Raw genomic sequence first — 55,530 nt, 5'->3', positions numbered from 1 at the left:
CATAGGCAGTCATGCGGTCAGCAAGGTTACCGGCGTGGGCGTCACGCTGATGAGCAAAGAGGGCGATGTGCTGGGTGGCATCAGCGTCGCGGCACTGGACAATCGCATGACGCAAAAGCGCCAGGAAGCCGTGGCCCAGATGATCCGCGAAGAGATGAACCGATTCCTGGACAGGTAGACCTGCAGCGGACCTAGGGGCGGCGCAAAAAGAAAACGGGACCCGAAGGTCCCGTTGCTGGCGGCAGGCCCGGAGAGAGCCTGTGCGCGGCTGCAGGCGTTACAGCACCGCTGCGATACCCGCGGCCACCTTGTCGATGTTGCCGCTGTTCAGCGCGGCGACGCAGATGCGGCCGCTGGACACGGCGTAGACGCCGTGTTCTTCGCGCAGGCGATCCACTTGCGCGGAAGTCAGGCCCGAGTACGAGAACATGCCGCGCTGCTGCAGCACGAAGCTGAAGTCCTGCTTGCCGCCGTGTTCCTTGATCTTTTCGACCAGTTGCTTGCGCATCAGGCGGATGCGGTCGCGCATGCCGGCGAGTTCTTCTTCCCACATGGCGAAGAGTTCAGGCGTGTTCAGGACCGTCGACACCACCGTGCCGCCGTGGGTGGGCGGGTTGGAGTAGTTGGTACGGATGACGCGCTTGAGCTGGCTCAGCACGCGGGTGGCTTCGTCCTTGCTGCCGGCCACGACCGTCAGCGCGCCCACGCGCTCGCCGTACAGCGAGAACGACTTCGAGAACGAAGAGCTGATGAACATGGTCAGGTCCAGATCGGCGAACATGCGCACGACCGCGGCGTCTTCGGTCAGGCCATCGCCGAAGCCTTGGTAAGCGATGTCCAGGAACGGAACCAGGTTGTTTTCCTTGACGACGGCGGCGATCTGTTTCCACTGGTCGACGGTGGGATCCACGCCGGTCGGATTGTGGCAGCAGGCATGCAAGACGACGACGGTCTTGGCGGGCGCGGCCTTGAGGTCGGCCAGCATGGCGTCGAAGTTCAGGCCGCGGGTGGCGGCGTCGTAGTACGAATAGGTGCCGACTTCGAAACCGGCGCGCTCGAACAGGGCGCGGTGGTTTTCCCAGCTGGGATCGCTGATCAGGACCTTGGACGCGGGCAGCAGTTGGCGCAGGAAGTCGGCGCCGATCTTCAGCGCGCCGGTTCCACCCAGGGCCTGGGTGGTCAGCACGCGGCCGGCGGCGGCCAGCGCGGAATCCTTGCCCAGCAGCAGGGCTTGGGCGCCGGCGTTGTAGCCGGCGATGCCTTCGATCGGCAGGTAACCGCGGGCGGCGGCAGCCTCGATGCGGGCGGCTTCTGCCTTGCGAACCGCGCCCAGCAGGGGGATGCGACCCTGATCGTCGTAGTACACGCCCACGCCCAGATTGACTTTACCGGGACGCGTATCAGCGTTGTATTGTTCGTTCAGGCCAAGAATGGGATCGCGCGGTGCGAGTTCGACGGAATCGAAAAGGGTGCTCATGGGAGTCTGGTGAGGTGGGTGGACGCAGTACGGGCTGCTGTGGATAATGAGGGGTTTACCCTGGAAGAGTCTAGCATGCCTAAGAGCGCAATAGACCCGATTACGGCGGGGGCCGAGGCGAACCCGACGGCCAATCCCGCGGCAGCTTCGGCCGTGGCGGATCCGTCCGCGCCAGGCCCCGGATTCATCGATTTCCCGGGCAGCCCATTTCATCTGTATCAACCGTATCCCCCGGCAGGGGACCAGCCCGCCGCCATCGAGGGGTTGACGCAGGGGGTCGAGGACGGCCTCATGTTCCAGACCTTGCTGGGCGTGACGGGCTCAGGCAAGACCTACACCATGGCCAATGTCATCGCCCGCATGGGGCGCCCGGCTTTGGTGCTTGCCCCCAACAAGACGCTGGCTGCCCAGCTCTACGCCGAAATGCGGGAATTCTTCCCGAAAAACGCCGTCGAGTACTTTGTTTCGTACTACGACTACTACCAGCCCGAGGCTTACGTCCCCACGCGCGACCTGTTCATCGAGAAGGATTCGTCCATCAATGAACACATCGAGCAGATGCGGCTGTCGGCAACCAAAAGCCTGTTGGAGCGCCGCGACACCATTATTGTGGGGACAGTATCCTGCATCTACGGTATCGGTAATCCGGGTGACTACCATGCCATGGTGCTGATCCTGCGCGCGGGGGACCAGATTTCGCGCCGCGAGATCCTGGCCCGCCTGGTCGCCATGCAGTACACCCGCAATGATGCCGAGTTCACCCGGGGCGTATTCCGGGTGCGAGGCGAGACCATCGATATCTTCCCCGCGGAAAGCCCGGAACTGGCGCTGCGCCTGACGCTGTTCGACGATGAAATCGAAAGCCTGGAGCTGTTCGATCCCCTGACCGGCCGCATTCGCCAGAAGCTGCCGCGCTTCACGGTCTACCCGGGTTCGCACTACGTCACGCCGCGCGACACCGTGCTGCGCGCCATCGAAACCATCAAGGAAGAGCTGCGCGAGCGCGTCAAGCGCTTCGTCGACGACGGCCACCTGGTAGAGGCCCAGCGCTTGGAGCAGCGCACGCGCTTCGACCTGGAAATGCTGCAGGAGCTGGGTTTCTGCAAAGGCATCGAAAACTACTCCCGCCACCTGTCGGGCGCGGCGCCCGGCGAACCGCCGCCCACCCTGATCGACTACCTGCCGTCCGATGCGCTCATGTTCATCGACGAAAGCCACGTCACCATCGGGCAACTTGGCGGCATGTACAGGGGCGACCGCGCGCGCAAGGAAACGCTGGTGCAATATGGTTTCCGCCTGCCGTCTGCGCTGGATAACCGGCCTCTGAAACTAGAGGAATTCGAAGCCCGGATGCGGCAGTGCGTATTCGTATCGGCCACGCCGGCCGCCTACGAGAAGGAGCACGCCGATAACGTGGTGGAGCAGGTCGTGCGGCCGACCGGCCTGGTGGATCCCCTGGTCGAGGTTTTGCCTGCCCGCACCCAGGTCGACGATCTGCTTGGACAGATCAAGGCGCGCGTGGCGCAAGCGGAGCGTGTGCTGGTCACCACCTTGACCAAGCGCATGGCGGAGGACCTGACGGACTTTCTCAGCGAGCACGGTGTGCGCGTGCGTTATCTGCACTCGGACATCGACACCGTGGAACGCGTGGAAATCATCCGGGACTTGCGCCTGGGCACGTTCGACGTGCTGGTGGGCATCAACTTGCTGCGCGAGGGTCTGGACATTCCCGAAGTCTCGCTGGTCGCCATCCTGGACGCTGACAAGGAAGGCTTCCTGCGGTCGGAGCGCAGCCTGATCCAGACGATCGGGCGGGCGGCGCGCAACCTGAATGGCCACGCCATCCTGTATGCGGATCGTATTACCGATTCGATGCAGCGCGCCATGGAAGAGACCGAGCGGCGACGCGCCAAGCAATTGAAATTCAACGCCGATCATGGAATCACCGCCCGGGGCGTACAGAAGGCCGTGCGCGAATTGATCGACGGCGTTGTTGCTCCCACGCAGCACGACGCGCTCGAGGCCGCGGTTCCGGCGGAATTCCTGAAAGACGAAAAGGCCTTGGCCCGCGAGATCAAGCGCCTGGAAAAGCTGATGATGGATCACGCCCGGAACCTGGAGTTCGAGCAGGCCGCCGCAGCCCGCGACGCCTTGACTGCCTTGAAGCAGCGCGTGTTGCTGGATGGTGCGGTATAGGGCTGGGTGAGTGGGCAGGTCGGTGTATCAAAGTGCTTCAGTTTGCTTACTGCATCCTGAATTGATGGAAAATCTGCTGCGTTGCAATCAAGCTGCCGCGATCTGCCGGAATATCCGGGTCCAATCTTCAAGGTTTGGATCCGGATTGCCCTCTAATTGATTGATTTATATGCATAAATAATGGGGCCGCATTTGCCGGATCGCAATCCCGCAGACGCAAAAAAAGCTTGCCTTATCTCGGGTTTTCCCGCACACTTACTTCCATGATGACCAAGGTACTTTTCGTTTGCATGGGCAATATCTGTCGCTCGCCGAGCGCAGAGGGCGTGTTTCGCCATTTGGTGAACGACGCGGGTTTGAGCGATGTGGTTCGCATCGACTCCGCGGGCACGCACGCGTTTCACATCGGCGAGGCGCCTGATGCCCGGGCGCAGGCCGCAGCGCGCAAGCGCGGCTACGAGATCACGCACTGCGAAGCGCGTCAGGTGACCGCGGAGGATTTCCGCGACTTCGACCTGATCCTCGCCATGGACTGGGACAATCTGTCCGCCATGCAGCAGCAGTGCCCCAAGGCCTACCAGCACAAGCTGATGCTGCTGATGCGCTTTGCCAATGAGTTCGAAGAGGCCACCGTGCCCGATCCGTACTATGGCGGCGCCGATGGTTTCGGCAAGGTGCTGGACTACCTGGAAGACGCCTGTCAGGGTGTGCTTGAGCTGGTGCGCAAGCGCGCTACCCAGTACCAGGCGGCGTGATCCGCTTTTGCCGAAGAGCCGCCCCGGCGGTTCTCGGAGGTGCTTGGCAGACAGAACCGCGCGAATGCGCGGTTTTTTCTAGCCGGGAGCCATACCAAATTAGTCGGGAATAGGCTATACTTGAGCCAATTACTCGGGTATTGACCGCTGGATTCGCCTGCGGCCATTGCCGAATCACAGGGAACCTACCATGCGGCTAACTACCAAGGGGCGTTTCGCCGTGACTGCCATGATCGATCTGGCTATGCGGCAGCATAGCGGTCCGGTCACTCTTGCGGCCATCAGCCAGCGTCAGAATATTTCGCTGTCCTATCTGGAACAGCTGTTCGGAAAATTGCGCCGCCACGAACTCGTGGACAGTGTGCGCGGTCCGGGCGGCGGCTATTCGCTCGCGCGTCTGGCCCGTAACGTGACCGTTGCCGACATCATCTTCGCCGTCGACGAACCGCTGGACGCCACCAGTTGCGGCGGCAAGCGGGACTGTACGAGCGGCAACGACGGCAAGCCGGGCAAGTGCATGACGCACGAACTCTGGGCTACGTTGAATCGCAAGATGGTGGATTACCTGGATTCGGTGTCCCTGCAAGATCTGGTCGATCAGCAGCGCGTGCGCCAATTGCAGGAAGCCAACAATCAAGCGCAGGCTTGCGCGGTACGCGTGAACCGGGTGGGGGGCGCTGCCAACGCCGCCAACGCCCCGGCCGCAACCGTCGCCGCCAACGCCACCGTATAAGCAGTATCAGGAGTTGTAGAAATGACCACCCGCCCGATCTATCTGGATTATTCCGCCACGACGCCCGTCGATCCCCGCGTCGTGGACAAAATGGTGCCTTGGCTGTACGAGAACTTCGGCAATCCCGCTTCCCGCAGCCACGCGTTTGGCTGGGAATCCGAAGAAGCCGTTGAGCGCGCTCGCGAAGAAGTCGCCAAGCTCGTGAATGCCGATCCGCGCGAAATCGTCTGGACCTCCGGCGCGACCGAATCCGACAACCTGGCGATCAAGGGTGCCGCCAACTTCTACGCCGAACGCGGCAAGCACATCATTACGGTCAAGACCGAGCACAAGGCGGTGCTGGACACCTGTCGTGAACTCGAGCGCCAGGGCTTTGAAGTGACCTACCTGGACGTCAAGGATGATGGCCTGATCGATCTGGACACCTTCAAGGCCGCGCTGCGCCCCGATACCGTGCTGGTGTCGGTGATGATGGTGAACAACGAAATCGGCGTGATCCAGGATGTGGAAACGCTGGGCGAGATCTGCCGCGAGAAGGGCATCATCTTCCACGTGGACGCCGCCCAGGCGACCGGCAAGGTGGAAATCGACCTGCAAAAACTGAAGGTCGACCTGATGTCGTTCTCCGCCCATAAGACCTACGGCCCCAAGGGTATCGGCGCGCTGTACGTGCGCCGCAAGCCGCGTATCCGCATTGAAGCCCAAATGCACGGCGGCGGCCATGAGCGTGGTTTCCGCTCGGGTACGCTGGCGACGCACCAGATCGTCGGCATGGGCGAAGCTTTCCGCCTGGCCCGCGAAGAAATGGGCACCGAAAACGAGCGCATCCGCATGTTGCGCGACCGCCTGTGGGCCGGCCTGTCGCAGATCGAAGAGGTCTACCTCAACGGCGACATGGACCAGCGCGTTCCGCACAACCTGAACGTCAGCTTCAACTATGTCGAAGGCGAATCCCTGATCATGGCGATCAAGGAGCTTGCCGTCTCCAGCGGTTCGGCCTGCACCTCGGCCAGCCTGGAACCGTCCTACGTGTTGCGCGCCCTGGGCCGCAACGACGAACTTGCGCACAGCTCGATCCGTTTCACGCTGGGCCGCTTCACGACCGAAAAGGAAGTGGACTTCGCCGTGGAACTCATCAAGAGCCGTGTCGGCAAGTTGCGCGACATGTCCCCGTTGTGGGAAATGGCCAAGGAAGGCATCGACTTGAACACCGTGCAGTGGGCTGCGCACTAAGCGCCCGCGCCTAGAAATTCGTGGAGAATTAACATGTCTTACAGCACTAAAGTCCTGGATCACTACGAAAACCCGCGCAACGTCGGTTCGTTCGACAAGTCGGATGAATCGGTCGGCACCGGCATGGTCGGCGCGCCCGCCTGTGGCGACGTCATGAAGCTGCAGATCAAGGTGAATGAAGCCGGCGTGATCGAAGACGCGCGCTTCAAGACCTATGGCTGCGGTTCGGCCATTGCGTCCAGCTCGCTCGTGACCGAATGGGTCAAAGGCAAGACCCTGGACGAAGCCATGAACATCCGCAACACCCAGATCGCCGAAGAGCTGGCGTTGCCGCCCGTGAAGGTCCACTGTTCCATCCTGGCCGAAGACGCGATCAAGGCCGCGGTGCAGAACTACAAAGAAAAGCACTCGGCCCCGGCCGAAGCTGTGGCGGGCTGAACATGTCCGTCACCCTGACCCAACAGGCTGCCACCCATATCGGCCGCTACTTGCAAAAGCGCGGAAAGGGTATCGGCTTGCGGCTCGGCGTTAGGACGACGGGCTGCTCAGGCATGGCCTACAAGCTCGAGTACGTGGACGACGCGGCAGCGGAAGACGTGGTGTTCGAAAGCTTCGGCGTGAAGGTCTTCATCGACCCGAAAAGCCTGGCCTACCTGGACGGCACCGAACTCGACTACGCTCGCGAAGGCCTGAACGAAGGCTTCAAGTTCCGCAACCCCAACGAAAAGGCGACCTGCGGCTGCGGCGAGTCGTTCACGGTGTAAGTCTTGGCTGGAGACGATCACTTCGGCTTGTTCGGCTTGCCGGCTCGGTTCGATCTGGACCCCCAGGCGCTTGAGTCCGCATGGCGCACCGTGGCTGCGCAAGTGCACCCCGACCGCTATGCCACGGCCAGTCCTGCGGAACGCCGCGTCGCCATGCAGTGGGCGGCGCGCGCCAACGAGGCCTACCGCCTGTTGCGCGATCCCTTGCTGCGTGCGCGCTACCTGTGCGAACAGGCCGGCGTGGACCTGCAGACCGAGAGCAACACGGCCATGGATCCCGAGTTCCTGATGCAGCAGATGACCTGGCGCGAAATGCTGGACGACGCGCGTGACGACGCCCAGGCACTGGCGGCCTTGCAAGCGGAATTGCAGCAGGCGCGCGAGACCATGCGCGCCACGCTGTCCCGCCTGCTGGACCAGGACCGCGATTACGCGACGGCCGGTCTCAAGGTGCGGGAATGGATGTTCGTGGAAAAGCTGGCGGAAGAACTGGCGCAAGCCCAGCCCGCCGCATAGCCCAGGGCGCGCCGGGGCGTCCGCGAGACGGGCGCCGGCGCTGCGCCGCCTACTGACGATAAAAACAGAATCATGGCCTTATTGCAGATATCCGAGCCTGGCGAATCGCCCGCTCCGCACCAGCGCAAGCTGGCGGTCGGGATCGACCTGGGCACTACCAATTCCCTGGTCGCGGCTGTGCGCAGCAGCGTGGCCGAAGTCCTGCCGGATGCGCAGGGTCACGCTCTGCTGCCTTCCGCCGTGCGCTATTTCCCGGGTGGCAAGGTCACTACGGGCCGCGAGCCGCTTGCACAGCAAGCGCAGGATCCGCTGAATACCGTCGTGTCCGTCAAGCGTTTCATGGGCCGCTCGTTGCAAGAGGCGCAAGCCACGCGGGCTCCCTACGAATTCGTGGACGCGCCCGGCATGGTGCGCATCCGCACCGTCCAGGGCGACCTGAGCCCGGTCGAGGTGTCGGCGCAGATCCTGGCGGTATTGCGCCAGCGCGCCGAAGACGTGCTGGGCGACGACCTGGTGGGAGCCGTCATCACGGTGCCCGCCTATTTTGACGACGCCCAGCGTCAGGCAACGCGCGACGCGGCTCGTCTGGCTGGGCTGAACGTGCTGCGCCTGTTGAACGAACCCACCGCGGCGGCCATTGCCTACGGCCTGGATCACGCATCCGAGGGCGTGTATGCGGTGTACGACCTGGGCGGTGGCACCTTCGATATCTCCATCCTGCGCCTGACCCAGGGCGTGTTTGAAGTCATTGCCACGGGCGGGGATACCGCGCTGGGCGGCGATGACTTCGACGCCTTGATCGCCGATCGCGCGGTCGCCGGGCTTGCCGCAGGCGAGTTCACGCCTGCCGACCGCCGCGGCCTGCTGATGGCGGCACGCGCGGCGCGCGAAACGTTGTCGGACGCGGATGAAGCCAGCCTGAAACTGAGCCTGTCCGACGGCCGGGTCGTGGATGCGACCCTGACCCGCGCGGACTTCGAAGAACTGGCCCAGCCCCTGATACTCCGCACGCTGGATTGCGCGCGCCGCGCCTTGCGCGATGCCTCGCTGACGCCGGCCGACGTGCGCGGCGTGGTGATGGTGGGCGGCGCCACGCGCATGCCCGTCGTGCGCGCTGCCGTGGGCAAGCTGTTCGGCACGCAGCCTCTTACCGATCTGGATCCTGATCAGGTGGTGGCGCTAGGCGCCGCCTTGCAGGCCAATCTGCTGGCGGGCAACCGCGCGCCGGGCGAGGACTGGCTGCTGCTGGACGTGATCCCGCTGTCGCTGGGGCTGGAAACCATGGGCGGACTGGTGGAGCGCATCATTCCGCGCAACAGCACCATCCCCGTGGCGCGCGCCCAGGAGTTCACGACCTTCAAGGACGGGCAGACGGCCATGAGCATCCACGTGGTGCAGGGCGAACGCGATCTGGTCGCGGATTCCCGCTCCCTGGCCCGGTTCGAGCTGCGCGGCATTCCGCCCATGGTGGCGGGCGCGGCGCGCATCCGCGTGACCTTCCAGGTGGATGCGGATGGTTTGCTGAGCGTGACCGCGCGCGAGCAGAGCAAGGGTGTCGAGGCCATGGTGTCGGTCAAGCCGTCCTACGGCCTGACGGATGACGAGATTGCGCAGATGCTGGCCGATAGCGTGGCTCAGGCCGACACCGATGCCCGCGCCCGGATGTTGCGCGAGCAGCAGGTGGATGCGCGCCAACTGGTCGAGTCGGTGCAGGCCGCGCTGGCCGTGGACGGCGATCTGCTGGATGCCGAGGAACGCAAGCGCGTGGACGAATGCCTGCAGGCCGCCATGGCAGCCCAGGACGCGCAGGACGTGGATACGGTGAAGGACGCGGTCCAGGCTCTGTCGGCCGCGACCGATGATTTTGCCGCGCGCCGGATGGATCGCAGCATCCGCGCCGCGCTGGCGGGCCGCAAACTTGATGAGATTGCCTGATAACACGCTATGCCGAAACTGACTGTATTGCCTCATCCCGAGTACTGCCCGGAAGGCGCCGTGATCGAAGACGCACCCAAAGGCGTGTCCATCTGCCGCGTGCTGCTGGACAACCATATCGATATCGAGCACGCCTGCGAGCTATCGTGTGCATGCACGACCTGTCACGTGGTGGTCAAGCAGGGCTATTCCTCACTTGAAGACGCCACCGACGACGAGGAAGACCTGTTGGACAAGGCCTGGGGCCTGACCCCGACTTCGCGCCTGTCCTGCCAGGCGCTGGTGACGGATGCCGACCTGACGGTCGAGATTCCCAAGTACACCATCAACCACGCCAAAGAGGGCCATTGATGAAGTGGACCGACACGTACGAGATCGCCGCTGCGTTGTACGACGCGCATCCTGACGAGGACCCCAAGACGCTGCGCTTCGTGCAACTGCGTGAATGGGTTCTGGCCTTGCCCGGTTTCAACGATGACCCCGCCCATTGCGGCGAGAAGATCCTGGAGGCCATACAGATGGCCTGGATCGAAGAAGCTGACTGACAGCTACATTGAAAACGCTCCCCTTGGGAGCGTTTCTGTTTTTTGGTGCAACTCTGACGTGAGCGAACCGTGGTCATGACCGTCACGGTATCATCAAGGATCTTTCTGTCGCTTCTACCTGCCTGAGTCTACCGATGCCCGCTGCCCAATTGCGCTTTGGCCTGGCCGCCAACCGGCTGCACCACGAAACTCCCGATGCCGCGCTGTTTACTTGGCTGCGCGCGTGTTCGTCCACGATACGCGAGCTGGGCGTGCAGTTGCATACTGTCGGCCGCACGCACGATGCGATCGTGCGCGAGGGCATGCTGCAGGGCTATGGCGGGCTTATCCGCTATCCGTATGGCCGCGAGGGCGGGCTGATGAAGCTCGTGGCGCGGGTGACCGAGGGGCGTGATGGGCAGGCACCGTTCGATGGTGCGATCTATCTGATCGACCCCGTCGACCCGTCGTCCATTTTTCCGGAAGCGCTGGCGCTCAAGCGCCAGTGCATCACGCATGGGCGTCCTTTCATCTCGACGCTGGCGGGCGCCATCGAATGGATGGAAGTCGAGCGCGTCCATGCCGGGCTGGCGCCGGATGCTTCGGTGTCGCGCCACTTCAATTTTGCCGGCCAGACCGTGGCCCTGATTGCCCACGATGCGCTCAAGGACGAAATGGTGGCGTTTGCCAGTGAACATTTCGATGTGTTGTCCCGCTTTGCGCGGCGCGTGGCCACGGGGACGACCGGCGGTCGCCTCAATGAACTGGCTTGGTCGCGCGGCTGGCCGAAGGATACGCCCTGGGTACATCGCTACCTGAGCGGGCCTTTGGGTGGCGACGCGCAGATCGCCGAGCTGGTGCTGGAGCATCAATGTCAGCGCGTGATCTTCTTTGAAGATCCGCACGTGGCCCGCCAGCACGAAGCCGACATCCAGCTGCTGGAACGCGCGGTGCGCGTGGTGACGGAATCGGCTACTTGCGCTACCTCGCCGACGGTGGCGCGGCGCTGGGCGCAGGCGGTGGAAAAACGCGTCATCTGACCGTGGTCCGTGCGGACCCGCCGCCAGGGCGGGAATCCGCAATGATGCGGCTGACGCGGTCGGCCACCGCCGAGGCCGCCATCGACAGCGGCAGGACATCCGACCTGCACAGGAATACGGGCCTGGCCAGGCGCGGCTTGGCGATGCGGTGCAGGACGACCTCTCCGCGCGCGGCCTCCTGGTGCACGGCAGCGTAAGACAGGATGGTGTGCGCGATGCCCGCCTGTGCCAGTTCGATCAATTGGGGAATGGCGTTGGCTTCGGCAATGACGCGGAACTCGGCGCCTTCTCGCTGCTGGTATTGGTCCAGCAGGCGGCGCAGGCTGTGTTGATTGCCAGGCAGGACCAGCGGTAAATCGGCCAGGGCCCGCAAATCCATGATCGGCAATGCGTGCAGCGCTGAGGAGGATGGTTTTTTTCCCCGTTTTTCAGAGGGCGGCGAGACGACCACCAGTTCTTCGTCGATCAGGTGCTGAAAACGCAGATCAACCGAAGCGTCATCGCTGAATGTCAGCCCCAGGTCTGCATGGCCCGAGCTGACGAAGCCCGGGATGTAACCGGTGCTGGACTCGATGATCTTCAGGTAGACGCCAGGCCAGTGCTCCAGGGAAAAGCGCAACAGCGGCACGGTTACGAGCTTGGCCATCGACATCGACATGGCGAGCGACACCGTGCCTCGGGGGGAGCTCAGGTCCTCGCGCACGTCCGCCCGGGCAGCATCGATGCGGCCCAGGATTTCGCGCGCGTGCGCCACCATGCGCGCGCCGGCAGCCGTCGGCGTGACGCCGCGGGCGCTGCGATGCAGCAGCACCACCCCCAGATCCTCTTCCAGGTTGCGTATCAGCAGGCTTAGCGCAGGCTGGGCAACGTGCAGCGCGGCTGCCGCACGGCTGATCGAACCTGTGGAAACGACGGCGACAAAGCACTGCATCGCGCGGATGGAGATCGACATGCAAGAGCCCTCGTGCAGGCGAAGCCATCATAAATTTATTATGGCCCGCATATTTAAACGGTATTTCTAATATATCAAGGCGGTTCGCATAATGGGCGCCATCCCTCAAAGAACATAACGGAGACAATATGGCGTTCCCCCGAATCCTTGCCGCATGCGCGGCCGCGGCAGCCCTGTCCAGTCCGGCGCTCGCCGATACTTGGCCTTCCAAACCGATCACCCTGGTCGTGCCATTTTCGGCCGGCGGCCCGACCGACTTCATCGCGCGCCTGGTGGCCGAACCGCTGGCGCGCGAGCTGGGGCAGCAGATCATTGTGCAGAACAAGCCGGGCGCAAGCGGTAACGTGGGCTACCAGAGCGTGCTGAACGGTCCCGCGGACGGCTACACCTTGATGCACAACACGGTGGCCATGCAGGCCATCAATCCGTTGATGTACCCCGGCGCGAAAATGCATCCCTTGCAGGACTATGTGCCGGTGGGTACGACGGGCGCCATGCCCAACCTGCTGGTGGTCAATCCCGAGCGTACGCCGGTCAAGACGCTGGCCGAGCTGGTCCAGCGCGGGCGCGACACGAAGCAGGGGCTCAGCTATGCAACTTTTGGTCCCGGCAGCTCACCGCACGTTTATGGCGCGTCGCTGCAGAAGCTCGCTGGCTTCCAGGCGGTGGGCGTTGCCTACAAGGGCAGCGCGAACGCGGTGACGGACGTGATCGGCGGGCAGGTGGATTTTCTGTTCGACAGCATGTCGACCAGCCTTGGCCAGGTGCAGGGCGGCCGGCTGAAGGCGCTGGCGATCACCTCAGCCGAGCGGTCGCCCTTGCTGCCGGACGTGCCTACGCTAAAGGAAGCGGGCTATCCCAGCCTGGATCTGAAGTTCTGGTTCTCCTTGCAGACGCCCGCCGGCACGCCGCCGGAAGCGGTGCAGAAGCTGCGCGCGGCCGTGGCTCGAGTCGTCGCGAGCGATGCGTACCGCAAGGCGATGCAGGAACGTGGCGCCGAGGCTTTCCAGGTTGCGCCCGCCGAACTGGACGCATTTTTCAAGCGTGAAACCGCCCAATGGACGCAAGCCGCGCAAACCATCGGCCTGAAGGGCGAGCAGTAACCATGTCCACCGGAGCACGCATGACGCCGTTGAAGAACATCACTGTCCTTGACCTGAGCAAAGTGTTGGCCGGACCGCTTTGCGGCCAGTATCTGGGCGAGCTTGGCGCCCGGGTGATCAAGGTGGAACCCGTGGGCAAGGGCGACGACACGCGTGCCTGGTTGCCGCAGGACGCAGGCCAGTCCGCGACATTCCTGGCGGTGAACCACAACAAACGCAGCCTGGCCGTCGACCTCAAGACGCCGGAAGGGCGCGCGGTGGTGCATCGCCTGGCCGAGCGGGCGGACGTAGTGCTGCAGGGGTTCGGCGGCAAGACCGCCGCGCGCCTCGGGGTGGACTACGAGACGCTCAGCGGACTCAATCCCCGGCTGGTGTACTGCGAAATCTCGGGCTACGGCCGCGAGGGGCCGATGGGCGAGGAGCCGGGCTATGACGTCATGCTGCAGGCCTTCAGCGGCATGATCAGCACCATGGGCGAGCCTGGCGGGAATTTTGCGCGCGCCAGCTTTTCTCCGGTAGACCTGGGCACCGGCTCCTTCGCGTTGAGCGGAATCCTCGCCGCGCTGCTGGAGCGCAGCCAGACGGGCAAGGGGCAGTACCTGGATGTGTCCCTCCTGGACACGTCGCTGGGGCTGATGTCGTATATGGCGCAGAACTATTGGCGTACCGGTCAGATTCCCCGCCGCATGGGGACGGGCCATCCGGCCATGTGCCCATACCAGGCATTTCGCGCAGCCGATGGCGACATCATGCTGGGCGTGGGCAACGATGCGCAATGGCAGCGCTTCTGCGCCGTTGCGGGGTTGCAGGACCATGTGAATGCGCCGGACTTTGCAACCAATGCCGACCGGGTCCGAAACTTCGCCGCGACGGTCGAGCTGGTCCAGGCGCGGATGGAGACGCGCAGCGTGGCGCAATGGCTGGAAGCGCTGAAGCCGGCGGGGATTGCTTGTTCGGCCATCCACACATTGGACGAAGCGCTGGCGCATCCGCAGGTCGCCGCGCGCGAATTGATCGTCACGAGCCGGCATCCGGTCCTGGGCGAGGTCCGCAATGTCGGCCTGCCCATACGATTTGGACACCAGCCCCGGCAGGCTGCGCTGCCCGCGCCCATGCTGGGCCAGCACACTCGCGAAGTCCTGGCCGAGCTGGGCTATGCGCCAACCGAAATCGAAGCGTTGCTGGCTTCCGGCAGCGTGCAGACCCATTCCTGAATGCGAGACCAACGATGACATTCCTGCGCTATGAAGTCCGCGATCGGATTGCCGAAATCCACCTGTGCCACGCGCCCGTCAATGCGCTTAATGAAGACATGCTGGATGCGCTGATCGCCGCCCTGGAACGCGCCAATGCTGATTCCGGCGTGCGCGCCGTGCTGCTGGCGAGCGATCTGCCTGGGCGCTTTTGTGCCGGGCTGGACATGAAAAAGCTGCTGGACAGCACGCCGGCGCGCATCCATTCACTGTTGTCAAAGCTGTACATCAAGCTCTACGACACGCAGTTCAACCTGGGCAAGCCCTCGATCTCGGTGGTGTCGGGCGCAGTGCGCGGGGGCGGCATGACGGTGGCGATCTCCAGCGACATGGTGGTCGCAGCAGATACCGCCACGTTCGGCTATCCGGAGATCGACGTCGGTGTCCTGCCCGCGATCCACTACGTGCATTTACCCAGCATTGTGGGCAAGCACCGGGCGTTCGACCTGCTGTTCACCGGGCGTACCTTCGACGCGCAAGAGGCACGCGGGTTGGGACTGGTGGCACGTGTGGCGCCCGAGGCGGAATTGCTGGAGCACGCGCGCGGGCTGGCGCAATCATTGGCTGGCAAGCCGCCCCAAGTCCTGGCCATGGGCCGACGCGCCTTTGTCTACAGCAACGACAATGAGTACCGGCGCAGGGTAGCGACGGCGGTGGAGGTGTTCTGCAACGCTGCCGCCACGGCCGAGGCGCACGAAGGCCTGAGCGCCTTCGTACAAAAACGCGCGCCGGTCTGGGGCGGCTAGCGCAACGGCGTCAGCCGCGCCTTACTTGCCCAGAAACCGCGGCGCCCGTTTCTCGCGGAACGCGCGCACGCCTTCGGCGAAGTCTGCGCGCGACGCGGTGTCCAGGAAGCGCGCCGTTTCTTCGGCCAGCTGGGTTTCCAGCGTGGCATGTTCGGCGCCACGCAGCAGATCCTTGGCGCCTGCGATGCCGTGCGGGGCGTGGCGGGCGATTTCCTCGGCATAGGCTTGCGCCGCCTGAGAGAGCTCGCCAGGCGCGGCGGTGCGCGTGACGATGCCCCAGGACTGCGCGTCGGCGGCGCTGAACGCGTCATGGCGCAGCAACAGGTCCAGCGCGCGCCGGGCGCCAAGCACCCGGACGAGGCCGTGTGTCATGCCGGCGTCGGGCGTGGCGCCCAGCTTGAGATAGGCTGTCATGAATCGCGCATCGGCGTCGGCGATGGCGAGGTCGCAGGCCAGCACCAAAGACAAGCCCGCGCCCGCGGCAATGCCATGCACCTGGGCGAGCCAGACTTTATCCATGCGGGCGATGCGCGCCACGAAGTCGTTCAGCGGCGTGAATAGCTCCAGCAGCGTGGCGCGCACCTGAGCCGGCTCTCCCGTGAACATGCTGATGTCGCCGCCAGCGCAGAAGGTTTTGCCGGTGGCGCGCAAAAGCACGACGCGGACTTCGTCGCGCGCCTCCAGCCATTGCGCGGCACGCTGCAAATCTTGCGCCATCGCGACGTCGATGGCGTTGAGGGCATCGGCGCGGTTCAGCGTTACGGTCGCGATCGCGCCGTCGGATTCCAGGAACAGCGTCTGGAAGGCGGGAAGTCCTTGGGTCATGGCGAGTCTCCGTTATCGGGTAAATACCAGCTGTCGATCCAAAAATCGCGATGCTATGGTCTGAACCGAGCGCTTGCTTGGTTTTCTTTTAAGCACGCTTAGCGTAACGCATAGAACGATTTTCCGGCGCTGTACTGGCGTAGGTAAAGACAGGTTCGTTGCATCTCCTGCCTCGCGGGTTCGCCAGACCGACGTCGATAAAAACTTCGCATGCCAAGGCGAGGAGACAAATGGTGGATCAGTCGGACAGCCCTCCCTTGCTGGAGGTGGATGGGGTCACGCTGGCGTTTGGCGGGGTCAAGGCGCTTACCGGCGTTGGTTTTCGCGTCGCGCCCGGGTCTATCACCACGGTCATCGGCCCCAATGGCGCAGGCAAGACCTCGCTGTTCAACACTATTTCCGGTTTCTACCGTCCCGCATCCGGACAGATCCGTTTCCAGGGGCGAGATATCTCGCGCGTGGCTGCGCCCGAACGCGCCAGGCTGGGCCTGGCTCGCAGTTTCCAGAACATCGCGCTGTTTCGCGGCATGACCGTGCTGGACAACATCAAGCTGGGCCGCCATGCACACTTGCGCACCAACGTGCTGGACGCCTTGCTGTACCTGGGCCGGGCGCGTCGCGAAGAGATGGCGCTGCGCGCCGACATTGAAGAACGCATCATCGATTTCCTGGAGATCGATCACATTCGCCACGCACCGGTGGCCGCGCTGTCCTATGGCTTGCAGAAACGCGTGGAACTAGCGCGCGCGCTGGCCATGAACCCCAAGGTATTGATGCTGGACGAGCCGGTTGCCGGCATGAACCGCGAAGAGACGGACGACATGGCGCGCTTCATTTTGGACGCTCGCTCCGAGTGGGGCGTGACGGTACTGATGGTTGAGCACGACATGGGCATGGTGATGGACCTGTCGGACCATGTGGTGGTGCTGAACTTCGGCCAGGTCATCGCCGACGGCACGCCTGCGCAGGTGCAGGCGGATCCGCAGGTCATCCAGGCCTATCTGGGTGCCGGTGACGTAGGCGACCTGCGCCGCCGTCTGCGGGAGGCGGCCTGATGGACATGCTGTTCTTCCTGGAAGTCACGCTGGCCGGACTGGGCAGCGGCGGGCTTTATGCGCTGGCGGCGCTGGCCTTCGTCATTGTCTACAAGGCGACGCGGGTGGTGAACATCGCCATCGGCGAATTCCTGATGCTGGGCGCTTATGTGTTCTACGCCTTCGCCACCGGCATGGAATGGCCGATCTGGCTGGCCATCGTGGGCGCCGTCGTGGTGTCGGGGGCATTGGGCGCGCTCGTCGAGCGGCTGACCATCCGGCCCATGCTGGGCGAGGCGCCGATCTCGGTGTTCATGATCACGGTGGGGCTGGCGTCGATCCTCGTTGGCGTGGTGGAACTCATCTGGACCGCCGATCAACGGCGTCTGCCGGAATTCATGCCGCGCTCGCCGGTTATGGTGGGCGAAGCCTTTGTCGCGCCCAAGGTGTTCTATGGCTTCTGGGTGGCCGTCGTGCTGGCGTTGCTGGTGCTGGTGGTGTTTCGCTATTGGCGCGGCGGAGTGGCGCTGCGCGCGACGGCATCGGACCAGGGGGCCGCGTACGCCATGGGCATCAACGTGCCGCGCGTGTTCTCGCTGGCCTGGGTTGCGGCGGGGGTGATAGCGGCGGTGTCAGGCGTGATCGTGGGCGCGATCGGCGGCATTTCCTCGTCGATGGGGGTGTTCGGCCTGTCGGTGCTGGTGGTGGTGATCGTGGGCGGACTGGACAGCGTGGCCGGCGCCTTGGTGGGCGGCGTATTCATCGGCCTGCTGGAGGCCTGGGCGGGCGCCTACATGGGCGGCGAATACAAATTGCTGGCCACGTTCATCGTGCTGGTGGTGGTGTTGATGGTCAGGCCGTACGGCCTGTTCGGCACCCGTGAAATCGAGAGACTCTGACCGATGCGCATCGCGACTGCCAAGCAGACATATCTTGCGGATGAAGCGTTGTTCGACACCCGCACGCAAAAGGCGTGGCTGGCCTTGCTGGCTGCGTCCCTCGTCATGTTCCCCTTCGCGGCGGATGCCTACTGGTTGTACCTGGCCTGCCTGGTGGCCATCAATGTCGCCAGCGCCACGGGCCTGAACATTCTTACGGGCTACACCGGACTGGTCAGCCTGGGACAGGCGGCCTTCATGGGATTGGGCGCATACACGGTCGCGGTGCTGGAGCAGCGGCTGGGCACGCCGGTGCTGCTCAATCTGGTGGCTGCGGGGCTGGTGGCGATGGCGGGCGGCCTGCTCGTGGGGATCCCGTCCCTGCGGGTGAAGGGCCTTTATTTGGCCATCGCCACGATCGCCGCCTCGTTCATCGCGCATTTCATCTTTGCCAATTGGCAGTTCACTGGAGGTACGACAGGGATGCAGGTGCCGCCGGCGCGCGTGCTGGGCGTGGACCTGGACACCTCGTTCAAGATCTACTGGCTGATCGTGCCGGTCACGGCGCTCATGGTGCTGGGCGCGGCCAATCTATTTCGCACGCGCATCGGCCGCGCCTTCATCGCCATACGCGACCGTGACATTTCGGCCGAGGTATTAGGCATACGCCTGCTGCGCTACAAGCTGCTTTCGTTCGGCCTGTCCTCGTTCTACGCCGGCGTGGCGGGCGGGATGTGGGCCTACTTCTTCCGTGTCGTTACGCCCGAGAGCTTTCCCCTGATCATGTCGATTTTCTTCCTGGCGGCCATCATCGTGGGCGGCATGGGCACGATCCTGGGTTCCATCCTGGGCGCCATCTTCATGACCATGGTGCCGGAGCTGCTCAAGCTGGTCGTGGGCTGGCTGCCGGTGGGCGGTGACGCGCTGCGCCTGATCTCGCCGGTGCGCACCATAGTTTTCGGCCTGCTGATCGTGGGCTTTCTGATCTTCGAGCCGCACGGGCTCGCGGAAATCTGGCGGCGGGTGCGCCGCTACTTCCACCTTTGGCCCTTCCGCACCTAGCCCACACGCGGCGAACGCGGCAGCGGCCACCCATAAGACCCTCAGGAGACTAACCATGAAGCGCATCCGGATCGGCAGCGGTTTATCGAGGTTGTTGGCCCCCCTGGGCCTGGCGGCGGCCCTGTCCGCGGCGCCAGCCGCGCAGGCGGCCGAAGACCTGGTGCTGGGCGGGTCCATCCCGCTGAGCGGGGTGTTCGCGTTCGCGGGACAGGGCATCCATGCCGGCATCACCGACTACGTGAAGATCGTCAATGACCAGGGCGGGGTGAAGGGCCGCAAGCTGCGCTATGTGCCGGAGGACACCGCGTACAAGGTGGACGCGTCGGTGGCGGCGTTCAAGAAGATCACCAGCCAGAACAAGGTGAACTTCTACTACGGGGATTCCACTGGTTTTTCCAAGACCATCAACGCCGAGCTGAACCGCACGGGCGACATCTTGATGACCGGCGCGTCGTTCGCCACGGAGCTCAACGATCCGGCGAAGTATCCCGCCCAGTTCATGCTGGGCCCCGACTACACGGAGATGTTCGGCATCCTGTTGCGCTACATCGCCAAGGAACAGCCTGGCGCCAAGGTGGCCTTCGTGTATTCGGACACCGAGTTCGGCCGCGATCCCATTGCCAGCTCGCGCGCGGTGGCGGAGAAACTGGGGTTGAAGGTCGCGACCGAGATCATGACGCCGCCGGGCAGCGTGGACGTGTCGACCGAGGTGATCAAGCTGCGCCGCGCCGATCCGGACTACACCATTTTCCATGGCTATGTGCTGGCGCCCATCCCGGAGTTCGTGGGGCAGGGTAAGCGCATGGGCCTGAAGACGCGCTACATGGGCACGTTCTGGACCATGGACAACTCCACCGTGATGCAGATGGGCGAGGATGCCGAAGGTTTCATGGGCGTGATGCCGTACCGCTATTACTACGACACGGCTGCCGACGCGCCGATGCTCAAGAAGATCCGCGAGATGCGTCCGCAATACCAGAGCACGGGCTACATGCAGGGCTTCCTGGCCGCCATGCTGTTCACTGAAGTCGCCAAGCGCACGCTGGACGCGGGCAAGGAGCTGACCAGCGCCAATATGAAGGCGGCGCTGGACGGTATCAAGGATTTCGACACCGGCGGCCTGATCGGGGTGCCGATTTCCATCAAAGGCAATTCGATCCCTGTGGGCCGGATCTATCGCGCCGATGTGAAGCAGAAGCAGATGGTTCCGGCGTCCGACTGGATTGTGCTGAAGTGAGGCGACCGTGACCCCTGGACATGACGCGCAAACCGTGGCGCCCGCTCCGGCGGTGCTCGATATCAACAATATCGAAGTCGTCTACAACAAGGCGGTGCAGGTGCTGCGCGGCTTGTCCTTGTCGGTGCCCGCCGGCAGCATCGTGGCGCTACTGGGCAGCAATGGCGCCGGCAAGTCCACCACGCTGAAGGCCGTGTCCGGCCTTCTGGACCTGGAGGATGGCGCATTGGTGCGTGGGCAGATCGTCTTCAACGGCGGAGACACCGCGGGCGCCCGGCCCCAGAACCTGGTGAGGGCGGGGCTGGCGCACGTGATGGAAGGACGCCGGGTGTTCGAGGACCTGACAGTCGAAGAAAACCTGGTGGCCGCGACCTACGCGTTGACGGGCAGGTCGGACGCAAGGCCGGACTTCGACCTGGTCTATGGCTACTTCCCGCGGCTGTTCGAGCGGCGCCGCGGCCTGGCGGGCTACCTGTCGGGCGGCGAACAACAGATGCTGGCCATCGGCCGGGCGCTGATCGCGCAACCCCGGCTGATGCTGCTGGACGAACCCTCGCTGGGCCTGTCGCCGATGTTGGTGGAGAACATTTTCTCCATCATCGCGCGCATCAACCACGAACAGGGGGTCTCTATGCTGCTGGTCGAGCAGAACGCCTCGGTGGCGCTGGCGGTAGCCAACTACGGCTACATCATGGAAACGGGCAAGGTCGTGATCGACGGCAGCGCCGAGAAGCTGGCCGCGGACCCTGACGTGCGCGAGTTCTACCTAGGCGTGGGCGGAACGGGCGAGGCCCGTGGCTTTCGCGACATCAAGCATTACAAGCGCCGCAAGCGCTGGCTTTCATGACGGACAAGCACATGGATATCTCCAGCGCATCCGCGCAGGACTGGCCGGCGTTGACGCTGCCGCAGATGCTGCGCGAGCAGGCTCGCCTGCGCCCCACAGCCATTGCCATCCGGCAGAAGGACTTCGGCATCTGGAAGCCGCTGAGCTGGGCGGAGTACTGGCGCCGGGCCTGCCACGTGGGATTGGGGCTGCGCGCGCAGGGGCTGAGCGTGGGAGGCCGCGTTGCCATCGTGTCCGAGAACCGCGTGGAGTGGTTGCTGGCCCAGATGGGGGCGGGGGCCGTCGGCGCGGTGGCCGTGGGCGTGTATTCGACCAGTCCGGCCGAGGAAATGGGCTATGTGCTGCAGCACGCGGACGTGGAACTGGTCGTGTGCGAGGACCAGGAGCAGACTGATAAGGTACTGCAGGTAGCGGACAGGCTGCCGCTCTTGCGGCGCATCATCATGATGGAAACGAAGGGCCTGCGATCCTATGCGCCCGCTGACCGCGTACGCATCGTGACCTATGCCGAGATCGAGGCGGAGGGCAAGCGGCGCGAGGCTGAAGAGCTTGCCGCGCTGAACCAGGCGCTGGACGGCCAGGGCCTGGAAGACACCGGCCTCATGATCTACACATCCGGCTCCACCGGCAAACCCAAAGGCGCAATGCTCAGCTACGGCAACATGCGCGGCGTGGCGCCGGGGATCGCCGACCGGCTGGCGATGGACGGCAACAGCGTGCATTTGTCGTACCTGCCGCTATGCCACGTAGCTGAACAGATGCTTTCCACCTTCGTGCCCATTTACCTGGGCGCGCAGGTGAATTTCGGCGAATCGATACGCACGGTGCAGGAAGACCTGCGAGAGGTCGCCCCGACGATATTCCTGGGCGTGCCTCGTATCTGGGAAAAGCTGCATGCGGCCATTTCGATCAAGATGCAGGAAGCAGGGCGCCTGCAGCAATGGTTGTACCGACGCGCAATTGCAGCTTGCGGGCCGTTCCTGGAGAAGTCCCCCGCGCAGTACACGCTGGGCGAGCGCTGGACGCGTTGGCTGTGGTACTGGCTGGTGCTGCGCGCCTTGCAGAATTTCATTGGCCTGCGCCGGGTGCGCGTGGCCATGACGGGCGCGGCGCCGATCTCGCCGGACGTGGTGCGCTATTTCCGCACGCTGGGCGTGCCATTGATCGAGGTCTACGGGCTGACGGAGTCGGCGGGCATGATCTTCGGCCAGCATCCCGACCGAGTGAAGGTAGGAACCGTGGGCGAGCCCATCCTGGGGGTGGAATGGCGCATGGGCGAGGCCGGCGAACTGCTGGTGCGCGGCGACATGGTGTTCCAGGGCTATTACAAGAATCCCGATGCTACGGCCAGCACCGTGCGCGATGGCTGGCTCTATACCGGCGACGTCGTGGCGGAAGATGCGGGACGTGTGCGCATCGTGGACCGGCTGAAGGACATCATGATCACGGCCGGCGGCAAGAACCTGACGCCTTCCGAGATCGAGAATGCCGTCAAGGGCAGTCCTTACGTCAAGGAATGCATTGTGATCGCCGACGGCAGAAAGTACGTGTCGGCGCTGATCCAGCTGGAGTTCGACACGGTGGGCAAATGGGCGGAGTCGCGCCGCATCGCCTTCACGCACTTCCGGTCGCTGGCCGAATGCCCGCAGGTGCGCGAACTGGTCCAAGAGGAAGTCGCGCGCGCCAACGCCGGGCTGGCTCCGGTGGCGCAGATCAAGCGCTTCCACTTGCTGACCAAGGAGCTGGACCATGACGATGGCGAGGTGACCGCGACCATGAAGGTCAGGCGCGCCAGCATCTACCGCAGCTATGCGGACGAAATCGAAGCGCTCTACGTTGAGGAGACAACGGCATGAACGAAGCTGTGATCGTGGAGGCCGTGCGCACCCCCTTCGGACGGCGCGGGGGATGGTGGGCGGATACCCGCCCGGACACGTTGCTGGCCGATACCGTACGCGGCCTGCTGGCGCGAGCCGGACTGCCTGGCGCCCAGGTCGAGGACCTGATCGCCGGCTGCGTCAGCCAGGCCGGCGAGCAAGGCGCCAATATCGGCAGGCTGGCGGCCATGCTGGCAGGACTGCCCGAGAGCGTACCGGGCGTGGCCCTGAACCGCATGTGCGGATCCAGCCAGCAGGCGGTGCATTTTGGCGCGCAGGCCATCGCTGCGGGCGATATGCGTTATGTGGTCGCGGGCGGCGTCGAGAGCATGAGCCGTGTGCCGATGTTCCTGGACGTGACGCTGGGCCAGGGCGAGTTTCGCGGTTTCGAGACCCTGAATCCGGCCTTGCTGGATCGTTATCCGCTGATCCACCAGATCGAGAGCGCCGAGCGGATTGCCGAGCGCTGGCAGCTCTCTCAGGCCGAAATGGATGAATGGGCCCGCGAGAGCCATGCGCGCGCCTGGAGCGCGGCGCAGGCGGGCCGCCATGCCGAGCTGCTGCCGGGGCCGCAGGAGGCGGCGCGGCGCGACGAAGGCATACGCGAAAAGACGGATGCCGCCCGCATGGCGGCCATGGCGCCCGCATTGCGGCCGCCGGGCCAGGGTCGCGTCACCGCCGCCAACGCCAGCCAGCTCGCCGATGGCGCCTCCGCGGTATTGCTGGCCGATCGCGACGCAGCGCTGGCCGACGGACTGCGGCCCCGCGCGCGCTTTCTGGCGCGGGTGGCGGTGGGGTCGGATCCGGTGCTGCAACTGACGGGAGTGATACCGGCGGCCCGCCAGGCGCTGTCGCGCGCAGGCCTGAGTCTGGACGATATCGACTGGATCGAGATCAATGAGGCCTTCGCCAGCGTGGTGTTGGCGTGGCAGCGTGAACTGGGCGCCAACCTGTCACGCGTCAATCCCTGGGGCGGCGCAATCGCCCATGGTCATCCGCTCGGGGCGACGGGAGCCGGCTTGATGGCCAAGATGCTGGCAGGGCTGGAGGCGACCGAAGGAGAGCTGGGCATGCAACTGATGTGCATCGGCCACGGCATGGCTACTGCGACCATCATCCAGAGGCTGTGACCGCACATGGAGAAAATCCGGGAGGCCGCCGGCGCTCGGGACGAGGGCTCCGAGTCCGAACGTCGGCGCGAAGTGGTCCTGACTGCGGGGCAGCTGTTCTGCAAGCACGGCTACGAGCGCACGACGGTGCGCGAGCTGGCGCGGGCGGTGGGCCTGCAGTCAGGCAGCCTGTTCCATCATTTCCGCAGCAAGGAGGAGATCCTGGTGGCGGTGATGAACAACGGCATCCAGGAAGTGATAGACGACGGCGAGCGGGCGCTGGCGCGCTACCAGGCGCCGGCCGACAGGTTGGCGGCGCTGTTCCGTGTGCACATGTGGAGCATGCTGCACGGCGCGGGGGGCGACGCCATGAACGCCTTGGTGTACGAATGGCGCAGCTTGTCCGCGCCCAGCCGGGCAGCCGTGAAATCGCTGAGCGACCGCTACGAGGCGATGTGGCAGGATGCGGTGGCCGCGGCCGTCGCCGTCGGGTTGCTCCAGGGCGATGCGCGCGTCATCAAGCGTTGCGTGCTGGGCGCCATGAACCTGACGGTGCAGTGGTACAAGCCGGATGGCCGCTTGCAACCCGCCGAGTTCATTGATGCGATGTTGCAGGCGTCGCTGCCTTCGCTGCCGGCCGGGGCCGGCAAGTGGCCGGAATAGGTGGGCCGCGGGGCGTCTAGCCCCGGCGTTTGAAGAACGCGCCCACGGCGCAGACGACAGCCAACGCCAGCAGGGTGCCCGCCACGGGCAGCAGGAAATCCACCTGGCCGCGATAGCCGCCGCCGGTGACCCCGCCTGCCACGCCGCCCGCCCACAGCAGGAAGGTCATCAACGAGGCGGCCACCGAGAGGGCTGCGGCGATGCATAGCGCGATGAACACCGGCCGGCGCGGGCGCGCCGTCGGGTAGGGCGAATAGGGCGTGCCGCCGCGGGGCTGTTTGATCCAGTAGATCAGCCCCGCCGCGACGAGCAGCAGCATCAGGATCTTGAAGATCATGATGCCAGCGCCTGCTTAGTCTTCACGGCGCAGGTGCGGGAAGAGGATGACGTCGCGGATGCTGGGGCTGTCGGTCAGCAGCATGACCAGGCGGTCGATGCCGATGCCGCAGCCGCCCGTCGGAGGCATGCCGTATTCCAGGGCGCGGATGTAGTCCGCGTCGTAGTACATGGCTTCCTCGTCGCCAGCGTCCTTGGCCTCGACCTGCGAGCGGAAACGCTCGGCCTGGTCTTCGGGGTCGTTCAGCTCCGAGAAGCCGTTGGCGATTTCGCGGCCCGTCATGAAGAGCTCGAAGCGCTCGGTGATGCCTGCGCGGGTGTCGGAGGCGCGCGCCAGCGGGGAGACTTCCACCGGGTAGTCGATGATGTAGGTGGGGTTCCAAAGCTTGGCTTCGGCGGTCTCTTCGAACAGAGCCAGTTGCAGCGCGCCGAGGCCGGCGCGCGACAGCACCGGACCGTCCGCGTCGGCGCCCAGCTTCTTGAGCTCCGCGCGCAGGAAGGCCGGATCGTCGAGTTGAGCCTGGGTATAGCCCGGGGCGTACTTGAGGATGGCTTCGCAGATGGTCAGGCGGTCGAACGGCTTGCCCAGGTCCAGCTCGCGCTCCTGGTAGGTCAGCACGGCACTGCCGGTGGCCGAGATGGCGGCCTGGCGGATCAGTTCTTCCGTGAAGTCCATGAGCCAGCGGTAGTCCGCAAAGGCCGCATAGAACTCCATCATGGTGAATTCAGGATTGTGGCGCGGGCTCACGCCCTCGTTGCGGAAGTTGCGGTTGACTTCGAAGACGCGCTCGAAGCCGCCCACGATCAGGCGCTTGAGGTAGAGCTCGGGGGCGATGCGCAGGAACATTTCCATGTCCAGCGCATTGTGGTGCGTGACGAAGGGCTTGGCCGCCGCGCCGCCCGGAATCGGGTGCAGCATGGGGGTTTCCACTTCGAGGAAGCCGGCGTTCAGCATGAACTGGCGGATGCTGCCCACGGCCTTGCTGCGCGCTTCGAACGTGCGGCGCGTGGCGTCCGTCATGATGAGGTCGACGTAGCGTTGGCGGTAGCGCAGTTCCTGGTCGGCCACGCCGTGGAACTTGTCGGGCAGCGGGCGCAGCGACTTGGACAGCAGGCGCGCGCTGGCGGCGTGCACCGACAGCTCGCCCTTGTTGGTCTTGAAGACCGACCCTTCGATCGCGATGATGTCGCCGATGTCCCATTGCTTGAACGCGGCGTAGCTGTCTTCGCCCAGGGTGCCGCGGTCCAGGTAGATCTGGATGCGGCCGGTGCTGTCCTGCAGCGTGGCGAAGCTGGCCTTGCCCATGACGCGCTTGAGCATCATGCGGCCGGCGACCTTGACGGTGACAGGGTTGGCGGCAAGGGCTTCCTGCTCCTGGCCGTCGTATTTGTCATGCAGCGCGGCGGCGCGAGCGTCCGGAACGAAGTCGTTGGGATACGCGACCCCGGTTTCGCGCAGTTTGGCCAGCTTGGCGCGCCGTTCGGCGATCAAGCGGTTTTCATCCTGGGCGGGCGCCGGAGTGGTCGAGTGGTCGGTCATGGTCGGGGAGTCAGTCGTAATTGCGGATGTCGTCGATTTCGGTCGTGCCGAAATCTTCGCGATCCAGGTAGGCGAGGATGCGGGAGGCCACGTTGGCGGGCGAAGACAGCTTGCCGGTCGCGTGGAATTCCTGGAACTTGGCCAGCGCCGGGAAGCTTTCCGGATCGCTGGAACGGATGGCGACCTGCATGTCGGTGTCGACGATGCCAGGGGCCAGCGCGACGATGCGCGCGCCGTCGGCGCCTTGCTCCGCCTTGACCACGCGCGAGTACATATCGAGCGCGGCCTTGGTGGCGCAGTAGACGCCCCAGCCGGCATTCGGGTTGCGGCCCGCGCCGGAGGAGATATTGAGCACGCGGCGGTCGGCCTGGAGGTCTTCGACCGCGGCCAGAAAGCGCGCCGTGAGCAGCATGACGGCGCTGACGTTCAGGTTGAAGGCGGCGGCGATGGCCGCGCCGTCGACCAGCGCGTCGGTGCCCGCGATGGGATGCACGGTGCCGGCGTTGTTGATCAGCAGATAGCGGCCGGCGTCGCGCGGCAGCGACGCGCAGATGCGCTGCGCCACCGTCTCGACGGCGTTCAGGTCCGAGAGGTCCACGGACAGCTGTTCGAGCTGCACGTCCTGCGAGCGCGCGTAAGCGGCCAGCTCAGGATCTTCCCGGCGCGCCAACGTGATCAGGCGGGTGCCTGGTTTGGCCAGGCCGCGCGCCATGGCGGCGCCGATCCCGCGCGATGCGCCGGTGAGAATTGCAATGGTGTCGGACATTCGTGAACCTCTGGATGCGTTGAGGGGAGTATCGCGAAACTTAGATGCCTTGCTTCAGGCTGGCCTGGATGAAGGGGTCCAGGTCGCCGTCCAGCACCTTCTGGGTGTTGGAGATTTCGACGTTGGTGCGCAGGTCCTTGATGCGGCTCTGGTCCAGCACGTAGGAACGGATCTGGTGGCCCCAGCCCACATCAGTCTTGGAGTCTTCCAGCTTCTGCTGCTCGGCCATGCGATTGCGCATTTCCAGTTCGTAGAGCTTGGACTTCAGCATCTGCATGGCTTCGGCGCGGTTGCGATGCTGCGAACGATCGTTCTGGCACTGCACCACGATGCCGGTGGGCATGTGGGTCAGGCGCACGGCCGAATCGGTCTTGTTGATGTGCTGGCCGCCCGCGCCGGAAGCGCGGTAGGTGTCCACGCGCAAGTCCGCGGGGTTCACTTCGACTTCGAAGGACTCGTCGACTTCGGGGTAGACGAAAACGCTGGCAAACGACGTGTGGCGGCCACCAGACGAATCGAACGGGCTCTTGCGGACCAGGCGGTGCACGCCGGTCTCCGTGCGCAGGTAGCCAAAGGCGTATTCGCCTTCGATCTTGATGGTGGCGGACTTCAGGCCTGCCACGTCGCCTTCGGATTCTTCCAGCACTTCAGCCTTGAAGCCCTTGCGCTCGGCGTACTTCAGGTACTGGCGCAGCAGCATGGAGGCCCAGTCCTGCGCTTCCGTGCCGCCGGCGCCTGCCTGGATGTCCAGGAAGCAATTCAGCGGGTCGGCCGGATTGGAGAACATGCGGCGGAATTCCAGGGCTTCCAGCTTTTCCTGGAAGGCGTCGGCGTCCTGCTCGATGGATTCGAGGGTGGCGTCGTCATCGTCGGCGGCGGCCATTTCGAACAATTCGTTCGAGTCGGCCAGGCCCGTGCCGAGATTGGCGAGCGTTTCCACCACGTCTTCGAGGGCTTTCTTTTCACGGCCCAGGTCCTGGGCGTGCTTGGGGTCGTTCCAGACCGCCGGATCTTCGAGTTCGGCGTTTACGACTTGCAGGCGTTCGGCTTTGGCATCGTAGTCAAAGATACCTCCGTAGAGCCTGTTCGCGCTCCGCGTAATCGGCGAGGCGGGCTGCGAGCTGGTTCTGACGTTCGGCTTCCATGATGATCCTGTCCTGATGACTTTTGTGCGAAACCGAACATTTTACCGTGCTTGGGCCAAGTGCGCGGCCCCGTTGGGCAAGAAGGGGGACGGATCGCACAGGCCAGGATGGGTCTGCTGCGCGCAAGTTGTTCAGTTTTTTGTCAACTGTTGGATTCTAGGCTGCGGGTGGCGGACCGGCCGTTCCTGATCGGAGCGTAGCGGGACGCGACGGCGCCGGCGAGCAGCCGGCCTATCCCGACAGAGGAATGGAGACACAGATGGACAACGCGATGGCCCCCGGGGTATCGCCGGCGATCCCGGCGACAGAGGAAGACCGGATCTACCGCAAGGTAGGGTGGCGGCTGGTACCGCTATTGGTGGTGTGCTACGTCGTGGCCTACCTGGACCGCGTGAACGTGGGGTTCGCCAAGCTGCAGATGCTGCAGGAGCTTCAGTTCAGCGAAACGGTATATGGGCTGGGGGCCGGCATCTTCTTCATCGGCTATTTCATTTTCGAGATTCCCAGCAACATCATCCTGCACAAGGTGGGGGCGCGGGTCTGGATCGCCCGCATCATGATCACCTGGGGGATCATTTCCGCCTGCATGATGTTCGTGACCAGCGTGCATATGTTCTACATCCTGCGCTTCCTGCTGGGCGCGGCCGAAGCCGGGTTCTTTCCGGGCATCATCCTGTACCTGACCTATTGGTATCCGGCGGCCCGACGCGGCCGCATCACGACTTTCTTCATGACCGCGGTGCCCATGTCCGGACTGATCGGCGGTCCCATCTCCGGGTGGATCATGAGCACCTTTCATGGCGATCATGGGCTGTCGGGGTGGCAGTGGCTGTTCCTGCTGGAAGGCATACCCTCGGTAGTGATAGGCGTGCTGGTGCTGATCTATCTGGACGACCGCATCAACAAGGCCAAATGGCTGACCGCGACCGAAAAGGCCGTGCTGATCCGCAACATCGCAGCCGAGGAACAGCAAAAGGAAGATCCGCCGATCAGCGCCGCGCTGGCCAAGCCGCGCGTGTGGGCGATGGCGCTGATCTACTTTTCGTTCGTGATGGGGCTGTACGGTGTGGGCTTCTGGATGCCGACGCTGATCAAGAGCACCGGGGTGCAAAGCCCATTGGCCATTGGCCTGCTGACGGCGGTGCCGAACCTGTTCGCCGTCATCGGCATGATCCTGATCTCGCGCAATTCCGACCGGCACCGCGAGCGCCGCTGGCACGTGGCGCTGCCCGCGCTGTTTGGCGCCCTGGGCCTGCTGCTGTCGGCGGTGTGGAGCGGCAATACCGTGCTGGCGATTTTGGCGCTGACGGTGGCGAACATCGGGATTTGCACGGTGCTGCCGTTGTTCTGGAGCCTGCCGACGGCGTTGCTGGGCGGGACGGCGGCGGCGGCGGGGATTGCGCTGATCAATTCGGTGGGAAATCTGGCGGGGTTTGTCAGCCCTTACCTGGTGGGCTGGCTGAAGGATATGACCGGGACGACCAACACCGGGCTTTATATGTTGTCGGGGTGCCTGGTGGTGGGCGCGCTGGTGGCATTGGCGCAGCCGGCCAAGTTGGTGAATAAGTAGTCGCTGCCGCGGTGCCGGGCTACGGGGCGCCAGGGGCCGTTGCATGGGTCCTGGCGCCTTTTTCGTTTGGGCGGTGGTTCAGGGCCTCGGGTTGCGGATATTGGGGTTCCTTGGCCGCCGAGGCTGCCCTGCGCCATTCCGATGCTCGCCCCGGTGGGGCTGCGCTTCGGATGGCTCCGGGGTCCTCGGCTGACAGCGACGTAATGCAACGGTTTTTAAAAGCAGCCGCATGTGCTGACGCCGGCGGCTCAAGAATCCAGCGTCACAAAACCAAACGTCAACAACCCACCCGATTGCGTTATCCCGCGTGCTCGATGACCAGTTGCACCGAAACCATCCCATTCCATACGTTCTGTTCAAGCCGGTAGGCGGCCTGGATGTGCTCGGGCAGGGATTGGTCGTGGCCGAACCAGATGGCGTCAAAGCGCTGGTGGCCGCGCTCCAGTGACAGCTTGAGGTGCTTTTCCCCGACCAGGCGCTGGTTGCGCACCACGAACTCGTCGAGGAACAGCGGGGCGGCGAAGCCGGCGCCCCAGACTTGCTGCTGCAGCATGCCAGCCACATCGGCATTCGCATAGCCGGATTCCAGCGAGCCGTCGGTTTCAATCACCGGCTCGAAGGTATCGCGGCCCGTCAGTTCGCGCACGGCGGCGTCGAAGGCGGGAGCAAAGGCTGCAAAGTCGCCGCGTCCCAGCGTCAGGCCCGCCGCCATGGCGTGGCCGCCGAACTTGCGGATCAGGTTGGGATGGCGCTTGGATACCAAATCCAGCGCGTCGCGCAGGTGCACATCGGGGATGGAGCGGCCCGAACCGCGGATTTCATCGTCGCCGGCGGGCGCAAATGCCAGCGTAGGCCGCCAGAACTTCTCTTTCAGGCGCGAGGCGACCAGCCCCACCACGCCCTGGTGCCAGCCCGGGTCGAATACGCAGACCGTGGCGCCCGCGGCCGCGTTGGGCTCTTCCATGGCGGCCAGCGCCTGCTCGCGCATTTCGGCCTCGATCGTGCGGCGCTCGCGGTTGATGTTGTCGAGTTCGCGCGCCATTTCCAGCGCTTGCGCTTCGTCATCGGTGGTCAGGCAGGCGATACCCAGGCTCATGTCGGCCAGGCGGCCGGCCGCGTTGATGCGGGGGCCGAGGGCGAAGCCCAGGTCGAAGCCGTTGGCCGCGCGAGGCTCGCGCCCGGCCACCGCAAACAGCGCGCGCAGCCCGGGCTGCAGGCGGCCAGCGCGCATGCGCTTCAAGCCCTGGGTGACCAGCAGGCGGTTGTTCGCGTCCAGCTTGACCACGTCGGCCACCGTGCCCAGCGCCACCAGGTCGGCCAGCGCGTCCAGGCGCGGGCCGCCATCAGCAGCGTAGACGCCGCGCCGGCGCAGCTCTGCGCGTAACGCCAGCATCATGTAGAAAATGACGCCCACGCCCGCCAGGTTCTTGGAGGGAAAGCCGCAACCTGGCTGGTTGGGGTTCACGATGGCCAGCGCCGCGGGCAGCGTGTCGCCCGGCAGGTGGTGGTCAGTGATGACTACGCCGATGCCGGCCGCGTTGGCAGCGGCCACGCCGTCCACGCTGGCGATGCCGTTGTCCACCGTGATGATGATGTCAGGCTTGCCGGCGCGATGCCGGACGGCCAGGTCGACCACGGCCGGCGACAGGCCGTAGCCGGTCTCGAAGCGGTTGGGGACCAGGAAGTCCACGTCGGCGCCCATGGCGGACAGGGCGCGCAGGCCGACCGCGCAGGCGGTGGCGCCATCGCAGTCGTAGTCGGCCACGATCAGCAGTTTCTTGCCCGCCTGGATGGCGTCGGCCAGCACGCCCGCGGCGTGGGCCGAATGCGTCAGGCCGGTGGGCGGCAGCAGCGATTGCCAGGCCAGTTGGGTCTGATCGGGATGGGTCACGCCGCGGGCGGCCCACAGGCGAGCCAATAGCGGGTGGATGCCCGAGGCTTCAAGGATTCTGCAGGCGTCGAAGTCCGGCGTGCGGACGGTTAAGCGGGGTGAGACCACCAGGCGCTCCAGTTTTTCTTGGGCGCGGGCAGCAAGCCGAGCAGGCCCCCGCGCGGTTTCAGGGTGAGGGCGACCTTGCGGTCTTCGCCCAGCAGCAGCAGTTCGGCGGGCGCGGCGGGCAGGCCGTGCTTGCCCGCCAGCGGGCGCAAATGTTGCGCGTCCAGCGCGGCCAGCGCATCCAGCCAGGCGGCCCAGTCGCCGGCCCGTTGGGGGGCGTCCAGATTCGTGTACACCTGCGCCGGGGCTGGCCGGGCTTGCGTCCAGGGCGCGCCGCCGCCATACAGCCACAGCGCGTTGACCGGCGGCAAGCCCCGGGCTGCGCGGGCGTCGTTGACCGGGTGTTCGTGCCAGGCCATTTGTATTTCATTGAGCAACCGGCGCCATGGCCGCGTTTCCGCATCCTGGCGCCACCAGTCATTCAAGCGATGTCCCGCCACGGCCAGCGGACTGGCGGTCTGCGGGCGCAGGCCATCCGGCAGGCGCAGGCGCCAGCGTTCGGCCGCAAGCGGCTCGACCGAAAAGCCCGTGCCCTCGAACAGGGGGCGGGCGGTATCCAGCAGCGCGGCCGATTCCTCGGCGCGCAGGTCCATCAGGCCCGGGTCCAGCAATGTCGCCTGGTCCGTGCCCAAGGCGAGGTGGACCAGTTCGGCCAGCCAGACGGGGCCGTTGCCGTCGGCCTGCGCGCCGGCGACCAGTGGGCCTAGTCCGGCGCCGGGCGGCAGGCCGGGCTCGGGGACGTAGCCGGCGCGGTCCAGCTGCCAGGATTCGTAGGGCGTGCAGCCTTGGGCGCGCAGGTCGTAAGCCTGGGGCCGGGCGGCGCCGGCCTGGAGCCAGCCGTGCAGCGTGGGAGCGCGTTCGGGCAGGTGCTTGGCCAGTTCGGCGGCAACGGGGAGGGCGGGCAGGGCGCCCGGAATGACGATCAGCATGGGCGCGATTGTAGTCCCCGCTGGCCCCGGGAACTAAGCGGCCTGCGGCACTGCCATAGCTTGAAACGCCTGGTCTCGGACGCGCACATCCGCGGCGCGGATTCCAGGCGGTTAATGCCATAATGCGCACGTGCTGAAAATACCCTACGAACTATGGATAGGCGCCCGCTATGCCGGGCTGGCCCGAATCCGCCAGCGACGCGGCCGCCGCGATCGCTTTATCTCTTTCATCGCCGCCAGTTCCATGGCGGGCATCGCGCTGGGCGTCGCTGCCCTGATCGTGGTGCTGTCCGTGATGAACGGCTTCCAGAAGGAAGTGCGCGACCGCATGTTGTCGGTGCTGCCGCATATCGAGCTCTATATTCCGGGCGCGGTGCCGGAGCTGGTGCTGGAAAAATGGCAGCAATTCGCTTCCGCCGCTGAAAAGAACTCGTCCGTCAAGGCGGGCGCGCCGTTCGTGGCGGCGCAAGGCATGCTGGTACGCGGGCAGGCCCTGCGGGGCGTGCAGGTGCGCGGCATCGATCCTCAGACCGAAGGCAATGTGTCCGACCTGCCGCGGCAGATGGTGTCGGGCAAGCTTACCGACCTGAAGCCCGGTGGCTTCGGTGTGGTGCTGGGCAACGAGCTGGCCGACGGCATGGGCGTGAAGCTGGGCGATACCCTCATGATGATGGCGCCGCAAGGCTCGATCAGTCCGGCGGGATTCGCGCCGCGCATGCGCCAGTTCACCGTGGTGGGCGTGTTCTCGTCCGGCCATTACGAATACGATTCCTCGCTGGCCTTCGTCGATGACGAGGATGCCGCGCGCGTGTTCCGCGACAGCGGCACCGCTGGCGTGCGCCTGCGCATCGCCGACATGCAGCGCGCGCCCGAAGTGGCGGCCGAACTGCAGAAGGTGCTGCCGCCCTATGTGATGGCGAGCGACTGGTCGCGCAACAACCGCACCTGGTTCGCGGCGGTCAAGACCGAAAAGCGCATGATGTTCCTGATCCTGGCGCTGATCGTCGCCGTGGCCGCCTTCAACCTGCTGTCGTCCCTGGTCATGGCCGTGAAGGACAAGCAGTCCGACATCGCCATCCTGCGCACGCTGGGCGCCGGCCCGCGGGAGATCGCCCGCATCTTTCTGGTGCAGGGGGCGCTGATCGGCGTCATCGGCACGCTGCTGGGCGTGGCGGGCGGCATCGTCATCGCCTACAACGTAGACGTGATCGTGCCGTTCATCGAGCGCCTGCTGGGCGTGCATTTCCTGCCCCGCGAAATCTATTTCATCAGCGCGCTGCCGTCGGATCCCCAGGTGGGCGACATCGTCACCATTGGCGTGACTTCGTTGGTGCTGTCGCTGCTGGCTACCCTGTATCCCAGCTGGCGCGCTTCGCGCCTGCAACCCGCACAGGTGCTGCGCCATGACTGACAATCTGACTCCCGCGCTGCAGGCTGACAATATTGTCAAAGTCTATGACGAAGGTCCCGCGCGTATCGAGGTGCTGAGCAACGTCAGCCTGTCGGTTGCGCGCGGCGAGATGGTCGCCATTGTCGGCGCCTCCGGCTCCGGCAAGAGCACGCTGCTGCACATCCTGGGTCTTTTGGACGTGCCCACCAGCGGTTCCGTATCGGTGGACGGCGAGCTGGCCGTCGGCCTGTCCGAAGGGCGCAAGAGCGCGGTGCGCAACCGCAGCCTGGGCTTCGTCTACCAGTTCCACCACCTGTTGCCGGAGTTTTCGGCGCTGGACAACGTGGCAATGCCGCTTATCGTGCGCCGCGAAGGCCGCGACAAGGCGCGAGAGGCCGCGCACGAGGTCCTGGGCATGGTGGGCCTGGCCGCGCGCGAAGGGCATTTCCCGGGGCAGCTTTCCGGCGGCGAGCGGCAGCGCGTGGCACTGGCGCGGGCGCTGGTGACGCGGCCGGTATGCGTGCTGGCCGATGAGCCGACAGGCAACCTGGACCGCCACACCGCGCACAATATGTTCGAACTCCTGACGCGGGTGAACCAGGAGTCCGGCACGGCATTCGCCATTGTCACGCATGATCCCGAACTGGCTGCGCGGGCTGACCGCCAGTTGCTGATGGAGAACGGCCGCCTGGTTTCCGGCTAGGACGCGCCGGAGGATAATCCAGGCAAGGAGGTCGCGCCCATGCTGATCGATACCCATTGCCACCTGGATGCCGCCGAGTTCGACACCGACCGCGAGCGCGTCGCCGATGATGCCTGCGAAGCGGGCGTCCAATCCATAGTGATCCCCGCCGTCGAGCGGGCCAATTTTTCCGTGGTGCGCGAATTGGCCGGCAACACCGCCGGCGGCGCGTACGCACTGGGCATTCACCCGCTCTATGTGCAGCGCGCCAGCGACGGCGACCTGGACGCACTGCGCGCGGCGGTCAAGGAGTCGCTGGGCGACCCGCGCTTTGTCGCCATCGGCGAGATCGGCCTGGATTTCTTTGTGCCTGAGATAGCTTCCGGCGAGCCGCGCGAGCGTCAGGAACGCTTCTATGCCGCCCAGCTGGCGCTGGCAGCCGAGTTCGGCCTGCCGGTGCTGCTGCACGTGCGTAAATCGCAGGACATTCTTTTGAAGTACTTGCGGCGCCACCCGCGCATCGGCGGCATCGCGCATGCGTTCAACGGCAGCGCGCAGCAGGCGCAGGCGTTCATCGACCAGGGCTTTGCGCTGGGCCTGGGCGGCGCCATGACTTACGAGCGCGCCTTGCAGATCCGACGCCATGCGATGGATGTGGACCTGGCGCACCTGGTGCTGGAAACCGATGCGCCGGACATTCCTCCGGCCTGGCTGCATCCGCCGCAGCGCCGCAACGCGCCGGCCGAGCTGCGGCGTATTGCCGCCACGCTGGCGGAGTTGCGCGGCATTACGCCTGCGCAGGTGGCGCATGCCACCACCGCCAACGCCATGCGCGTCTTGCCCCGGCTTCCGGCCGCGATTCTTGCCGATTCCGACTGACCCGGCTCAGTTGCCCAGGCGCGGCAATTCCAGGCGCACGCTCAGCCCTTGCGGTGACATGTTGCGGGCTGACATCCTGCCCTTGTGCGCGGCCACGGCGGCCTGGGCGATAGACAAGCCCAGGCCGGCGCCGCTGCCAGGCTTGCGCGCGCCGGAGGCGGTGCGATAGAAGGGTTCGAACAGGGATTCCAGTTCGTCCGCGGCCACCCCCGGTCCGCGGTCCTCGATTTCCAGGCAGGCTTCGCGCGCGTTCGACAGAAGGCGCACGCGGATCGCGCTGTGCGCGGGCGCGAAGCGCAAAGCATTGCGCAGCACGTTCTCGATCGCGCTGGACAGGCTGCAACGGTCCCCGATCAGGGGCACGGGCGCGTGGTGCCCCCACTCTATGCGGATCTGCCGGCCGCTGGCCTCGTAGCGGGCATCTTCGACGACGTCGGACACGACCTCGGCAAGGTCCAGGGTTTCGGTGGGCACGGGCAGGGCGCCCAGCCGGGCCAGCCTCAAGGTATTGCCGACCAGCGCGTCCAGCCGTTCGCATTCGAGCTCGATGCGGTCCAGCTGCAAGTCCTGGCGTTCATCCTTGCGCCGCGCCAGTTCGGCGGCCAGCCGAAGCCGCGCCAGGGGCGAACGCAGTTCGTGCGCAATGTTGTGCAGCAGCTGCTCGCGGGTATCGACCAGGGCCTTCAGACGGTCGGCCATGGCATCGAAGTCACGCGCCAGCAAGCCCAGCTCGTCTTTGCGGCGAGCCAACTTGGCAGGCGTGTGCACGTCCAGCTGCCCGGCGGACAAAGCGTGCGTCGTCTGCCGCAATTGCGCCAAGGGGGCCGTCACATGGCGGCTCAGGGCCCAGCAGAATGGAGCGGTTACCGCCAGGGCGAACAGCATCAGCGCCAACGCGACCGGCGACAGGGCCAGCACTTCCCAATGCGACGAATCGAACGGCAGGAACAGCATCAACAGTACCGATCCATCGGCCAGGACCAGCTTTTGCGGCTCCCACCAGGAAACGCGCTCGCCGGTGGGATCGGCGGGCAGGTAGTCCGCTTTTGGCGACCGGTCGGGGCCGGCGCGGAAATCGGCGAGCCAGTCCTCCATGCGGGCGGGCAGCCGCCGGCCCAGGATGTCCTGGTCCTGGGCGTCCATGATGTAGATCTTCAGAGCCGAGTAGCGCCGGTCCATGGCCGCCACCCAGCGCTTCAGGCCATCCACGTCCTCGGTGCGGGCGATCTGGGCGGCGTCGCGTGTGAGGTTGCCGGGGTTCAGGCCGTCCAGTGAGTTGAAGCGGTACCAGGCCACCGCCGCCGTCAGCACCATGCCGCATACCAGGATGACGGCCATGGCGCTCCAGAAAGTCAGGAACGCGCGCCAGAACAGGGAGCGGGCAGGAAGCCAGGCCATTACTCCGCACCCGCCAGCACGTAGCCCAGGCCGCGCAGATTTCGGATGGTCAGCGTGTCGGGGCCGGCGTCAGTTCGCAGCTTCTTGCGCAGGGAACTGATGTGGGTGTCGATGCTGCGGTCGTAGCGGTCGGGCTTGCGTCCCAGCGCGTACAGGCCGATCTGGTCGCGCCCGACCACCTGTCCGGGCGTGCGCATCAGGATTTCCAGGATGCGCTGTTCCGCGCCAGTCAGCGCGATTTCGCTGTCGCCCACCCGCAGGAGTCCGGAGGCGGGGTCCAGCGATACCGTGCCCAGCGCCAGGGCGGGCCGGGTGGCTTCCGGCACTTCGTCGAAGCGGCGCAGCACTGCGGTGATGCGGGCCTTCAACTCGCGTGGGCTGAATGGCTTGGCCAGGTAATCATCGGCGCCGAACTCCAGGCCTAGGACGCGGTCCGTTTCGCCGCCGTGGGCGGTGAACATGATGACGGGGCGGCGCGAGCGTTGCCGGTACTGCTTCAGCAGGTCCAGCCCATTGCCGTCGGGCAGCATCAGGTCCAGCAATATCAGGTCGTAGTCGTCCTGCGCGAGCAGGGCGAGCCCTTGCGCGCCGCTATGCGCCAGCGCGAGCTGGCAGTGACCGGGTTCAAGGTATTCGCGCAGCATCTGCGCGAGCTCGACGTCGTCGTCGATCAGCAGGATGCGGCGAGTCGCCGGAGCGTGGGAAAAAGGCATGCGTATCGTCGGTTCTGCATCCGGCAGTTTGGCTTATGACCGCGGGCCGGAGTGTCAAGAAGTTCAAAGAAGATAAAAGTTGCGGAAAGCGTGTTGCTGGCTCCCGGCAGCTCCAATTCTAATATGAGAATGGTTTTCATTAATAAGTACGGGGCAGGTAGGACGCCGCACGCGGGGTGCGGGGCAGGCCTGGGACGGGAGAAATTGGAATCATGAGCAGCAAAGAATTGGTCGCTGGCCGGCGCGGTCCGGGGTCGCGCACGCAATTGGCGGCAGCCTTGTGCGCCGCGGGTTTCGGCATGGCGCAGCCTGCCTGGGCCCAAAGCGCGGACAACACCAAGACGCTGGACACCGTGGTGGTGACGGCCTCGGGGTATGAACAGGAGATCCAGGATGCGCCGGCGTCGATCAGCGTGATCACGCGGGAGGATCTGGACAAGAAGTTCTACCGCGATATCAATGATGCATTGGTCGATGTGCCGGGCGTGATCGTCACCGGCGGCGGCGACCGCCAGGACATCAGCCTGCGCGGCATGGGCCCCAAGTACACGTTGATCCTCATCGACGGCAAGCGCCAGAATTCGCGCGAGACCCGCACCAACTCGGATTCCACGGGTGTCGAAGGCGGTTGGACGCCGCCGCTTTCGGCTATCGAGCGCATCGAGGTGGTGCGCGGCCCCATGTCTTCGCTGTACGGCTCGGACGCCATGGGCGGGGTGATCAATATCATCACGCGCAAGGTGCCTGCCGAGTGGGGCGGCGAGATCCGCCTGGACACGACGATCCAGGAAAGCAACAAGTCCGGCGACATCTACCAGGGCAACTTCTACCTGGCCGGCCCGATCAAGACGGACCTGCTGGGCCTGCAGATTTATGGCCAGGCGACGCAGCGCGACGAAGACGACATCGTCGATGGTTTCCGCAAACGCAACTCGGAAAGCGTTACGGCCAAGCTGGCGCTGACGCCCAACCGCGACCACGACATCGTGCTGGAAGCGACCACCATGCGTCAGAAGCTGCACGAAACGCTGGGCAAGACTGTCGAGCCGCTGCCGCCCGGCCAGGCATGCGGACGCAACGGCTGCCCGGCCTCGTCCGATACCGACTACCGCAGCAACAAGTGGGCGCTGTCGCATACCGGTCGGTGGGGCTGGGGGGTGTCGGACAGCTATGTGCAGCAGGAGGAGTTCGACAACCGCTCGCGCCAGATGAAGATCAAGAACCTGGACTTGCAGACGAGCTGGACACTCCCCCTGGGTTCGCACATGCTGACCCTGGGCGGCAGTTACCTGAGCCAGCGCCTGAACGACCAGACTGGCAATCAGCTGGCCAACGGCCCCAGCAAGGTGGACCGCTATCAGTGGGCCCTGTTCGCCGAGGACGAATGGCGCCTGACAGAGAGCTTTGCCGTGACCACCGGCCTGCGCATGGACGAAGACGAGAACTTCGGCACGCACTTCAGCCCGCGCCTGTACGGCGTGTGGCACATGGCCGAACGCTGGACCCTGAAGGGCGGCGTGTCCACGGGGTTCCGCGCGCCAGACCTGCGCCAGACGGTGGCCGGCTGGGGCCAGGTCAGCCGCGGCGGCAACATGTACGGCAACCCGGACCTCACCCCGGAAAAGTCGGTGACCGAGGAAATCGGCATCCTGTATGACAACGGTGAAGGCTTCAACGCGGGCCTGACCGTCTTCAACAATGATTTCAAGGACAAGATCACACGGGTCGCGTGCCCGGCGACCCAGTGCACGGACGGCCCGAACCAGTTTGGCTCGGACCCGACCACGTACATGAACGTGGACAAGGCCAATTCGCGTGGCGTGGAAGCCAACTTGAAGCTGCCGCTGTCGCGCGACTGGTCCCTGACCAGCAGCTACACCTTCACCAAGTCGGAGCAGAAGTCCGGCCAATACAAGGGCCAGCCGCTGAACCAGCTGCCCAAGCACCTGTTCACCACCACCGTGAACTGGCAGGCCTCGGATGCGCTGCAGGCGTGGGCGCGCGTGAACTACCGCGGCAAGGAAAGCCAGCCCATCACCGGCCCGTCGTCCTCATCGGTGGTCGCGCCTTCCTATACCTTCGTGGACCTGGGGGGCTCGTACCAAGTGAACAAGACCGTGGCGGTGTACGCGGGCATCTACAACCTGTTCGACAAGCAGGTTACCTATGACGACTACGGCTATGTCGAGGACGGCCGCCGCTATTGGCTGGGCGTGGGCGTCAAGTTCTGAGTTTGAAAGGGCGCCTGGCGCCCGCAACATGAAGAGGTACGCATGAAGAAGCAAATGCAAGCAAGCCGCGCCCGGCGTTGGGCGGTCCAGGCCGGAGCCGCGCTTGTCCTGGGCGCGGCCACGGCGGTGTGTGCCGCGCAGACGACCGTGCCGGTGAAGCACGCGCGCGGTGAAACCGCCGTGCCGGCCAATCCGGCGAAGACGGTGGTGATGGACCTGGCCGTGCTGGACACGCTGCATGCGCTGGATGTGAACGTGGCGGGCGTGCCCACGGTGGCCAAGTTGCCGCCGCAACTGAGTCAGTACGCCGATCAGCGCTACCTGAAGGTGGGCACGATGTTCGAGCCCAACTACGAAGTGATCCATGCCGCCGCGCCGCAAGTCATCTTTGTCGCGGGCCGCTCCGCGCCCAAGTACGACGAACTGTCCAAGCTGGCGCCCACCGTGGACCTTACGGTGGACGCCAAGGACCTGGTCGGCAGCGTGACGCGCAACACGGAGACGCTGGCCGCCATTTATGGCAAGCAAGAGGTGGCCAAGACGAAGCTGGATGCGTTGCGTGCATCCATCGCGGACTTGAACGGCAAGGCGGCAAACGCAGGCACGGCGCTGATCGTGTTGACCACCGGCGGCAAGATGAGCGCCTACGGCCCGGGGTCGCGTTTTGGCGTGATCCATGATGCATTCGGCGTCAAGCCGGCGACGACGGGCTTGAGCGTGTCCAACCACGGCCAGGCGATCTCGTTCGAGTTCATCGCCCAGACCGACCCCGACTGGCTGTTCGTGATCGACCGCGACGCCGCCATCGGCCGGGAAGGCGTCTCGGCTCAACGCATGCTGGACAACGAGCTCGTGCGCCCGACCAAGGCTTGGAAGAACAAGCGCGTGGTCTACCTGAACGGCTACAACTGGTATCTGATGGGCAGCGCGGGCTTGACCGCCATGCAACAGAACGTCGACGAAATTGCGGGCGCGCTGGCGGCGGCCAAGTGAAGCCTGATGCGTGAGTGGCGGGAGTATCGCGGGTGACGTGGCGGCAGTCGGTAGGCGGTTGGGGCGGTTTGACGGCAGCGGTGGGCGTGCTGCTGGCTCTGTGCGCGGCCAGCGTCAGCCTGGGCGCGGGACAGCTCAGCCTGTCCGCGCTTTGGGGAGCGGGCGAGGATGCGGAGCGCGCCTGGCGCCTGCTCATGGTCAGTCGGATACCGCGCACGCTGGCGTTGCTGCTGGCCGGTATGTCCTTGGCGGTGGCGGGACTGATCATGCAGATGCTGGTCCGCAACCGTTATGTCGAGCCCACGACGGCGGGCACGGTGGAGTCCGCCACGCTGGGCATACTCGTCGTCACGCTGCTGGCGCCGGACACCCCCGTGATCGGCAAGATGCTGACGGCCACGGGCTTTGCGCTGGCGGGCACCTTGCTGTTCCTGGCGCTGCTCAAGCGCGTGCCGCTGCGCACTCCCTTCATCGTGCCCCTGATCGGCCTGATCCTGGGCGGCGTCATCCATGCCGCCACGACTTTCATCGCCTACCGCTACGACCTGCTGCAGTCGCTGCACGCCTGGACCACGGGCGATTTTTCCGGCGTGCTGCGCGGGCGCTATGAGCTGTTGTGGATAGGCTTTGGCCTGGCCTGCGCCGCCTATGCGGCGGCCGACCGCTACACGGTGGCGGGCATGGGCCGCGAGTTCGCTTCCAATCTGGGCCTGAACCACGCGCGGTTGACGCTGGTCGGACTGCTGATCGTGTCCGCGATCTCGGCGGTGGTCGTCGTGACGGCCGGCGGTATTCCGTTCCTGGGCCTGATCGTGCCTAACGCCGTCAGCCTGGTGTTGGGAGACAACATGCGCCGCTCCATTCCCTGGGTAGCGGTATTGGGAGGCGTATTCGTGCTGGCCTGCGACGTCATCGGCCGGCTGCTGATCCACCCCTACGAGATCCCCATAGGCACCGTGGTCGGCGTGTTGGGCAGCATCCTGTTCCTGTGGTTGTTGCGCACCCGGAGGAACCGGCTTGGCTGAATTCGCAATCTCCGCGCCGGTCACGGGCCGCGCGCCACAAGCCTGGCGCCTTTGGCTGCTGGGGGCCTTTGCGCTGGCATGCGCCATCGCGTTCATGACCTTGGGCGCCAACGGCCAATGGTCCTTCGTCATTCCGTTCCGCGGGGCCAAGCTGGCGGCGATGGTGCTGGTGGCCTATGCCGTCGCGGTGTCTTCGGTGCTGTTCCAGACGATCACGCACAACCGCATCCTGACACCCGCCATCATGGGCTTCGATGCCCTGTACCTGTTGATCCAGGCGGTGGTGGTATTCGGTTTCGGCCAGGCGGCCACGGCCGCCAGCCATCCCGTGGCCGCGTTCCTGCTGGAGGTCGGCGCCATGACGGCCTTCGCCTGCCTGCTGTTCCGCTGGTTGTTCTCGGACGCGGTGCGCAGCCTGCATCTGATGATGCTGGTGGGCATTATTTTCGGCCTGTTGTTCCGCAGCCTGTCCAACTTTGTGGTCCGGCTGATCGACCCCAACGAATTCCTGGTGCTGCAGGACCGCATGTTCGCCAGCTTCAATACGGTGCGCGTGGGGTTGCTGCCGATCGCGCTGGCCGCGGTCTGCGCCGCATCCCTGCTGGTGTGGCGCATGCGCCGCCGATACGACGTGCTGGCACTGGGTCGCGACATCGCCGTGAATCTGGGCGTGGACTATCGCCGCACACTCATGCTGACACTGGTAGCCATCGCGGTGCTGGTGTCGGTATCCACCGCGTTGGTCGGGCCGGTGACGTTCTTTGGCCTGCTGGTCAGCAACCTGGCCTATCAGGTCATGGGGTCCGACCGGCACCGCTACACCGTCGCGGCGGCCGTGCTGCTGAGCGTGATCTTCCTCGTCGGCGGCCAGACGCTGCTGGAGCGCGTGCTGGGCCTGAATACCACTGTCAGCGTGGTGATCGAATTCCTGGGCGGGCTGATGTTCCTCGTCCTGATCCTGCGCAGGGGGCGCCGATGATAGAGATTCAGCAAGTCAGCAAGCAGTACGGCGAGAGCGTGGTGGTCGACGATGTCAGCCTGTCGCTGCCCGCGGGCGGCGTTACGGCCATCATCGGTCCCAACGGCGCGGGAAAATCCACGCTGCTGTCCATGGTCAGCCGCCTGCTGCCCATGTCCACGGGCCGGGTGCTGGTCGAAGGGCTGGACGTAACCCGCGCGGATAGCCGCGAACTCGCGCGCCGCCTGGCCATCTTGCGCCAGGACAATCACCTGCCCTTACGCTTGACCGCAAGAGACCTGGTCGCGTTCGGCCGCTATCCGCATACGGGCGGCCGGCTGACGCTGGAGGACAAGGACCATATCGACCGCGCCATTGCTTATCTGAATCTGGAACCGCTGGCCGACCGCTACCTGGACGAAATGTCGGGTGGCCAGCGCCAGCGCGCCTTCGTGGCCATGGTGCTGTGTCAGGACACGCGTTACGTCCTGCTGGACGAGCCGTTGAACAGCCTTGATATGAAACACGCCGTCGCCATGATGGGCACCTTGCGTCGCGCGGCGGACGAATTGGGCAAGACGGTCGTGCTGGTACTGCACGACATCAATTTCGCGTCGACCTACGCGGATCGCATCGTAGCGATGCGGGCGGGACGCATCGCGCGCCAGGGAACTCCGGCGGAACTGGTTCGGCCGGAGGTTCTGAGCGAGCTCTACGAGCTGCCGATCGAGGTGCACGAAATAGGCGGCCGACGCATCTGCGTCTATTACCGCCAGCCTTAGCGGCCGAGGTCCGCCGCGTCTAGCGCAGCGGCGATTCCTGGGTGAGGCTGTCGACTTCCAGGTCCCCCAATGCATCCAGGAAGCGCCAGGCAAAGGATCCGGGCCCTTGCGCTGCCGCGCCGGCGCGCTGGCCCGCGATTGCGAAGCACGATAGGGCGGCTATTGCCGCCGCCCAAGGGTCATTCCTGGATACGGCCGCAAAGGCGCCAACCGTCGCGGTCAGCGCGCAGCCTGTGGCCGTGACGCGCGGCATCAGGGGGGACCCGCCAGCAATGCGGACGGCGCGCGTGCCGTCCGTGACGAAATCGGTTTCACCGGTAACGGCCACCACCGTGGCTTGGCGGACCGCTATGGCATGCGCCGATTCCTCCGCCTGCGCGACCGCGTCGCGCGCGTCCACGCCCATGCTTGCGCTCTGGCCTCCGGCCAGCGCGATGATCTCCGAGGCATTGCCCCGGATGATGGTGGGCCGCAGGTCCAGCAAGCGCCGGACGGCGTCTCGACGAAATGCGGTGGCGTGATGGGCCACCGGATCCAGCACCCAAGGAATGCCGGCCTCGTTGGCCGAGGCAGCGGTCAACAGCATGCTGTCCAGCCAGGGCGAGGAAAGGGTGCCGATGTTGATCACCACCGCGCCGCAGACGCGCGCGAACTCGGGTGCTTCCTCTTGGGCATGCACCATGGCGGGCGATGCGCCTACGGCCAGCAGCACGTTGGCCGCGGTGTTCATGGAAACGAAATTGGTCAGGCACTGCACCAGGGGCGCGTCGCGGCGCAGCGCTGCGTACAGGTCGCGCGAGACGAGCGCCTGGGCGGAAAGATCGGGGATGAATGGCATGCCTTGGGCCCTGTCGTGGGGATCCAGGGCGGGCGGAGGGCCGGAGGAGCGGCGGAGCCGGCGGACTGAGGCGCGGCGCGCAAGCGGTTCGGCACCCTCCCTACGCCAGCATTGCCTGGATCAGGTTCAACGGGTTGCCGCGCTGCGTGGGTGTTTGGCCCGCGCCAGCGGCGTCTCAGCCTCTTGTCGAAGCGCCCCGGGTGGATATGGCTATGTTCTGGGCGGGCATCGCGCTTGTCAAGCGCTGGCGTCCGACAGCATGGGTTGGGCGGGCAGGGCGCCGCGCAGGGATTCCAGCAGCACGCGCTTGTTTTCGCGGCTGCGGTAGGCGTGTTCGCGCATCAGGTTTTCGGCACGCACGGCTTCGCGGCGCGTAATGGCGCGCAGCAGGTCTTCGTGATCCGCTTGCGCGCGCAGTACGAACGGCGTTTCCAGCAGGGACGGGGTCGACGGCAGTGTCAGCGCGGCGGGGCCGGCCAAGGGGGTCTTGTTGTTATGTTCCAGCGCCGACAGCAGCGCGCGGTTGCCCGCGGCCTCGCACAGGATTTCGTGGAAGCGGCGGTTGATCTGCCCCCAGGCGCGGGCATCCACGGTGGTGTTGAGATCGCGGCGGGCGGGGGCCAGCAGGGCGCGTCCTTCCTCCACGGCCTCTGACAGACGGTCCAGTACCTCCTGTGAGGCGCCGCGCTCCGCCAGGAGGCGGGCCGCCATGCCCTCGAGCACACCACGCACGTCCACCGCATCGCCGATCTCGTCCACGGTGAAGGCCCGTACCCGGAATCCGCGCGAAGGCAGCCGCTCCAGCAGGCCTTCCTTTTCCAGTTCGGTCAGGGCAATGCGCAGCGGGGTGCGCGAGACGCCCAAACGTGCCGAAAACTGCAATTCGACCACGCGTTCCCCGGGCTGCAGCACGCCCGAAAGCACCATGTCGCGGAGTTCCGAAATGACTTTATCGATTTGTGCGGCCATAGCGAGATGCGGGCTCGTTCCAGTCTGTTGGGGCTTTCAGTGTACCGTCAAAATTGCATGCAATAGGGCATAAGAAAATCCATTTGTCCTTGCGATTTATCAAAATTGCATGCAATAATTCGGAAAAACGGCGGTTCTAGTACGAATAAGGCTAGAAATGCATGCAAAGAAATCCATCAATGCATGCGATTTCCGCAAGAGGCACAGGAGACTACATGAAGCTCATCAGCTTCGTTCAGGCAGGCCGCAACGCCTGGGGCATGTTGCGCGGTACGGAAGTCGTGGTGCTGACGCAGGTTTGGCCCGACATGGTCGCGGCGCTGGAGGCGGGCGTGGATCAGATCGCGCGGGCCGCCGAGACAGAGGGCCAACCCTGTCTGTCCGTGGCCGGGCTGCGTTTGCTGCCCCCGGTGGTGGCGCCGCGCAAGATTCTCTGCGTGGGACTGAACTATGGTCGCCACGTCGCGGAGGCTGGCCGCGAACTGCCGGCGCACCCTTCGTTGTTCGCGCGCTTTGCGGACAGCTTCGTGGGGCACGGGGCGGCGGTCTGGAAGCCGCGCGCGTCCGACCGGTTCGACTACGAAGCCGAGCTGGCCGTCGTGATAGGCCGGGGCGGCCGCCATATCCCGGCTGAAAATGCGCTGGCGCATGTCGCGGGATACACCTGCATGGCCGAGAACTCCGTGCGCGACTTCCAGAAGCACAACGCGCAGGTGACGCCTGGCAAGAACTTCGAGCGCAGCGGCGCGCTGGGTCCCTGTCTGGTGACTGCCGACGAGATCGGCGATCCATCAGGGCTGGAGGTCATTTCCCGGCTCAATGGCGAGGTCATGCAGCACGGCCAGGTATCCGACCTGATCTTCCCCATTCCCGAGCTGATTGCGTACATCAGCAGCTTCACGCGGCTGTCGCCCGGTGACGTGATCGCCACGGGGACGCCCGAAGGCGTCGGCTCCAGCCGCAAGCCGCCGCGCTTCATGCGCGTGGGCGACACGCTGGAGGTCGAGATCCCCGGCATCGGGTCATTGATCAATACGGTGGAGCAAGAGCCTGCCATCGACGAACTAGGAGACGCGCATGACTGATGCGCTGCGGTACCTGACGGAACGGGACGTGGTCTCGGTGCTGGACATCCCCAAGGCGATCGATGCCTTGCACGCAATGCTGGTTGCGCAAGGGCGCGAGCAGGCGCGCAACCTGCCCAAGGCGTTGGCGACCTGGGGCGACGGCAGTTCGATGCATGCATTGGGTTCTGTGCAGACAGGCGCCGGGGGCTATGCCGGCTTCAAGACCTGGGTACACACCAAAAGCGGTGGCGGTTCGCTGTTCAGCCTGTTCGACGCAGAGACCGGGTTCTTGCGCGCGGTGATCGAGGCGCGTGCCCTGGGCATGCTGCGCACGGCCGCGATCAGTGGGGTGGCCACGCGCGCGCTGGCGCCGGCCGACGCAGCGTGCGCCGCGCTGATCGGCACCGGACCGCAGGCGGTCACCCAACTGGCTGCGCTTGCCGCCGTGCGCAAGTTGCGCCGGGTCCGCATCTACAGCCCCACGCCGGAAAAGCGCCGCGCCTTTGTTGCGAGCATGCAAGGCAAGTACGCATTCGATGTCGAGGAAGCGTCCAGCCTGGAACACGCGTTGGCCGGGGCGGAAATCGTTACCTTGATCACGCGCGCCGTTGAGCCCTTCGTGGATGCGGCCATGCTGGCCGACTGCAAGCACCTGAACGCCGTTGGCGCCATCCTGCCGGCCAAGGCCGAATTCGCGCAAGACGTGTTCGAACGCGCCGACCGCGTGGTCGTGGACGACATGGAGAACGCGCGCCGCGCGTCGCGGGAACTGCGTGAACGCTTTGGCGCCGAGGGCGCGCCGTGGCAGGACGTGGCGGTGCTGAGCGACTTGCTCGCCGCGGGCGAGAGCCGTCCGCAAGATGCGCGGCTGACGATTTTCAAGGGCATGGGCATGGGGCTGTCCGACCTGGCGATGGCGCGAGTGGTGTACGAGCACGCCCGCGACCATGGCTTGGGCGTGGCCTTGCCGCCCCAGACCCGCGAGAACCTGCTGTTGGCGCAGCCCTGAACCGAATTCGCACAACCAGACAGCCGGCGCCGAGCGCCGGCCGCAAGAGGAGACCACATGTTCGTCGATGTCAGCGGCGCCAGTCCGCGGGAACAAAACAAATGGCAGTCGATCGTCATCCCCAAAGAGGATATCGATCTTGAGATCGCGCGTCTGGCGGATGCGCCCCGACCGGACAACGGCCGTCGCGCATCGCTCATCGTGCACCCCGAGGCGACGGCGCCCGGCCTGGGCCTGGCACCGGGAACGGATGTCACCATCAACGTGGTCAACCCGGGCGAAAGCACCTTCAATCTGCGCAAGAACTCGAACATGCTGGAGATCTGTGTCAGCGGCGAGGGCGTGGCCACGGTGGGCGGACGCGACATCCGGGTAGGGCACTGGGACGTGTGGAACACGCCGGCGATGCAGGTGCATTCCTACCGCAACGAAGGCAAGACGCCGTGGGTCCGCCTGTCGTACTCCAACGCGCCGCTCCTGGAAAAGCTGGAGATCCATTACGTAGAGGAGTTCGAGGGCAGCGTGCCGCCGGCGGACGCCAATACCAAGCCGGTGCCGCCACGCGCGCCCGACGCTGCCCGTTCGCGCGACCTGGCGCTGCGCGAGCAGATCACCCCCGAGGGGGCGTGGCTGTTGGGTTACGAGTGGCTGATCGACATCGACGTGCTGGAATCCAAGGCCCTGCACTGGCCCTGGGCCGCGGTGTCGCGGCAGCTGCCCAGCGTCGAGGACATTGCGCGCGGCTACAACGGCCGTCGCCTTTTCGTGCTGTACAACCCGGCGACCGAACGCCGCATCGGCACCACGCACAGCTTTTTCGCCACGATTTCGTCCTCGCCGCCGGATAACCATCACGTGCCGCATCGCCACAGCTCGTCGGCCATCAATTACTACCTGCGTGGCAATGGGTACAGCAAGGTCAACGGCACGAGGCTCGACTGGAAGGCGGGCGACCTGATTCTGTCGGCGCCGGGTTGGGCCATGCACTCGCATCACTCCGGCACGGAAACCACCTCCGCGCTGACCGTGCAGGACCATCCGCTGCAAATCGCCATGGAGTCGCTGATCTGGCAGGAGCGCATGCAGGAACCCATCCTGGCGCTGGGCAGCCAGAGCGGCTTCGAAAGCAACCGCGCGCAACTCGCCGCGGCCCGCTAGGACGCGATTCCCTAGAACCGATATCTGGATCCGCAATGACCATGACCGAGATTTCCGACACCCCGGCGCTGCGTGCGCGCCTGCGGGATTTCTACGACGACTACGCCTACTGCCTGGACGAAGACCGCCTGGAAGACTGGCCGGGCTTTTTCACGGAAGACTGCCATTACCGGGTGCTGTCGCGCGAGAACCATGACGCCGGCCTGCCGCTGGGGCTGATCTACTGCATGAACAAGAACATGCTGCGCGATCGCGTCACCGCCTTGCGCGAAACCACGATGTTCGAGCCGCGTTCGTTGCGCCACTTCATCAGCGGCGTGCGCGTCCTGGAGGTGCAGGGAGACCACATCGTCGCCCAGGCCAACTTCGCCGTGATGGAGTCGCTGTCCGACCGGGAACCCACCTTGAACATGGTCGGCCGCTATCTGGACGTGCTGCGCGCGACGCCCGAAGGCCTGGCATTCAGCCGCCGCGACTGCGTGTACGACAACTACCGCGTTCGCACCTCGCTCATCGTCCCCATCTGAATCCGCCTCGAGGATAACTATCATGACCTGTTCCGACTCTGCCGTGCCGGACGCGCCCGCGGCGGCTCCCATCCATATCGAGCGCCGCTGGCCCAAGGAAGGCTATACGCGCATTCCCAACTGGGTCTACACGGATCCGGCCATCTTCCAAAAGGAAATGGACGTGTTCTTCGGCGGTAAGACCTGGAACTACGTAGGCCTGGAGTGCGAAGTGCCTGAAGTCGGTTGCTACAAGCGCAACTGGATCGGCAACCGCCCCGTGGTCATGGTGCGCAACGCGGAAGGCGAGATCAACGTGCTGGAGAACCGCTGCGCGCACCGCGGCGCGCAGATCTGCTGGCAGAACACCGGCAAGGTGGAGGATTTCACCTGCCCCTACCACCAGTGGAACTACGACCTGAATGGCAATCTGCAAGGCGTGCCATTTCGGCGCGGCGCGATGGGCAAGGGCGGCATGCCGCGAGACTTCGACCCCAAGCAGAACGGCATCCGCAAGCTGCGCAGCGTGAACCGGGGCGGTTCGATCTGGGCCACCTTTGCCGAGGACGCACCCAGCTTCGAGGACTATTGCGGCCCGGAAGTGCTGGCCGAGATCGACCATATGCTGCCGGGCAAGCCGCTCAAGCTGCTGGGCTACAGCCGCCAGTTGATTCCCAGCAACTGGAAAATGTACCTGGAGAACCTGAAGGACCCGTACCACGCCACGCTGCTGCACACCTTCTACATCACCTTCGGCCTGTGGCGCGCGGATTCCAAGTCCGAGTGCATCCCCACGGGCGGCGGCGCGCACAGCGTGATGGTGTCGCACAACGAGGGCAAGAAAAAGACCGAGGCCACCACGGAAATGAGCCGTTTCCGCGATGACCTGGAACTGCTGGACCTGGAAACCGTGACCCCGCGCGCCGAGTTCAACCGCGGCCGGGTGGGCGGCGCCTGGGTTTTCCCGGCCGCGCAGTTCGGCATCCAGGCCAATTCGCTCAAGACCCGCCACGTCATTCCGCGCAGTCCCACCGAGCATGAGCTGGTGTTCACCTATTACGGCTACGAGGATGACGATGAGGAAATGACCCGTCTGCGCCTGAAGCACGCCAACCTGCTGGGTCCGGCCGGCTTCGTGTCGATGGACGACAGCGAAATGCTGAACCAGGTCCAGATCGGCGTCACCGGCTATCCGGAAGAGCGCGGCATCATCGAGATGGGTGGTCGGGATACCGAGCCCGCCGATTACATGGTGACCGAGGTGTTGATCCGCTCCTTCTATGACTATTACCGCAAGGCGATGGGGTTGTAAGCATGGATACCTGGAAACCTGTTGCGATGGTGTCGGATATTTCCGCCGACACCGGCACCCTGCGCGTGGTGCATGAAGGCGAAGGCGTTTGCCTTTACAACCTGCAGGGCGATATCTGTGCTACCCAGGATCGCTGTCCGCATGGCAACGCCAGCCTGGCCGACGGTTACCTGGAGGATGGCACCATCGAGTGCCCGCTCCACCAGGGTGTCTTCGACATCCGCACGGGCAAGCCGCAATGCCCGCCGGTCACGACCGACCTGCGCCGCTACGAGGTGCGGGTGGAAGCGGGCACTGTCTACCTCAAGGCGGAAGCCGCATGAGCCGGCCGGCCCTCCCCATGGGCGAGCTCCGCGATGCGCAGCATGAAAGCGGCGCGGCGAAGGCCGGCGCCATTGTCGTGGTCGGTGCAGGCCAGGCGGGTGGCTGGGCTGCGACGACCTTGCGCGAACGTGGTTATGAAGGTCGCATCGTGCTGCTGGGCGACGAACCGCACGCGCCTTACGAACGCCCGCCCCTGAGCAAGGCGGTGCTGGGCGGCCAGGCCGTGGCGGAAAGTACCGAGCTTTTTTCGGCCGAGCGGCTGGCGTCGCTGCGCATCGAGTTCCAACCTGGCGTGGCGGCGGCGCGGCTGCGCGTGGCCGACAAGCAGGTGGATACCTCGCATGGCGGCGTCGTTCCCTATGACAAGCTGATCCTGTGCACGGGGGGCAGGCCGATCGTGCCCGCGTTGCCGGGCGTCGGCACGCCCGGCGTGCATGTGCTGCGTACCCGTGGCGATGCGCTGCGCTTGCGCGCCACTCTGGGGCCGGGCCGGCGTCTGGTCGTGGTGGGCGGCGGCTGGATCGGACTGGAGGTGGCGGCGACGGCGCGCCAGTCGGGCAGTGCGGTGACGGTGCTGGAGCAAGGGCCGCGCTTGTGCGCGCGCAGCGTGCAACCAGGCGTGTCGGCGCATCTGGCCGCGCTGCATGCGGCGCACGGCGTGGATGTGCGGCTGAATACCGGATTGCGCGCGGTGCTGGCACAGGCGGACGGCCGTCCGGTGGCGGAACTGGCCGATGGCACGCGCTTGGACGCAGATGCGATTGTCTTGGGCGTGGGCCTGCAGGCCAATGACGAACTGGCGCGCGAGGCTGGCATCGCTTGCGAGCGCGGTGTGCTGGTCGATGCGTATTGCCGGGCATCCGTGCCGGACGTGTACGCCGCGGGCGACGTAGCGGTGCTGGCGACCGAGGGCGGGCATGCGCGGATGGAGTCCTGGCAGAACGCGCAGGACCAGGGCATGGCCGCAGCCTTGTCTGCATTGGGGCAGGGCGAGCCTTATGCACCGACCGGCGCCGTCTGGTCGGAACAGTATGACGCCATGGTGCAGATCGTGGGCTTCTCGGCCTTGGCGTGCAGCGAAGTACTGCGGCCCCAGGCCGGAAGCCGCGGTTTGCTGTCGGTCGCGTTGGACGCCAGCGGTCGTGTCGTGGCTGGCGTGGCGGTGGACGCGGCGCGGGATTTCCGCCAGCTGCGTAAGTGGATCGCGCAGCGCGCGGCCCTGGACCCGGCGTTGTTGCAGCGGCCGGACGTGCCGCTGGCCAACGCGCAGATCGGATGAGGACCCAAATGGAAAACCCGGTTTTGCTCATGCAGGCCAAGGTGGCCTGTGAAGCGGTGGTGCTGGAATTCTTTCACGCGCTGGATACGCGGCGCCACGAGGCTGCCGCCGCGTTGATGGCCGAGGACGGCGTCTGGCAGCGCCAAGGGCGCCGGCTCGCGGGCCGGGCGGAAATACTGGAAGCTTTAAATGCCCGCGCCGCCGAACGCAGCACCTGCCACATCATCACCAACCTGCGCATGATCGATCTGGCCGGTGCGCGCGCCACGGTCGGCTACTTCCTGACCGCCTATGAAAGCGTGCCGCAGGAACATGGCGGCGCGCCGCGCCTGGTGTCCATCCGCGAATGCCAGGACGTGCTGGCGGAGACGGACAGCGGATGGCGCCTGGCCGACAAGCGCAGCCGCCGCCACCTTCCGCCCGAACCGATTTAACCCAACGCGCCCGAATCATTCAAAAAGCAGCGGGCGCGTCCCTAGCATTCCTCAGGAGACAAACAGTGAAACCCTCAAGAATCTTGCATTGCATGCTGGCGGCCGCCTGTGCGGCCGTCGTGTCTGGCGCCCAGGCGCAGCAGCCCGATTGGCCTGCCCATCCGATCACGCTGGTGGTGCCGTTCGCCGCCGGCGGCGGGGGCGACACGCTGGCGCGCCTGGTCGCAGAGCCGCTGTCGCGCGAACTGGGGCAGTCCATCATTGTCGAGAACCGTCCAGGCGCGGGCGGCAACATCGGCACCTCGATCGCGGCGCGCGCCAAGCCCGACGGGTACACGCTGTCTTACGGCACCAACGGCACGCAGGCCACCAACCACTGGCTATACAAGTCGCCGGGCTATGCGCCATCCGATTTCGAGCCGATCTCGCGCTTTACCGTCATCGCGGCAGCGCTGGTCGTCAATGCCTCGGACGAGCGCTTCAAGACCTTGGCGCAACTGCTGGCCTACGCCAAGGCCAATCCGGGCGAACTGACCTGCGGGTCCGCCGGCAATGGCACGTCCTCGCACCTGGCCTGTGAACTGTTGAACCAGATGGCGGGTACGAAGGTAATGCACATCCCCTACAAGGGCGGCGGCGCGGCCATGACCGATCTGCTGGGCGGACGCATTTCGTTCATGATCGACGTGATGCCCAACGTGTCCGGGCAGATTGCTGCGGGCAAGCTGCGGGCCCTGGGCGTGACGACGCCGGAGCGCGTGGCGTCCAATCCGGACATACCCACGATCAGCGAAGCGGGCGTGAAGGGGTATGAATTCTTCGCCTGGGACGGCTTGTATGCGCCCAAGGGCACGCCGGTCGCGGTGCTGGACAAGCTGAATGCCGCCGTCAACCGCGCGCTGCAGCAGCCCGAGGTACGCAAGATGCTGGAGTCGCGCGGCGCCATCCCTTCGCCCACGACGCGTCAGTCGCTGGCGGAATTTGGCGCGGAAGAGTACGCGCGCCTGGGCAAGGTGGTGAAGGTGGCTGGCGCGTCGATCGATTGAGTGGTTGAGGCCTTTGCGGACAGGACCGGCGGCAAGTGCCGCCGGCCTTTCTTTTAGCGGAGCACGCGAGCCGCTACCAGGCCATGCGCAAGCGCCCCAGCGCAGGCAAGGCCCCGACCGTCGCCGCGAGGCCGCCCGGAGGCGGCGCGGCTTCGTTGTCCGCCACGCGCCCGTCCGGATCGAGGAAGTCGCTGAGTACGTCGTCGCGCAGCCGTATGAAGCGGGGATCGCTGCGGTTGCGGGGATGGGGCAGGTCTACGTCGACGATGCGGCGGATGCGGCCCGGGCGAGGCTGCATCACCACCACGCGGTCACCCAGGAAGACGGCTTCCTCCACGTCGTGAGTGACCAGCACCATGGTGATCTGTTCTTGCTGCCAGATGCGTTGCAACTCGTTCTGCAAGCGCGAACGCGTCAATGCGTCCAGGGCACCAAGGGGCTCGTCCAGTAGCAGCACGCGCGGACGATTGACCAGGCCGCGCGCGATCGCCACGCGCTGCGCCATGCCGCCCGAAATCTGGTGGGGGTAGGATTTCTCGAATCCCTGCAAACCGACCAAGGCAATGTGTGCGGCCACCAACTCCCGCTTTTCCGCTTTTGACAGGGGCGCGTTGCGCAGCGCGGTGGCGATATTGCGCTCCACGTTGAGCCAGGGAAACAGACGATGGTCCTGGAATACGATGCCACGGTCCAGGCCCGCGCCGCGCACCGGTTTGCCGTCCAGGAGAATCTGGCCGGCGTAGTCGTCGTCCAGCCCCAGTATCAGGCGCAGCAGCGTGGACTTTCCACAGCCGCTGGCTCCCACGATGCTGACGAATTGCCCGGGGGGCACGTCGAGATTGATGTCCTGCAGGACGTGCAGCGCCTGCGCGCTTCCGTCGGGGCCGGCGTAGCGCTTTTCCACGCCGCGTATGTTCAATTCCTTGCCGAAAGTACCAGTCATTCCTTGCTTTCTCCCTCAGGCGGCGCCGTAGCGGTGCCGCGCCAGCCGGCGCTCCAGCGCGCGGGCCAATGCGTTCATGGACCAGCCGACCAGGCCGATCACGAACATGCCGAAGATCACCAGATCCATCTGGAAGTGTTCGCTGCCTTCGATCAGGGTGTTGCCTATGCCGTGGCCGGCCACCAGCAGGTATTCGGCGCCTATCGTTGCCAGCCAGGAGTAGATCAACGCCAGGTAGACGCCGGTGAAGATCGAAGGCGCGGCCGATGGCAGCACCACGTGCAGCAGCGTCTGCCAGCGCGTATAGCCGAACACCCGGGCGACTTCCAGCAGCGTGGTCGGGGTGCTGCGTATGCCGTCGCAGGTGTTGACGACGACGGGTACCAAGGCTGCCAGAGACAGGAACGTCACTTTGGCCACGTCGCCCAGGCCGAACCAGACCGAGATGAGCGGAATCCAGGCAAACAGCGAGATCTGTTTGAAAGTGTTGAAACTGGGGCCGACGATGCGGTTGAACAACGGCAGCAGCCCGAGCAGCGCGCCCAGTATGAGG

Annotated in this window: 56 protein-coding genes and 1 riboswitch (2 of these 57 cut by a window edge); of the genes, 41 read left to right on the top strand and 15 right to left on the bottom strand. The window is 65.3% G+C overall.

All coding sequences use genetic code 11. The annotated features are described in order from the left end of the window. Positions 1-178: the final stretch of an IclR family transcriptional regulator gene (locus tag CEY08_RS18545; protein WP_076814268.1), read on the top strand. Its footprint begins 569 nt before the window's first position; only the last 178 of its 747 coding nucleotides appear in the window; its start codon lies beyond the left edge, outside the window; the stop codon is at positions 176-178. 99 nt (positions 179-277) lie between these two features. On the opposite strand, the gene CEY08_RS18540 is transcribed toward CEY08_RS18545, so the two are convergent. After that, complete coding sequence (locus CEY08_RS18540; protein ID WP_042794078.1) at positions 278-1,477, bottom strand: amino acid aminotransferase; 1,200 nt, start codon at positions 1,475-1,477, stop codon at positions 278-280. Between the two features lie 75 nt (positions 1,478-1,552). On the opposite strand from CEY08_RS18540, the gene uvrB reads away from it, so the two are divergent. The 11 genes from uvrB to CEY08_RS18485 all read left to right on the top strand — a co-directional run bounded on the left by uvrB (position 1,553) and on the right by CEY08_RS18485 (position 11,173). Continuing rightward, positions 1,553-3,673 (top strand): excinuclease ABC subunit UvrB, encoded by a 2,121-nt coding sequence (gene uvrB / locus CEY08_RS18535; RefSeq protein ID WP_232033840.1) that lies wholly within the window; start codon positions 1,553-1,555, stop codon positions 3,671-3,673. 263 nt (positions 3,674-3,936) lie between these two features. Beyond that, positions 3,937-4,428: a low molecular weight protein-tyrosine-phosphatase gene (locus CEY08_RS18530; protein ID WP_042794076.1), complete on the top strand. Its 492-nt coding sequence runs from the start codon at positions 3,937-3,939 to the stop codon at positions 4,426-4,428. Between the two features lie 190 nt (positions 4,429-4,618). Next, positions 4,619-5,161, top strand: coding sequence for a Fe-S cluster assembly transcriptional regulator IscR (gene iscR / locus CEY08_RS18525; RefSeq protein WP_063642426.1), 543 nt, complete (start codon positions 4,619-4,621; stop codon positions 5,159-5,161). A gap of 21 nt (positions 5,162-5,182) precedes the next feature. Next, positions 5,183-6,394: an IscS subfamily cysteine desulfurase gene (locus CEY08_RS18520; protein WP_042794075.1), complete on the top strand. Its 1,212-nt coding sequence runs from the start codon at positions 5,183-5,185 to the stop codon at positions 6,392-6,394. Between the two features lie 33 nt (positions 6,395-6,427). Then, positions 6,428-6,832, top strand: coding sequence for a Fe-S cluster assembly scaffold IscU (gene iscU, locus CEY08_RS18515; protein WP_042794074.1), 405 nt, complete (start codon positions 6,428-6,430; stop codon positions 6,830-6,832). A 2-nt stretch (positions 6,833-6,834) separates the two neighbouring features. Then, positions 6,835-7,158, top strand: coding sequence for an iron-sulfur cluster assembly protein IscA (gene iscA, locus CEY08_RS18510; protein WP_042794073.1), 324 nt, complete (start codon positions 6,835-6,837; stop codon positions 7,156-7,158). Positions 7,159-7,161: 3 nt separating this feature from the next. After that, positions 7,162-7,674 carry a Fe-S protein assembly co-chaperone HscB gene (hscB, locus tag CEY08_RS18505; protein ID WP_042794072.1) on the top strand — a complete coding sequence of 171 codons (513 nt, stop codon included), beginning with the start codon at positions 7,162-7,164 and terminating at the stop codon, positions 7,672-7,674. Between the two features lie 72 nt (positions 7,675-7,746). Beyond that, positions 7,747-9,609 (top strand): Fe-S protein assembly chaperone HscA, encoded by a 1,863-nt coding sequence (hscA, locus tag CEY08_RS18500; RefSeq protein WP_042794071.1) that lies wholly within the window; start codon positions 7,747-7,749, stop codon positions 9,607-9,609. Between the two features lie 9 nt (positions 9,610-9,618). Continuing rightward, entirely contained in the window at positions 9,619-9,960 is a 342-nt protein-coding gene (fdx, locus tag CEY08_RS18495) for an ISC system 2Fe-2S type ferredoxin (RefSeq protein WP_042794070.1), read from the top strand. Next, positions 9,960-10,154: a Fe-S cluster assembly protein IscX gene (iscX, locus tag CEY08_RS18490; protein WP_042794069.1), complete on the top strand. Its 195-nt coding sequence runs from the start codon at positions 9,960-9,962 to the stop codon at positions 10,152-10,154. Before fdx ends, iscX begins: the two co-directional genes overlap by 1 nt. Before the next feature lie 134 nt (positions 10,155-10,288). Then, on the top strand, positions 10,289-11,173 hold the full coding sequence (locus tag CEY08_RS18485; RefSeq protein WP_042794068.1) for a methylglyoxal synthase: 885 nt from the start codon (positions 10,289-10,291) through the stop codon (positions 11,171-11,173). Here the strand turns inward: CEY08_RS18485 and CEY08_RS18480 are convergent. Next, entirely contained in the window at positions 11,166-12,125 is a 960-nt protein-coding gene (locus tag CEY08_RS18480; protein WP_076814262.1) for a LysR family transcriptional regulator, read from the bottom strand. The two genes, CEY08_RS18485 and CEY08_RS18480, sit on opposite strands and share 8 nt — an antisense overlap. 128 nt (positions 12,126-12,253) lie before the next feature. Between CEY08_RS18480 and CEY08_RS18475 the strand changes: the two genes are divergently transcribed. Genes CEY08_RS18475 through CEY08_RS18465 form a run of 3 tightly spaced genes read left to right on the top strand, consistent with a single transcriptional unit; the run spans position 12,254 to position 15,227 of the window. Continuing rightward, positions 12,254-13,228 (top strand): Bug family tripartite tricarboxylate transporter substrate binding protein, encoded by a 975-nt coding sequence (locus CEY08_RS18475; RefSeq protein WP_076814261.1) that lies wholly within the window; start codon positions 12,254-12,256, stop codon positions 13,226-13,228. A 2-nt stretch (positions 13,229-13,230) separates the two neighbouring features. Next, entirely contained in the window at positions 13,231-14,442 is a 1,212-nt protein-coding gene (locus CEY08_RS18470) for a CaiB/BaiF CoA transferase family protein (RefSeq protein WP_232033841.1), read from the top strand. Positions 14,443-14,456: 14 nt separating this feature from the next. Continuing rightward, entirely contained in the window at positions 14,457-15,227 is a 771-nt protein-coding gene (locus CEY08_RS18465) for an enoyl-CoA hydratase/isomerase family protein (protein WP_076814258.1), read from the top strand. Between the two features lie 21 nt (positions 15,228-15,248). Here CEY08_RS18465 and CEY08_RS18460 read toward each other — a convergent pair whose 3' ends face one another. Then, positions 15,249-16,052, bottom strand: coding sequence for an enoyl-CoA hydratase/isomerase family protein (locus CEY08_RS18460; RefSeq protein ID WP_076814256.1), 804 nt, complete (start codon positions 16,050-16,052; stop codon positions 15,249-15,251). Positions 16,053-16,282: 230 nt separating this feature from the next. Here CEY08_RS18460 and CEY08_RS18455 point away from each other — a divergent pair, with 230 nt between their 5' ends. From CEY08_RS18455 to CEY08_RS18420, 8 genes are read left to right on the top strand one after another with little or no spacing between them, the layout of a single operon-like run. Then, positions 16,283-17,107, top strand: a complete 825-nt coding sequence (locus tag CEY08_RS18455; protein ID WP_042794063.1) for an ABC transporter ATP-binding protein — start codon at positions 16,283-16,285, stop codon at positions 17,105-17,107. Then, positions 17,107-17,985: a branched-chain amino acid ABC transporter permease gene (locus CEY08_RS18450; RefSeq protein ID WP_063959926.1), complete on the top strand. Its 879-nt coding sequence runs from the start codon at positions 17,107-17,109 to the stop codon at positions 17,983-17,985. The genes CEY08_RS18455 and CEY08_RS18450 overlap by 1 nt, the downstream gene beginning before the upstream one ends. 3 nt (positions 17,986-17,988) lie before the next feature. Further along, positions 17,989-19,026, top strand: coding sequence for a branched-chain amino acid ABC transporter permease (locus tag CEY08_RS18445; protein ID WP_076814254.1), 1,038 nt, complete (start codon positions 17,989-17,991; stop codon positions 19,024-19,026). A 55-nt stretch (positions 19,027-19,081) separates the two neighbouring features. Continuing rightward, positions 19,082-20,263, top strand: coding sequence for an ABC transporter substrate-binding protein (locus tag CEY08_RS18440; RefSeq protein WP_054456133.1), 1,182 nt, complete (start codon positions 19,082-19,084; stop codon positions 20,261-20,263). Positions 20,264-20,315: 52 nt separating this feature from the next. After that, positions 20,316-21,110, top strand: a complete 795-nt coding sequence (locus CEY08_RS18435; protein ID WP_042797142.1) for an ABC transporter ATP-binding protein — start codon at positions 20,316-20,318, stop codon at positions 21,108-21,110. Next, positions 21,107-22,966, top strand: coding sequence for an AMP-dependent synthetase/ligase (locus CEY08_RS18430; RefSeq protein WP_076814251.1), 1,860 nt, complete (start codon positions 21,107-21,109; stop codon positions 22,964-22,966). The genes CEY08_RS18435 and CEY08_RS18430 overlap by 4 nt, the downstream gene beginning before the upstream one ends. Next, positions 22,963-24,117: a thiolase family protein gene (locus tag CEY08_RS18425; RefSeq protein ID WP_042794061.1), complete on the top strand. Its 1,155-nt coding sequence runs from the start codon at positions 22,963-22,965 to the stop codon at positions 24,115-24,117. The genes CEY08_RS18430 and CEY08_RS18425 overlap by 4 nt, the downstream gene beginning before the upstream one ends. A gap of 6 nt (positions 24,118-24,123) precedes the next feature. Next, positions 24,124-24,759 carry a TetR/AcrR family transcriptional regulator gene (locus CEY08_RS18420; protein WP_063642435.1) on the top strand — a complete coding sequence of 212 codons (636 nt, stop codon included), beginning with the start codon at positions 24,124-24,126 and terminating at the stop codon, positions 24,757-24,759. Between the two features lie 16 nt (positions 24,760-24,775). Here CEY08_RS18420 and CEY08_RS18415 read toward each other — a convergent pair whose 3' ends face one another. The 4 genes from CEY08_RS18415 to prfB form a co-directional block, all read right to left on the bottom strand. After that, positions 24,776-25,096 carry a preprotein translocase subunit TatB gene (locus CEY08_RS18415; protein ID WP_042794060.1) on the bottom strand — a complete coding sequence of 107 codons (321 nt, stop codon included), beginning with the start codon at positions 25,094-25,096 and terminating at the stop codon, positions 24,776-24,778. 15 nt (positions 25,097-25,111) lie between these two features. Next, positions 25,112-26,635: a lysine--tRNA ligase gene (gene lysS / locus CEY08_RS18410; protein WP_063642437.1), complete on the bottom strand. Its 1,524-nt coding sequence runs from the start codon at positions 26,633-26,635 to the stop codon at positions 25,112-25,114. A 10-nt stretch (positions 26,636-26,645) separates the two neighbouring features. Beyond that, positions 26,646-27,401 (bottom strand): SDR family oxidoreductase, encoded by a 756-nt coding sequence (locus CEY08_RS18405; RefSeq protein ID WP_063959928.1) that lies wholly within the window; start codon positions 27,399-27,401, stop codon positions 26,646-26,648. Between the two features lie 40 nt (positions 27,402-27,441). After that, positions 27,442-28,546, bottom strand: a protein-coding gene (gene prfB / locus CEY08_RS18400) for a peptide chain release factor 2 (protein WP_104653595.1) whose coding sequence is annotated in 2 segments (ribosomal slippage) — positions 27,442-28,464 and positions 28,466-28,546 — 1,104 coding nt in all. Because the reading frame shifts where the segments join, the coding sequence is not laid out codon by codon here. 259 nt (positions 28,547-28,805) lie between these two features. Here prfB and CEY08_RS18395 point away from each other — a divergent pair. Continuing rightward, a complete protein-coding gene (locus CEY08_RS18395) occupies positions 28,806-30,116 on the top strand; it encodes an MFS transporter (protein ID WP_076814249.1) in 1,311 nt (436 codons plus the stop codon). Between the two features lie 298 nt (positions 30,117-30,414). Here CEY08_RS18395 and recJ read toward each other — a convergent pair whose 3' ends face one another. After that, positions 30,415-32,115, bottom strand: coding sequence for a single-stranded-DNA-specific exonuclease RecJ (gene recJ, locus CEY08_RS18390; protein WP_042794057.1), 1,701 nt, complete (start codon positions 32,113-32,115; stop codon positions 30,415-30,417). Then, entirely contained in the window at positions 32,097-33,041 is a 945-nt protein-coding gene (locus CEY08_RS18385; protein WP_076814247.1) for a hypothetical protein, read from the bottom strand. The genes recJ and CEY08_RS18385 overlap by 19 nt, the downstream gene beginning before the upstream one ends. A 178-nt stretch (positions 33,042-33,219) precedes the next feature. On the opposite strand from CEY08_RS18385, the gene CEY08_RS18380 reads away from it, so the two are divergent. The 3 genes from CEY08_RS18380 to CEY08_RS18370 are packed head-to-tail and all read left to right on the top strand — an operon-like array spanning position 33,220 to position 35,992. Beyond that, positions 33,220-34,452: a lipoprotein-releasing ABC transporter permease subunit gene (locus CEY08_RS18380; protein WP_232033878.1), complete on the top strand. Its 1,233-nt coding sequence runs from the start codon at positions 33,220-33,222 to the stop codon at positions 34,450-34,452. Next, positions 34,445-35,134: an ABC transporter ATP-binding protein gene (locus tag CEY08_RS18375; protein ID WP_042794054.1), complete on the top strand. Its 690-nt coding sequence runs from the start codon at positions 34,445-34,447 to the stop codon at positions 35,132-35,134. The genes CEY08_RS18380 and CEY08_RS18375 overlap by 8 nt, the downstream gene beginning before the upstream one ends. Positions 35,135-35,173: 39 nt before the next feature. Then, positions 35,174-35,992: a TatD family hydrolase gene (locus CEY08_RS18370; protein WP_076814244.1), complete on the top strand. Its 819-nt coding sequence runs from the start codon at positions 35,174-35,176 to the stop codon at positions 35,990-35,992. Positions 35,993-35,998: 6 nt separating this feature from the next. Here the strand turns inward: CEY08_RS18370 and CEY08_RS18365 are convergent, their stop codons facing one another. Both CEY08_RS18365 and CEY08_RS18360 read right to left on the bottom strand, forming a co-directional pair. Beyond that, positions 35,999-37,390, bottom strand: coding sequence for a sensor histidine kinase (locus CEY08_RS18365; RefSeq protein ID WP_076814242.1), 1,392 nt, complete (start codon positions 37,388-37,390; stop codon positions 35,999-36,001). Then, positions 37,390-38,103, bottom strand: a complete 714-nt coding sequence (locus CEY08_RS18360) for a response regulator transcription factor (RefSeq protein ID WP_076814241.1) — start codon at positions 38,101-38,103, stop codon at positions 37,390-37,392. The genes CEY08_RS18365 and CEY08_RS18360 overlap by 1 nt, the downstream gene beginning before the upstream one ends. 212 nt (positions 38,104-38,315) lie before the next feature. Here CEY08_RS18360 and CEY08_RS18355 point away from each other — a divergent pair, with 212 nt between their 5' ends. The 5 genes from CEY08_RS18355 to CEY08_RS18335 are packed head-to-tail and all read left to right on the top strand — an operon-like array spanning position 38,316 to position 44,092. Then, on the top strand, positions 38,316-40,334 hold the full coding sequence (locus tag CEY08_RS18355) for a ligand-gated channel protein (RefSeq protein WP_063959932.1): 2,019 nt from the start codon (positions 38,316-38,318) through the stop codon (positions 40,332-40,334). 42 nt (positions 40,335-40,376) lie between these two features. Further along, positions 40,377-41,327 carry a siderophore ABC transporter substrate-binding protein gene (locus CEY08_RS18350; RefSeq protein ID WP_076814238.1) on the top strand — a complete coding sequence of 317 codons (951 nt, stop codon included), beginning with the start codon at positions 40,377-40,379 and terminating at the stop codon, positions 41,325-41,327. Between the two features lie 32 nt (positions 41,328-41,359). Beyond that, on the top strand, positions 41,360-42,352 hold the full coding sequence (locus CEY08_RS18345; RefSeq protein WP_088607745.1) for an ABC transporter permease: 993 nt from the start codon (positions 41,360-41,362) through the stop codon (positions 42,350-42,352). Next, positions 42,345-43,331: an iron chelate uptake ABC transporter family permease subunit gene (locus CEY08_RS18340; RefSeq protein ID WP_170946335.1), complete on the top strand. Its 987-nt coding sequence runs from the start codon at positions 42,345-42,347 to the stop codon at positions 43,329-43,331. The genes CEY08_RS18345 and CEY08_RS18340 overlap by 8 nt, the downstream gene beginning before the upstream one ends. Further along, positions 43,328-44,092 (top strand): iron ABC transporter ATP-binding protein, encoded by a 765-nt coding sequence (locus tag CEY08_RS18335; protein WP_042794045.1) that lies wholly within the window; start codon positions 43,328-43,330, stop codon positions 44,090-44,092. The genes CEY08_RS18340 and CEY08_RS18335 overlap by 4 nt, the downstream gene beginning before the upstream one ends. A gap of 19 nt (positions 44,093-44,111) precedes the next feature. Here the strand turns inward: CEY08_RS18335 and thiM are convergent, their stop codons facing one another. Together thiM and CEY08_RS18325 are read right to left on the bottom strand one after the other, a co-directional pair. Further along, the gene (thiM, locus tag CEY08_RS18330) at positions 44,112-44,930 is read right to left on the bottom strand and encodes a hydroxyethylthiazole kinase (RefSeq protein WP_076814234.1); all 819 of its coding nucleotides are present in this window, start codon (positions 44,928-44,930) and stop codon (positions 44,112-44,114) included. Between the two features lie 79 nt (positions 44,931-45,009). Continuing rightward, positions 45,010-45,139: riboswitch (TPP riboswitch) on the bottom strand. A 28-nt stretch (positions 45,140-45,167) separates the two neighbouring features. Beyond that, positions 45,168-45,899 (bottom strand): GntR family transcriptional regulator, encoded by a 732-nt coding sequence (locus tag CEY08_RS18325; RefSeq protein ID WP_042794043.1) that lies wholly within the window; start codon positions 45,897-45,899, stop codon positions 45,168-45,170. Positions 45,900-46,114: 215 nt separating this feature from the next. On the opposite strand from CEY08_RS18325, the gene CEY08_RS18320 reads away from it, so the two are divergent. The 9 genes from CEY08_RS18320 to CEY08_RS18280 all read left to right on the top strand — a co-directional run bounded on the left by CEY08_RS18320 (position 46,115) and on the right by CEY08_RS18280 (position 54,034). Beyond that, entirely contained in the window at positions 46,115-46,984 is an 870-nt protein-coding gene (locus CEY08_RS18320) for a fumarylacetoacetate hydrolase family protein (RefSeq protein ID WP_076814231.1), read from the top strand. Further along, complete coding sequence (locus CEY08_RS18315) at positions 46,977-47,975, top strand: ornithine cyclodeaminase family protein (RefSeq protein ID WP_076814229.1); 999 nt, start codon at positions 46,977-46,979, stop codon at positions 47,973-47,975. Before CEY08_RS18320 ends, CEY08_RS18315 begins: the two co-directional genes overlap by 8 nt. 57 nt (positions 47,976-48,032) lie before the next feature. Further along, on the top strand, positions 48,033-49,133 hold the full coding sequence (locus CEY08_RS18310; RefSeq protein WP_076814226.1) for a cupin domain-containing protein: 1,101 nt from the start codon (positions 48,033-48,035) through the stop codon (positions 49,131-49,133). A gap of 35 nt (positions 49,134-49,168) precedes the next feature. Next, the gene (locus tag CEY08_RS18305; RefSeq protein WP_042794040.1) at positions 49,169-49,660 is read left to right on the top strand and encodes an aromatic-ring-hydroxylating dioxygenase subunit beta; all 492 of its coding nucleotides are present in this window, start codon (positions 49,169-49,171) and stop codon (positions 49,658-49,660) included. A 22-nt stretch (positions 49,661-49,682) separates the two neighbouring features. Next, positions 49,683-50,951: an aromatic ring-hydroxylating dioxygenase subunit alpha gene (locus tag CEY08_RS18300; RefSeq protein WP_076814224.1), complete on the top strand. Its 1,269-nt coding sequence runs from the start codon at positions 49,683-49,685 to the stop codon at positions 50,949-50,951. Positions 50,952-50,953: 2 nt separating this feature from the next. Beyond that, positions 50,954-51,274, top strand: a complete 321-nt coding sequence (locus CEY08_RS18295) for a non-heme iron oxygenase ferredoxin subunit (protein WP_042794038.1) — start codon at positions 50,954-50,956, stop codon at positions 51,272-51,274. A gap of 17 nt (positions 51,275-51,291) precedes the next feature. Beyond that, positions 51,292-52,554, top strand: coding sequence for an NAD(P)/FAD-dependent oxidoreductase (locus tag CEY08_RS18290; protein WP_076814222.1), 1,263 nt, complete (start codon positions 51,292-51,294; stop codon positions 52,552-52,554). 8 nt (positions 52,555-52,562) lie between these two features. Then, positions 52,563-52,988 carry an SgcJ/EcaC family oxidoreductase gene (locus CEY08_RS18285; RefSeq protein ID WP_076814220.1) on the top strand — a complete coding sequence of 142 codons (426 nt, stop codon included), beginning with the start codon at positions 52,563-52,565 and terminating at the stop codon, positions 52,986-52,988. 92 nt (positions 52,989-53,080) lie between these two features. Then, positions 53,081-54,034 (top strand): Bug family tripartite tricarboxylate transporter substrate binding protein, encoded by a 954-nt coding sequence (locus CEY08_RS18280; protein ID WP_063642453.1) that lies wholly within the window; start codon positions 53,081-53,083, stop codon positions 54,032-54,034. Between the two features lie 73 nt (positions 54,035-54,107). On the opposite strand, the gene CEY08_RS18275 is transcribed toward CEY08_RS18280, so the two are convergent. After that, entirely contained in the window at positions 54,108-54,977 is an 870-nt protein-coding gene (locus tag CEY08_RS18275; RefSeq protein ID WP_076814217.1) for an ABC transporter ATP-binding protein, read from the bottom strand. A 15-nt stretch (positions 54,978-54,992) separates the two neighbouring features. Next, positions 54,993-55,530 carry the 3' portion of an ABC transporter permease gene (locus CEY08_RS18270; RefSeq protein WP_076814215.1) on the bottom strand. 272 nt of this gene lie beyond the right edge of the window, so 538 of the gene's 810 nt are visible here — the last part of the coding sequence; its start codon lies off the right edge, out of view — the gene reads right to left on this strand; it ends in the stop codon at positions 54,993-54,995.

The sequence above is a fragment of the Achromobacter insolitus genome (genome assembly GCF_002209555.1).
Classification (GTDB): domain Bacteria; phylum Pseudomonadota; class Gammaproteobacteria; order Burkholderiales; family Burkholderiaceae_B; genus Achromobacter; species Achromobacter insolitus.
This window is presented reverse-complemented; position numbering and strand designations above follow the sequence as displayed.

Excerpts from the sequence above, each read along its gene's own strand:
- CEY08_RS18280 (WP_063642453.1), top strand. The coding sequence starts at position 53,081 with ATGCTGGCGGCCGCCTGTGCGGCCGTCGTGTCTGGCGCCCAGGCGCAG.
- CEY08_RS18465 (WP_076814258.1), top strand. The coding sequence starts at position 14,457 with ATGACATTCCTGCGCTATGAAGTCCGCGATCGGATTGCCGAAATCCAC.
- CEY08_RS18300 (WP_076814224.1), top strand. The coding sequence starts at position 49,683 with ATGACCTGTTCCGACTCTGCCGTGCCGGACGCGCCCGCGGCGGCTCCC.
- CEY08_RS18325 (WP_042794043.1), bottom strand. The coding sequence starts at position 45,899 with ATGGCCGCACAAATCGATAAAGTCATTTCGGAACTCCGCGACATGGTG.
- CEY08_RS18460 (WP_076814256.1), bottom strand. The coding sequence starts at position 16,052 with ATGACCCAAGGACTTCCCGCCTTCCAGACGCTGTTCCTGGAATCCGAC.
- fdx (WP_042794070.1), top strand. The coding sequence starts at position 9,619 with ATGCCGAAACTGACTGTATTGCCTCATCCCGAGTACTGCCCGGAAGGC.
- CEY08_RS18350 (WP_076814238.1), top strand. The coding sequence starts at position 40,377 with ATGAAGAAGCAAATGCAAGCAAGCCGCGCCCGGCGTTGGGCGGTCCAG.
- CEY08_RS18315 (WP_076814229.1), top strand. The coding sequence starts at position 46,977 with ATGACTGATGCGCTGCGGTACCTGACGGAACGGGACGTGGTCTCGGTG.
- CEY08_RS18470 (WP_232033841.1), top strand. The coding sequence starts at position 13,231 with ATGTCCACCGGAGCACGCATGACGCCGTTGAAGAACATCACTGTCCTT.
- CEY08_RS18360 (WP_076814241.1), bottom strand. The coding sequence starts at position 38,103 with ATGCCTTTTTCCCACGCTCCGGCGACTCGCCGCATCCTGCTGATCGAC.
- CEY08_RS18485 (WP_042794068.1), top strand. The coding sequence starts at position 10,289 with ATGCCCGCTGCCCAATTGCGCTTTGGCCTGGCCGCCAACCGGCTGCAC.
- uvrB (WP_232033840.1), top strand. The coding sequence starts at position 1,553 with ATGCCTAAGAGCGCAATAGACCCGATTACGGCGGGGGCCGAGGCGAAC.
- CEY08_RS18530 (WP_042794076.1), top strand. The coding sequence starts at position 3,937 with ATGATGACCAAGGTACTTTTCGTTTGCATGGGCAATATCTGTCGCTCG.
- CEY08_RS18415 (WP_042794060.1), bottom strand. The coding sequence starts at position 25,096 with ATGATCTTCAAGATCCTGATGCTGCTGCTCGTCGCGGCGGGGCTGATC.
- CEY08_RS18520 (WP_042794075.1), top strand. The coding sequence starts at position 5,183 with ATGACCACCCGCCCGATCTATCTGGATTATTCCGCCACGACGCCCGTC.
- CEY08_RS18405 (WP_063959928.1), bottom strand. The coding sequence starts at position 27,401 with ATGTCCGACACCATTGCAATTCTCACCGGCGCATCGCGCGGGATCGGC.
- CEY08_RS18425 (WP_042794061.1), top strand. The coding sequence starts at position 22,963 with ATGAACGAAGCTGTGATCGTGGAGGCCGTGCGCACCCCCTTCGGACGG.
- CEY08_RS18285 (WP_076814220.1), top strand. The coding sequence starts at position 52,563 with ATGGAAAACCCGGTTTTGCTCATGCAGGCCAAGGTGGCCTGTGAAGCG.
- CEY08_RS18370 (WP_076814244.1), top strand. The coding sequence starts at position 35,174 with ATGCTGATCGATACCCATTGCCACCTGGATGCCGCCGAGTTCGACACC.
- CEY08_RS18310 (WP_076814226.1), top strand. The coding sequence starts at position 48,033 with ATGTTCGTCGATGTCAGCGGCGCCAGTCCGCGGGAACAAAACAAATGG.
- CEY08_RS18295 (WP_042794038.1), top strand. The coding sequence starts at position 50,954 with ATGGATACCTGGAAACCTGTTGCGATGGTGTCGGATATTTCCGCCGAC.
- CEY08_RS18305 (WP_042794040.1), top strand. The coding sequence starts at position 49,169 with ATGACCATGACCGAGATTTCCGACACCCCGGCGCTGCGTGCGCGCCTG.
- iscA (WP_042794073.1), top strand. The coding sequence starts at position 6,835 with ATGTCCGTCACCCTGACCCAACAGGCTGCCACCCATATCGGCCGCTAC.
- CEY08_RS18420 (WP_063642435.1), top strand. The coding sequence starts at position 24,124 with ATGGAGAAAATCCGGGAGGCCGCCGGCGCTCGGGACGAGGGCTCCGAG.
- CEY08_RS18395 (WP_076814249.1), top strand. The coding sequence starts at position 28,806 with ATGGACAACGCGATGGCCCCCGGGGTATCGCCGGCGATCCCGGCGACA.
- CEY08_RS18480 (WP_076814262.1), bottom strand. The coding sequence starts at position 12,125 with ATGTCGATCTCCATCCGCGCGATGCAGTGCTTTGTCGCCGTCGTTTCC.
- iscR (WP_063642426.1), top strand. The coding sequence starts at position 4,619 with ATGCGGCTAACTACCAAGGGGCGTTTCGCCGTGACTGCCATGATCGAT.
- CEY08_RS18450 (WP_063959926.1), top strand. The coding sequence starts at position 17,107 with ATGGACATGCTGTTCTTCCTGGAAGTCACGCTGGCCGGACTGGGCAGC.
- CEY08_RS18335 (WP_042794045.1), top strand. The coding sequence starts at position 43,328 with ATGATAGAGATTCAGCAAGTCAGCAAGCAGTACGGCGAGAGCGTGGTG.
- CEY08_RS18445 (WP_076814254.1), top strand. The coding sequence starts at position 17,989 with ATGCGCATCGCGACTGCCAAGCAGACATATCTTGCGGATGAAGCGTTG.
- lysS (WP_063642437.1), bottom strand. The coding sequence starts at position 26,635 with ATGACCGACCACTCGACCACTCCGGCGCCCGCCCAGGATGAAAACCGC.
- hscA (WP_042794071.1), top strand. The coding sequence starts at position 7,747 with ATGGCCTTATTGCAGATATCCGAGCCTGGCGAATCGCCCGCTCCGCAC.
- CEY08_RS18430 (WP_076814251.1), top strand. The coding sequence starts at position 21,107 with ATGACGGACAAGCACATGGATATCTCCAGCGCATCCGCGCAGGACTGG.
- CEY08_RS18440 (WP_054456133.1), top strand. The coding sequence starts at position 19,082 with ATGAAGCGCATCCGGATCGGCAGCGGTTTATCGAGGTTGTTGGCCCCC.
- CEY08_RS18385 (WP_076814247.1), bottom strand. The coding sequence starts at position 33,041 with ATGCTGATCGTCATTCCGGGCGCCCTGCCCGCCCTCCCCGTTGCCGCC.
- CEY08_RS18275 (WP_076814217.1), bottom strand. The coding sequence starts at position 54,977 with ATGACTGGTACTTTCGGCAAGGAATTGAACATACGCGGCGTGGAAAAG.
- CEY08_RS18320 (WP_076814231.1), top strand. The coding sequence starts at position 46,115 with ATGAAGCTCATCAGCTTCGTTCAGGCAGGCCGCAACGCCTGGGGCATG.
- CEY08_RS18355 (WP_063959932.1), top strand. The coding sequence starts at position 38,316 with ATGAGCAGCAAAGAATTGGTCGCTGGCCGGCGCGGTCCGGGGTCGCGC.
- CEY08_RS18375 (WP_042794054.1), top strand. The coding sequence starts at position 34,445 with ATGACTGACAATCTGACTCCCGCGCTGCAGGCTGACAATATTGTCAAA.
- iscU (WP_042794074.1), top strand. The coding sequence starts at position 6,428 with ATGTCTTACAGCACTAAAGTCCTGGATCACTACGAAAACCCGCGCAAC.
- CEY08_RS18365 (WP_076814242.1), bottom strand. The coding sequence starts at position 37,390 with ATGGCCTGGCTTCCTGCCCGCTCCCTGTTCTGGCGCGCGTTCCTGACT.
- CEY08_RS18290 (WP_076814222.1), top strand. The coding sequence starts at position 51,292 with ATGGGCGAGCTCCGCGATGCGCAGCATGAAAGCGGCGCGGCGAAGGCC.
- CEY08_RS18540 (WP_042794078.1), bottom strand. The coding sequence starts at position 1,477 with ATGAGCACCCTTTTCGATTCCGTCGAACTCGCACCGCGCGATCCCATT.
- CEY08_RS18455 (WP_042794063.1), top strand. The coding sequence starts at position 16,283 with ATGGTGGATCAGTCGGACAGCCCTCCCTTGCTGGAGGTGGATGGGGTC.
- iscX (WP_042794069.1), top strand. The coding sequence starts at position 9,960 with ATGAAGTGGACCGACACGTACGAGATCGCCGCTGCGTTGTACGACGCG.
- thiM (WP_076814234.1), bottom strand. The coding sequence starts at position 44,930 with ATGCCATTCATCCCCGATCTTTCCGCCCAGGCGCTCGTCTCGCGCGAC.
- CEY08_RS18475 (WP_076814261.1), top strand. The coding sequence starts at position 12,254 with ATGGCGTTCCCCCGAATCCTTGCCGCATGCGCGGCCGCGGCAGCCCTG.